At 62.6% G+C, this 57,162-nt stretch carries 54 protein-coding genes and 1 pseudogene (2 of these 55 running past the window's edge); 27 read left to right on the forward strand and 28 right to left on the reverse strand.

The window, feature by feature from the left end; all coding sequences use genetic code 11:
- A protein-coding gene (locus V1290_RS02635; protein ID WP_334362864.1) for a calcium-binding protein crosses the window boundary here: on the forward strand, positions 1–351 show its end. Its footprint begins 606 nt before the window's first position; the window shows 351 of its 957 coding nt (coding positions 607–957); its start codon lies beyond the left edge, outside the window; its stop codon occupies positions 349–351.
- Positions 352–515: 164 nt separating this feature from the next.
- On the opposite strand, the gene V1290_RS02640 is transcribed toward V1290_RS02635, so the two are convergent.
- The 13 genes from V1290_RS02640 to eno form a co-directional block, all read right to left on the reverse strand.
- Complete coding sequence (locus V1290_RS02640; RefSeq protein WP_334362865.1) at positions 516–680, reverse strand: hypothetical protein; 165 nt, start codon at positions 678–680, stop codon at positions 516–518.
- A gap of 59 nt (positions 681–739) precedes the next feature.
- Positions 740–1,708 (reverse strand): tripartite tricarboxylate transporter substrate binding protein BugD, encoded by a 969-nt coding sequence (locus tag V1290_RS02645; protein WP_334362866.1) that lies wholly within the window; start codon positions 1,706–1,708, stop codon positions 740–742.
- Between the two features lie 33 nt (positions 1,709–1,741).
- Positions 1,742–2,983 (reverse strand): threonine synthase, encoded by a 1,242-nt coding sequence (locus tag V1290_RS02650; protein ID WP_334362867.1) that lies wholly within the window; start codon positions 2,981–2,983, stop codon positions 1,742–1,744.
- 126 nt (positions 2,984–3,109) lie between these two features.
- Positions 3,110–4,528: a dihydrolipoyl dehydrogenase gene (gene lpdA / locus V1290_RS02655; protein WP_334362868.1), complete on the reverse strand. Its 1,419-nt coding sequence runs from the start codon at positions 4,526–4,528 to the stop codon at positions 3,110–3,112.
- 76 nt (positions 4,529–4,604) lie between these two features.
- The gene (locus V1290_RS02660; protein WP_334362870.1) at positions 4,605–5,150 is read right to left on the reverse strand and encodes a PH domain-containing protein; all 546 of its coding nucleotides are present in this window, start codon (positions 5,148–5,150) and stop codon (positions 4,605–4,607) included.
- A 68-nt stretch (positions 5,151–5,218) separates the two neighbouring features.
- Positions 5,219–6,592, reverse strand: a complete 1,374-nt coding sequence (locus tag V1290_RS02665) for a pyruvate dehydrogenase complex dihydrolipoamide acetyltransferase (RefSeq protein WP_334362871.1) — start codon at positions 6,590–6,592, stop codon at positions 5,219–5,221.
- 2 nt (positions 6,593–6,594) lie between these two features.
- On the reverse strand, positions 6,595–6,900 hold the full coding sequence (locus V1290_RS02670) for a DUF5076 domain-containing protein (protein ID WP_028345892.1): 306 nt from the start codon (positions 6,898–6,900) through the stop codon (positions 6,595–6,597).
- Between the two features lie 4 nt (positions 6,901–6,904).
- Entirely contained in the window at positions 6,905–8,302 is a 1,398-nt protein-coding gene (locus V1290_RS02675; RefSeq protein WP_334362872.1) for a pyruvate dehydrogenase complex E1 component subunit beta, read from the reverse strand.
- Between the two features lie 105 nt (positions 8,303–8,407).
- A complete protein-coding gene (gene pdhA / locus V1290_RS02680) occupies positions 8,408–9,430 on the reverse strand; it encodes a pyruvate dehydrogenase (acetyl-transferring) E1 component subunit alpha (RefSeq protein WP_334362874.1) in 1,023 nt (340 codons plus the stop codon).
- A gap of 214 nt (positions 9,431–9,644) precedes the next feature.
- A complete protein-coding gene (locus V1290_RS02685) occupies positions 9,645–9,962 on the reverse strand; it encodes an FtsB family cell division protein (protein WP_057843085.1) in 318 nt (105 codons plus the stop codon).
- A 160-nt stretch (positions 9,963–10,122) separates the two neighbouring features.
- Complete coding sequence (locus tag V1290_RS02690) at positions 10,123–10,680, reverse strand: NADPH-dependent FMN reductase (RefSeq protein WP_334362875.1); 558 nt, start codon at positions 10,678–10,680, stop codon at positions 10,123–10,125.
- Between the two features lie 150 nt (positions 10,681–10,830).
- Positions 10,831–11,967: a zinc-binding dehydrogenase gene (locus V1290_RS02695; RefSeq protein ID WP_334362876.1), complete on the reverse strand. Its 1,137-nt coding sequence runs from the start codon at positions 11,965–11,967 to the stop codon at positions 10,831–10,833.
- Positions 11,968–12,015: 48 nt separating this feature from the next.
- Complete coding sequence (gene eno / locus V1290_RS02700) at positions 12,016–13,299, reverse strand: phosphopyruvate hydratase (RefSeq protein WP_334362877.1); 1,284 nt, start codon at positions 13,297–13,299, stop codon at positions 12,016–12,018.
- A gap of 178 nt (positions 13,300–13,477) precedes the next feature.
- On the opposite strand from eno, the gene V1290_RS02705 reads away from it, so the two are divergent.
- The 7 genes and pseudogenes from V1290_RS02705 to V1290_RS02735 all read left to right on the forward strand — a co-directional run bounded on the left by V1290_RS02705 (position 13,478) and on the right by V1290_RS02735 (position 19,071).
- The gene (locus tag V1290_RS02705) at positions 13,478–14,464 is read left to right on the forward strand and encodes a Vgb family protein (RefSeq protein WP_334362878.1); all 987 of its coding nucleotides are present in this window, start codon (positions 13,478–13,480) and stop codon (positions 14,462–14,464) included.
- Positions 14,461–14,832, forward strand: a complete 372-nt coding sequence (locus tag V1290_RS02710) for a c-type cytochrome (RefSeq protein ID WP_334362879.1) — start codon at positions 14,461–14,463, stop codon at positions 14,830–14,832. The genes V1290_RS02705 and V1290_RS02710 overlap by 4 nt, the downstream gene beginning before the upstream one ends.
- Positions 14,833–14,888: 56 nt before the next feature.
- Complete coding sequence (gene queF, locus V1290_RS02715; protein ID WP_334362880.1) at positions 14,889–15,353, forward strand: preQ(1) synthase; 465 nt, start codon at positions 14,889–14,891, stop codon at positions 15,351–15,353.
- A 241-nt stretch (positions 15,354–15,594) separates the two neighbouring features.
- Positions 15,595–16,476 (forward strand): FkbM family methyltransferase, encoded by an 882-nt coding sequence (locus V1290_RS02720; protein WP_334362881.1) that lies wholly within the window; start codon positions 15,595–15,597, stop codon positions 16,474–16,476.
- A 47-nt stretch (positions 16,477–16,523) separates the two neighbouring features.
- A pseudogene (locus V1290_RS02725) lies at positions 16,524–16,742 on the forward strand (preQ(1) synthase); the annotation flags it as partial.
- 162 nt (positions 16,743–16,904) lie between these two features.
- A complete protein-coding gene (locus V1290_RS02730) occupies positions 16,905–18,491 on the forward strand; it encodes a tetratricopeptide repeat protein (protein ID WP_334362882.1) in 1,587 nt (528 codons plus the stop codon).
- Positions 18,492–18,510: 19 nt separating this feature from the next.
- Positions 18,511–19,071 carry a hypothetical protein gene (locus V1290_RS02735; RefSeq protein ID WP_334362884.1) on the forward strand — a complete coding sequence of 187 codons (561 nt, stop codon included), beginning with the start codon at positions 18,511–18,513 and terminating at the stop codon, positions 19,069–19,071.
- Between the two features lie 27 nt (positions 19,072–19,098).
- Here V1290_RS02735 and V1290_RS02740 read toward each other — a convergent pair whose 3' ends face one another.
- The 7 genes from V1290_RS02740 to secG form a co-directional block, all read right to left on the reverse strand.
- Positions 19,099–20,049 (reverse strand): ABC transporter substrate-binding protein, encoded by a 951-nt coding sequence (locus V1290_RS02740; RefSeq protein WP_334368912.1) that lies wholly within the window; start codon positions 20,047–20,049, stop codon positions 19,099–19,101.
- A gap of 134 nt (positions 20,050–20,183) precedes the next feature.
- Positions 20,184–21,950 carry an adenylate/guanylate cyclase domain-containing protein gene (locus V1290_RS02745; protein WP_334362885.1) on the reverse strand — a complete coding sequence of 589 codons (1,767 nt, stop codon included), beginning with the start codon at positions 21,948–21,950 and terminating at the stop codon, positions 20,184–20,186.
- 261 nt (positions 21,951–22,211) lie between these two features.
- Entirely contained in the window at positions 22,212–23,387 is a 1,176-nt protein-coding gene (locus tag V1290_RS02750; RefSeq protein ID WP_334368913.1) for an MFS transporter, read from the reverse strand.
- Positions 23,388–23,401: 14 nt separating this feature from the next.
- Positions 23,402–24,268 carry a 3-deoxy-8-phosphooctulonate synthase gene (kdsA, locus tag V1290_RS02755; RefSeq protein ID WP_442894960.1) on the reverse strand — a complete coding sequence of 289 codons (867 nt, stop codon included), beginning with the start codon at positions 24,266–24,268 and terminating at the stop codon, positions 23,402–23,404.
- Positions 24,269–24,346: 78 nt separating this feature from the next.
- Positions 24,347–24,673, reverse strand: a complete 327-nt coding sequence (locus V1290_RS02760) for an NIPSNAP family protein (protein WP_334362888.1) — start codon at positions 24,671–24,673, stop codon at positions 24,347–24,349.
- Between the two features lie 199 nt (positions 24,674–24,872).
- Complete coding sequence (locus V1290_RS02765; RefSeq protein ID WP_065747222.1) at positions 24,873–26,504, reverse strand: CTP synthase; 1,632 nt, start codon at positions 26,502–26,504, stop codon at positions 24,873–24,875.
- A gap of 167 nt (positions 26,505–26,671) precedes the next feature.
- Positions 26,672–27,049, reverse strand: coding sequence for a preprotein translocase subunit SecG (gene secG / locus V1290_RS02770; RefSeq protein ID WP_065729197.1), 378 nt, complete (start codon positions 27,047–27,049; stop codon positions 26,672–26,674).
- 227 nt (positions 27,050–27,276) lie between these two features.
- Here secG and V1290_RS02775 point away from each other — a divergent pair, with 227 nt between their 5' ends.
- Complete coding sequence (locus V1290_RS02775) at positions 27,277–27,843, forward strand: helix-turn-helix domain-containing protein (protein ID WP_334362889.1); 567 nt, start codon at positions 27,277–27,279, stop codon at positions 27,841–27,843.
- A gap of 2 nt (positions 27,844–27,845) precedes the next feature.
- Positions 27,846–28,379 (forward strand): GNAT family N-acetyltransferase, encoded by a 534-nt coding sequence (locus V1290_RS02780; protein WP_334362891.1) that lies wholly within the window; start codon positions 27,846–27,848, stop codon positions 28,377–28,379.
- 61 nt (positions 28,380–28,440) lie between these two features.
- Here V1290_RS02780 and tpiA read toward each other — a convergent pair whose 3' ends face one another.
- A complete protein-coding gene (gene tpiA, locus V1290_RS02785) occupies positions 28,441–29,193 on the reverse strand; it encodes a triose-phosphate isomerase (RefSeq protein ID WP_334362892.1) in 753 nt (250 codons plus the stop codon).
- Positions 29,194–29,446: 253 nt separating this feature from the next.
- Here tpiA and V1290_RS02790 point away from each other — a divergent pair, with 253 nt between their 5' ends.
- From V1290_RS02790 to V1290_RS02810, 5 genes are all read left to right on the forward strand, one after another.
- Positions 29,447–31,348 (forward strand): peptidylprolyl isomerase, encoded by a 1,902-nt coding sequence (locus V1290_RS02790; RefSeq protein ID WP_334362893.1) that lies wholly within the window; start codon positions 29,447–29,449, stop codon positions 31,346–31,348.
- 156 nt (positions 31,349–31,504) lie between these two features.
- Entirely contained in the window at positions 31,505–32,518 is a 1,014-nt protein-coding gene (gene trpD, locus V1290_RS02795; RefSeq protein ID WP_334362894.1) for an anthranilate phosphoribosyltransferase, read from the forward strand.
- A gap of 18 nt (positions 32,519–32,536) precedes the next feature.
- Positions 32,537–33,358 (forward strand): indole-3-glycerol phosphate synthase TrpC, encoded by an 822-nt coding sequence (gene trpC / locus V1290_RS02800; RefSeq protein WP_334362896.1) that lies wholly within the window; start codon positions 32,537–32,539, stop codon positions 33,356–33,358.
- Positions 33,359–33,361: 3 nt separating this feature from the next.
- Positions 33,362–33,865, forward strand: a complete 504-nt coding sequence (moaC, locus tag V1290_RS02805; protein ID WP_334362897.1) for a cyclic pyranopterin monophosphate synthase MoaC — start codon at positions 33,362–33,364, stop codon at positions 33,863–33,865.
- A 108-nt stretch (positions 33,866–33,973) separates the two neighbouring features.
- A complete protein-coding gene (locus V1290_RS02810) occupies positions 33,974–34,228 on the forward strand; it encodes a hypothetical protein (RefSeq protein ID WP_334362898.1) in 255 nt (84 codons plus the stop codon).
- Positions 34,229–34,289: 61 nt separating this feature from the next.
- Here the strand turns inward: V1290_RS02810 and V1290_RS02815 are convergent, their stop codons facing one another.
- A complete protein-coding gene (locus tag V1290_RS02815; protein WP_334362899.1) occupies positions 34,290–34,883 on the reverse strand; it encodes a CGNR zinc finger domain-containing protein in 594 nt (197 codons plus the stop codon).
- Positions 34,884–35,013: 130 nt separating this feature from the next.
- On the opposite strand from V1290_RS02815, the gene V1290_RS02820 reads away from it, so the two are divergent.
- From V1290_RS02820 to V1290_RS02830, 3 genes are all read left to right on the forward strand, one after another.
- On the forward strand, positions 35,014–36,438 hold the full coding sequence (locus tag V1290_RS02820) for an amidase (protein ID WP_334362900.1): 1,425 nt from the start codon (positions 35,014–35,016) through the stop codon (positions 36,436–36,438).
- The gene (locus tag V1290_RS02825) at positions 36,435–37,718 is read left to right on the forward strand and encodes an MFS transporter (RefSeq protein ID WP_334362901.1); all 1,284 of its coding nucleotides are present in this window, start codon (positions 36,435–36,437) and stop codon (positions 37,716–37,718) included. The genes V1290_RS02820 and V1290_RS02825 overlap by 4 nt, the downstream gene beginning before the upstream one ends.
- A 118-nt stretch (positions 37,719–37,836) precedes the next feature.
- Entirely contained in the window at positions 37,837–40,569 is a 2,733-nt protein-coding gene (locus tag V1290_RS02830) for a bifunctional diguanylate cyclase/phosphodiesterase (RefSeq protein WP_334362902.1), read from the forward strand.
- 470 nt (positions 40,570–41,039) lie between these two features.
- On the opposite strand, the gene V1290_RS02835 is transcribed toward V1290_RS02830, so the two are convergent.
- The 5 genes from V1290_RS02835 to V1290_RS02855 all read right to left on the reverse strand — a co-directional run bounded on the left by V1290_RS02835 (position 41,040) and on the right by V1290_RS02855 (position 46,412).
- Positions 41,040–41,486, reverse strand: coding sequence for a hypothetical protein (locus tag V1290_RS02835; RefSeq protein WP_334362903.1), 447 nt, complete (start codon positions 41,484–41,486; stop codon positions 41,040–41,042).
- Between the two features lie 113 nt (positions 41,487–41,599).
- Entirely contained in the window at positions 41,600–42,190 is a 591-nt protein-coding gene (locus tag V1290_RS02840; protein WP_334362904.1) for a GDSL-type esterase/lipase family protein, read from the reverse strand.
- 1,083 nt (positions 42,191–43,273) lie between these two features.
- A complete protein-coding gene (locus V1290_RS02845; protein ID WP_334362905.1) occupies positions 43,274–44,377 on the reverse strand; it encodes a hypothetical protein in 1,104 nt (367 codons plus the stop codon).
- Positions 44,378–44,574: 197 nt separating this feature from the next.
- Positions 44,575–45,909 (reverse strand): S41 family peptidase, encoded by a 1,335-nt coding sequence (locus tag V1290_RS02850; protein ID WP_334362907.1) that lies wholly within the window; start codon positions 45,907–45,909, stop codon positions 44,575–44,577.
- A 197-nt stretch (positions 45,910–46,106) separates the two neighbouring features.
- Positions 46,107–46,412: a hypothetical protein gene (locus tag V1290_RS02855; RefSeq protein ID WP_334362908.1), complete on the reverse strand. Its 306-nt coding sequence runs from the start codon at positions 46,410–46,412 to the stop codon at positions 46,107–46,109.
- Positions 46,413–46,555: 143 nt separating this feature from the next.
- Here V1290_RS02855 and V1290_RS02860 point away from each other — a divergent pair, with 143 nt between their 5' ends.
- The 5 genes from V1290_RS02860 to V1290_RS02880 all read left to right on the forward strand — a co-directional run bounded on the left by V1290_RS02860 (position 46,556) and on the right by V1290_RS02880 (position 50,282).
- Positions 46,556–47,182, forward strand: coding sequence for an HAD-IA family hydrolase (locus V1290_RS02860; RefSeq protein ID WP_334362910.1), 627 nt, complete (start codon positions 46,556–46,558; stop codon positions 47,180–47,182).
- Between the two features lie 13 nt (positions 47,183–47,195).
- Positions 47,196–48,407, forward strand: coding sequence for a molybdopterin molybdotransferase MoeA (locus V1290_RS02865; RefSeq protein WP_334362912.1), 1,212 nt, complete (start codon positions 47,196–47,198; stop codon positions 48,405–48,407).
- 207 nt (positions 48,408–48,614) lie between these two features.
- Positions 48,615–49,316 (forward strand): transcriptional repressor LexA, encoded by a 702-nt coding sequence (lexA, locus tag V1290_RS02870; RefSeq protein WP_057843135.1) that lies wholly within the window; start codon positions 48,615–48,617, stop codon positions 49,314–49,316.
- A gap of 228 nt (positions 49,317–49,544) precedes the next feature.
- Complete coding sequence (locus V1290_RS02875) at positions 49,545–49,967, forward strand: hypothetical protein (protein ID WP_334362915.1); 423 nt, start codon at positions 49,545–49,547, stop codon at positions 49,965–49,967.
- Between the two features lie 87 nt (positions 49,968–50,054).
- Complete coding sequence (locus V1290_RS02880; protein WP_028345854.1) at positions 50,055–50,282, forward strand: hypothetical protein; 228 nt, start codon at positions 50,055–50,057, stop codon at positions 50,280–50,282.
- Positions 50,283–50,289: 7 nt separating this feature from the next.
- Here V1290_RS02880 and V1290_RS02885 read toward each other — a convergent pair whose 3' ends face one another.
- The gene (locus V1290_RS02885) at positions 50,290–52,587 is read right to left on the reverse strand and encodes a ComEC/Rec2 family competence protein (RefSeq protein ID WP_334362916.1); all 2,298 of its coding nucleotides are present in this window, start codon (positions 52,585–52,587) and stop codon (positions 50,290–50,292) included.
- A gap of 663 nt (positions 52,588–53,250) precedes the next feature.
- On the opposite strand from V1290_RS02885, the gene V1290_RS02890 reads away from it, so the two are divergent.
- The 4 genes from V1290_RS02890 to V1290_RS02905 form a co-directional block, all read left to right on the forward strand.
- Positions 53,251–53,433, forward strand: a complete 183-nt coding sequence (locus V1290_RS02890) for a hypothetical protein (RefSeq protein WP_065729174.1) — start codon at positions 53,251–53,253, stop codon at positions 53,431–53,433.
- 115 nt (positions 53,434–53,548) lie between these two features.
- Positions 53,549–54,979, forward strand: a complete 1,431-nt coding sequence (gene glnA / locus V1290_RS02895) for a type I glutamate--ammonia ligase (RefSeq protein ID WP_334362917.1) — start codon at positions 53,549–53,551, stop codon at positions 54,977–54,979.
- A gap of 251 nt (positions 54,980–55,230) precedes the next feature.
- Entirely contained in the window at positions 55,231–56,376 is a 1,146-nt protein-coding gene (locus tag V1290_RS02900; RefSeq protein WP_334362918.1) for a fructose-1,6-bisphosphatase, read from the forward strand.
- 21 nt (positions 56,377–56,397) lie between these two features.
- Positions 56,398–57,162, forward strand: the 5' portion of a protein-coding gene (locus tag V1290_RS02905; protein WP_334362919.1) for a 6-phosphofructokinase. Its footprint extends 423 nt past the window's final position; the window shows 765 of its 1,188 coding nt (coding positions 1–765); its start codon is at positions 56,398–56,400; the stop codon falls past the right edge of the window.

The following is a 57,162-nucleotide window of genomic DNA, read 5'->3' on the forward strand; positions in this document are numbered from 1 at the left end:
GGCGACAAGATCGAAATCTCGGCGCACACCGCCGAGGTCAAGTCAATCGAGCACAAGGACAGCAACGGCGACGGCAGGAACGACTATAGTGTGATCACCGTCATCAGCCAGCAAGGTAATGCCGGCGCGCATGACGAGGATCTGCTCGGCACCATCACCGTCTACGGCAACCTGGTGAAGCAGAGCGACATCAACGTTACCCAAACCGTGTATGGCGCCTACGAGAAGGTCGGCGAACTCGGCGGCGCGCACTTCGATATCGAAGACGATGGCGTGCTGGCCGGTGGCGGCACCGACGGCGGCCACCACAACGAAATGACGGCGATGGCCAACATGGCCACCTACGCGTAAGCAGCGATCAAGGAACAAGGGGTCGCCTCCAGACCCTTGTTCTGCAGCGTCCGGCGCCGATTAAGTCGGAGCCGGGCGCTGGACTGCGTCGATCCATGGACGGCTTAGCCGCTGCAGTCCGAAGAGATCGGACAAATCAGCACACTTACCAACGCATTTTCGCACTATTTCTTTCCCGGCGCGACCGGCGGAAGGTCAGCATCGCTGGTCACCTCTTTAGTCCCGCCCAATTCACCGGCGGTGAGAATGAATGCCGCAGCAGCCAAAGCGATGACTCCGCCGAGAATGAGTCCGATTGTGCCCTTGGTTCGGTTGTCGTTGTCAGCCATCGTGCGCTCCGTATAAGAGCGTTAAACGTCCGCACTCCCCGTAGGTTCCCTGCCCGGAGCTAATCCACCTTGACGTTGGCAGCCTTGATCATCGGCCACCATTTTGCGATTTCGGCCTTTTGCCAGGCGCCGAGCGCTTCGGGCGTGAGCTTGTCTTTGGGCGGCATTTGCAGGCCGAGGTTTTCAAGCTGCTTGCGCACCGCCGGATCGTTCAACGCCTCCACCGTCGCCGCATTCAGCTTAGAAATGACGTCCTTCGGCGTATCCTTGGGCACCCAGAGGCCGGACCATAGCGTCATGTGGAAGCCGGGCAGCCCCGCCTCGTCCACGGTCGGGATGTCGGAGGCGGATTCCACGCGCTTGCTATCGGTGATGGCATAGGCGCGGATGTTGCCGGCCCGCACCTGCCCGATCGAGTTCGAGGTCTGGTCGACGATCATGTCGATCTGGCCGGCGACGAGATCATTCATCGCGGGGCCGGTGCCGCGATACGGCACATATTGCAGCTTGATGCCGGTGACGTTCTCGAAATAGACCCCGGCGATATGGCTGCCGGAGCCGGCGCCGGCCGTGCCCGCGGTCGCCGGCGTCGGCTGCGCCTTCAGCCACGCCACAAATTCCTTCAGTGAGGTTGCGGGCACCGCCTTCTTGCTGACGATGATCATCGGATTGCTCGGCAGCAGCGCGACCGGTTCGAGGTCGGTGACGAGGTCGTAGCCGAGCTTGTAGATCGCGCCATTGGCGACGTGGGTGCCGAGGTGGCCGAAGCTGATCGTGTAGCCATCAGGCGGCGAACGCACCGCGCGGCCGACGCCGACCGAACCGGCCGCTCCCGTCACGTTCTCGACCAGGACCTGCTCGCCGAGCGTGACCTTCATGCGCTCGGCGAGAATCCGCGCCATCGCATCCGACGGACCGCCGGCGGAGAACGGCACGATGATGGTGAGGGGACGCGAGGGAAAGTTTTGCGCTGCCGCAACACCACCGAACGCCAACACTGCAATCGCGGCCAGAATGATCTTTCGCATCTCATGCTCCCATCACATTCCGCCGCATGACGGTCAGAGATTGGCGTAGTCGATCGGCTGGTGGCGATCGAGCGTTCGCGTGACCGGCGGCAGCGGATATTTAAGCCCTGTCGCGCAATTGAACAGCATGACGCGGTCGTTCTTCGTCACGCGGCCGTCGGCAAGGCTTTGCTGATAGGCAGCATACGTCGCCGCCCCTTCCGGACACAACAGCACGCCCTCCTCGCGCGCGACTTCGTTGAGCGCAGCAGAAATCTTCTCATCCGGGACCGCGATCGCAAATCCCTTGCTCTCGCGGACCGCGCGCAGGATCAGAAAATCTCCGACCGCCTGCGGCACACGGATGCCCGAGGCAATGGTGTGGGCATCCTCCCAGCGCGGGGCGTGCTCGGTACCGTTCTCGAAGGCGCGCACCATCGGCGCGCAGCCGGACGCCTGTACCGCGACCATCCGCGGCCGCTTGGCGCCGATGAAGCCGATGGCTTCCAGTTCGGCAAACGCCTTCCACATGCCGATCAGGCCGGTGCCGCCGCCGGTCGGGTAGAAGATTACGTCGGGCATCTCCCAGCCGAGTTGTTCGGCGAGCTCGAGGCCCATCGTCTTCTTGCCTTCGATCCGGTAAGGCTCCTTCAGCGTCGAGGTATCGAACCAGCCGGCCTTTGCCTTCCCCTCACCGACGATCTTGCCGCAATCGTCGATCAGACCGTTGACGCGATAGACGGTGGCGCCCTGCAGCTCGATCTCGCTGACGTTCACCTCCGGCGTGTCGGCGGGGCAGAAGATCGTCGTCTTGATGCCGCAGGACGTCGCGTAGGCCGCGAGCGCCGCGCCCGCATTGCCGTTGGTCGGCATCGCCATGTGCTTGATACCGAGCGCCTTGCCCATCGACACCGCCATGACAAGGCCGCGGGCCTTGAACGAGCCGGTCGGCAGACGCCCTTCGTCCTTGACGATGATCTCGCCGCCGCCGAGTTTTTTCCCAAGCTTCGACAGCCGGATCAGCGGCGTCGTCACTTCGCCGAGGCTGACGATGTCCGTGACCTTACGCACCGGCAGCAGCTCGCGATAGCGCCACATGTCGGCCGGGCGCTGCGCGAGGGCTTCCTTGGTCAGCGCCTTCTTCACGCCAGCGAGGTCGTAGCGCACCAGTAGCGGCTTGCCGGCCTTGGAGAGGTTGTGGATCTGGTCGGCCTCGTACCGATCGCCTTCCATCGCGCATTCGAGATGGGTCACAAACGTCGGACGTTCAATGGTCAGATTGTCGTTGTCTTTCACGCTTCGTTTCTTTCTTATTGAGCGATCTCGTTGTCCGTCATTGCGAGGAGCTCTTGCGACGAAGCAATCCATAGCGCCGCAAGCGGATAGATGGATTGCTTCGCTTCGCTCGCAATGACGGCGGCATCAGATGTTCAGCACGCGGCCGTAGGCATCCAGCACGGCCTCTTTCATCATCTCGGACAGCGTCGGATGCGGGAATATGGTGTGCATCAACTCCTCCTCCGTAGTCTCCAGGTTCATGGCGACCACGTAACCCTGGATCAACTCGGTCACCTCCGCGCCGATCATGTGGGCGCCGAGCAATTGCCCTGTTCTCTTGTCGAAGATCACCTTGACCAGACCCTGATCCTCACCGAGCGCAATCGCCTTGCCGTTGCCGACGAACGGGAAACGGCCTACGCGGATTTCGCGGCCGCCCTCTTTCGCCTTCGCCTCGGTCAGCCCCACGGAAGCAATCTGCGGGTGACAATAGGTGCAGCCGGGAATGAGGTTCTTGTCCATGGCGTGCGGGTGCAGGCCCTTGATGGCCTCGATGCAGACGACGCCTTCGTGCTCGGCCTTGTGGGCGAGCATCGGCGGACCTGCGACGTCGCCAATGGCATAGATGCCGGGGACATTGGTCTTGCCGTAGCCGTCGATTACGACGACGCCGCGGTCGGTCTTGACGCCGAGTTTTTCGAGGCCGAGCCCTTCGACATTGCCGACCACGCCGACCGCCGAGATCACCCGCTCGAACTCGACCGTCTGCGGCTTCTTGCCGTCGTCGATGGTGGCGACCACGCTGTCGGCCTTCTTCTCGAGCTTCGTGACTTTGGTGTTTGAGAGAATCTTGATGCCCTGCTTCTCGAACCGCTTGCGCGCAAGACCGGCGATCTCGGCGTCCTCGACCGGGAGGATCTGCGGCAACACCTCGACCACGGTGACGTCAGCACCCATGGTGTGGAAGAACGAGGCGAACTCGATGCCGATCGCGCCGGAGCCGACCACCAGCAGCGATTTCGGCATCCGATCCGGGACCATCGCCTCGAAATAGGTCCAGACCAGTTTCTTGTCGGGCTCGAGCCCCGGCAGCACGCGCGGCCGCGCGCCAGTGGCGATGATGATGTGCTTGGCCTGATAAGCCCCCTCGCCCAACGCGCCCTTTGGCGCCTCGACCTGCGACTTCTTCACCGTGACCTTGCCGGGCGCGTCGATCGACGCATCGCCCCAGATCACCGTCACCTTGTTCTTCTTCATCAGGAAGCCGACGCCGTCATTCAGCCGCTTCGAGACGCCGCGCGAGCGCTGCACCACGGCCTTTGGATCGAACGATATTTTCTCCGCGGAGAGTCCGTAATCCTTGGCGTGCTGCATGTAATGAAAGATTTCGGCTGATCGCAGAAGCGCCTTGGTCGGGATGCAGCCCCAGTTCAGGCAGATGCCCCCGAGATAGGACTTTTCGATGATCGCGGTCTTAAAGCCGAGCTGGGCTGCGCGGATCGCGGTGACGTAGCCGCCGGGACCGGAGCCGATGATGATGACGTCGAAGGATGTGTCGGCCATGTTGGTCGGTCTCTGCCTGGATCGTTAGAAAACATCGTTTGGTGGGAGGTCTGGCGCAGGGGGTCTCGGCTTTGTTCTAATTGCTCTTCGCGTCAACCAGCTTCCGGATTGTCTCAAAGGCTTGGTCGGGATCGGAGATATCGCGCACAATGACGCCGCTCGCCGAAACATTACCGAAACCCAGCGACACGAACGGATTCGAATTTCGTGTCGACCCGGTCGCAAGGGTTGCGAGGTAAATTGACCCGAGATCGTAGCTGCGCTGAAGGATGCCCTTGCGCAAGGTGGTCTCCTTTACGTCGCGAAACTTGATCACCTTCTTGTTGATGGTGAGAAAACCTTCATCGAATTCGAGCCGGTCGGAATAGAAGCGGTATTCAGTCCGACTGTAATTCAGCTTCTTGCCGAAATAGGCAACGATCGGAATAACAAAGAATGCAATCGCGCCTATGGCGTAGGACGCATCCCTCGTATTCGGAAAAATGCCGATCGCCGCGCCCATGCCACCGAAGAAGACGCCGCACCACACCGTGAAAAATAGCTGCAACGGAAGCTGGGTCAACAGCGTAATCCAGCCGATGAACACCGGCTTGGCCGACAGTTTGACTTCGCCTGGCGACATCGGCTTTCCCTTGGTCCTGAAGTCGGCGGATTTCGCTCGATGCAAAAAGATTGGTGTCTGCAGCTCCCTTACACCATCATCATGACGGGGTTTTCGATCAACTGCTTGAAGGCGCCGATCAGCTCGGCGCCGAGCGCGCCGTCGATCGCGCGGTGATCGCAGGAGAGCGTCACGCTCATCATCTGCGCGATCTCGATCTTGCCGGCGCGCACCACGGGACGCTCCTCGCTGGTGCCGACCGCGAGGATCGTCGCATGCGGCGGATTGATCACGGCGGTGAAGTGGTTGATGCCGTACATGCCAAGGTTGGATACCGCCGTGGTGCCGCCCTGGTATTCTTCCGGCTTCAGCTTGCGCGCCCGCGCACGCGCGGCAAAGTCTTTCATTTCGGACGAAATCGTGGAGAGTGTCTTGGTCTCGGCTTTCCGGATGATCGGCGTGATCAGGCCGCCGGGCATGGCCACGGCCACGCCGATGTCGGAGTGCTTGTGCTTGAGCATGCCGCTTTCGGTCCAGCTCACGTTGCAATTCGGGATCCGCTGCAGCGCAATCGCCATCGCCTTGATGACGAAGTCGTTGACCGAGAGCTTGTAGAGCGGCTTCTTTTCCTTGTCCTTGGGGGCTGCGGCGTTGATCTCCTCGCGCGCGACCAGAAGCTTGCCGATGTCGCAGTCCATCGTCAGATAGAAATGCGGCACGGTCTGCACCGAAGCGGTGAGCCGTTGCGCGATGGTGCGGCGCATGCCGTCATGCGGCACGATCTCGTAGGAGCCTTCCTCGAACAGCGCCAAAATCTGCTTGTCGGACATCCCGGGCGCAAACGCGCCCATAGGCGCGATGCTCGGACCCGCCGCAGGCGCGGCGGCCGGGGCTTTCAGGCCCTTACCCGACTTGGCGTCCTCGACGTCGCGGGCAACGACGCGGCCATGCGGCCCCGAGCCGTTGATGCGCGAAAGATCAATGCGCGCATCCTTGGCGAGACGGCGCGCGAGCGGCGACGAGAAGATGCGGCCTTGGCCGTTACCCTTGGCAGGCGCCGCCGCCTGAGGGGCAGGCGCGGGAGCGGCTGCGGGAGCAGGTGTTGGCGCCGGTGCCGCGGCAGCAGGCTTCGGAGCTTCCTTGGGCGCTTCTTTGGGTGCCTCCTTGGGCGCTTCAGCAGCCTTCGGCGCGGGCGCGGCGCCTGCCGCCTTCACATCCTCGTCGTCGCCGGCCAACACCGCGATCACGTCGTTGACGGGGACGTCCTGCGTACCCTCCGGCACCAGAATCCTGGCAATCGTGCCCTCGTCGACCGCCTCGACTTCCATCGTCGCCTTGTCGGTCTCGATCTCGGCGATCACGTCGCCGGACTTGACCTTGTCGCCCTCTTTCTTGAGCCACTTGGCAAGGTTGCCCTTTTCCATCGTGGGCGACAGCGCGGGCATCAAAATGTTGATCGGCATCGTCAGTGACCCTGTTGCGACCGGGGCGTGGTGGAGCCCATGTCGGTCGGCCGGTTGATCTCGGCTTCGAACATCTCGACGATGCGCGCGAGCGCCTCGTCCTCGGTGTAGCCGCTCTCGCGCGCATAGGCGCGGGCGGCGTGGCGGGCGATATCGACCAGCAAGAGGCCCCACATGTCAGGTTCCTCGAAAGCGCGCTGGAACGCGATCGAGAGCCCACCATCGACGACGAAGGCGCGCAGGACTTCAACGGCGTCCTCGCGGCCGATCACGTCCGGCGGCAGCGGTTGTTCGTTAGGACCGGCCATGGGCTTACCGATAAGAAACGGCTTTGGCGGCTGCGACCACCTCGGCTACCGAAGGCAATGCGAGCTTTTCGAGGTTCGCGGCATAAGGCATCGGTACGTCCTTGCCGGATACGCGCGCGACCGGCGCATCGAGATAGTCGAAGGCTTGTTCCATGATGCGGGCGGCAACCTCGGCGCCGACGCCGGACTGCTGCCAGCCCTCTTCCACCGTCACCGCACGGCCGGTCTTCTTTACCGAGTTGACGATCGTCTCGGTGTCCATCGGGCGCAGCGTGCGCAGGTCGATCACCTCGGCCTCGATGCCTTCCTTCGCGAGCTCGTCGGCGGCTTTCAGCGCGTAGGTCATGCCATTCGACCACGAGATCAGCGTTACGTCCTTGCCCGAGCGAACAATACGCGCCTTGCCGATCGGGATGACGTAGTCGTCGAGTTTTGGCACTTCGCCGGTGTGGCCGTACAAGACTTCGTTTTCGAGGAAGATGACGGGGTTGGGATCGCGGATCGCGGCCTTGAGCAGCCCCTTGTAGTCGGCCGCCGAGAACGGCGCGATCACCTTCAGCCCGGGAATTTGCGAGTACCAGGCCGAGTAGTCCTGGCTATGCTGGGCGGCGACGCGGGCGGCGGCGCCGTTCGGGCCGCGGAAGACGATCGAGCAGCCCATCTGGCCCCCCGACATGTACAGCGTCTTGGCCGCGGAGTTGATGATCTGGTCGATCGCCTGCATGGCGAAATTGAACGTCATGAATTCGACGACCGGCTTCAGCCCCGACATCGCAGCACCAACGCCGACGCCGGCAAAGCCATGCTCGGTGATCGGGGTATCGATCACGCGCCGCGCGCCGAATTCCTGCAAGAGCCCCTGGGTCACCTTGTAGGCGCCCTGATACTCCGCGACCTCTTCGCCCATGATGAACACGTCGGGGTCGCGCCGCATCTCTTCCGCCATCGCATCTCGCAGCGCCTCGCGAATGGTCTGCGTGATCATCTCGGTGCCGGCGGGGACTTCCGGATCGGGCTCGGCGACCGCGGCTGGCGGCGCGGCAGGTGCCTTCTCGGCCTTGGGCTGCGGCGCTTCCGCTTTGGCTTCAGCGGGGGGCGCGGATTCCGCGGCCTTCGCCGGCGCCGGCGCGCTGGCCTTGCCGAGATCGGCGGCGCTCTCGCCGTCGGCCAGAATGGTCGCGATCGGCGTGTTGACGGCGACGTCGGCGGTGCCTTCCGGGATCAATATCTTGCCGAGCGTGCCCTCATCGGTCGCCTCGACTTCCATCGTCGCCTTGTCGGTCTCGATCTCGGCGATGACATCGCCCGACTTGATCGTCTCGCCTTCCTTCTTCAGCCACTTCGCCAAGTTGCCCTTCTCCATGGTGGGCGACAGCGCAGGCATCAGCACTTGAATGGGCATAGCGGCTCCCGAAAAATCACTCTTTAGATCGTTTGAGCATAATCGTTTCGGAAAACCGGTTTCCACTTTTCCGGATCATGCTCTAGTTCTGCGCGTGGTTTGAATTCAGCGGTAGACGTCGGTCCAGAGCTCGGACGGATCGGGCTCGGGATCGCGCTGGGCGAAATCGGCGGATGCGTTGACGATCTCGCGAACCTCGGCGTCGATCGCCTTCAACTCCTGCTCGCTGACCTTGGCGGCCAGCAGGCGGTTGCGCACCTGCTCGATCGGGTCCTGGTCGGTGCGGATTTTTTCGACCTCTTCGCGGGTCCGGTATTTCGCAGGGTCGGACATCGAGTGGCCGCGGTAGCGGTAGGTCTGCATTTCCAGGATGAACGGCCCCTTGCCGGCGCGGCACCAGGCCACCGCCTCGTCGCCAGCGGCCTTCACGGCGCGGACGTCCATGCCGTCGACCTGCTGGCCCGGAATGTTGAAGGAGGCGCCGCGCTTGGAAAAATCGGTCAGGGCGGAGGAGCGCGTCACCGACGTGCCCATGGCGTAGCGGTTGTTCTCGATCACATAGATCACCGGGAGCTTCCACAGCTCCGCCATATTAAAACTCTCGTAGACCTGGCCCTGGTTGGACGCGCCGTCGCCGAAATAGGCGACGCTGACGAAATCATTGCCGCGATAACGATTGGCGAAAGCAAGGCCGGTCCCGAGCGAAACCTGGGCGCCGACGATGCCGTGGCCGCCGTAGAAATTCTTCTCCATGCTGAACATGTGCATGGAGCCGCCTTTGCCCTTGGAGTAGCCGCCGCGGCGGCCGGTGAGTTCGGCCATGACGCCGTTGGCGTCCATCCCGCAGGCCAGCATGTGGCCGTGGTCACGGTATCCTGTTATGACCTGATCGCCCTTCTTCAGGGCCATCTGCATTCCGACTACCACAGCTTCCTGGCCGATATAGAGATGGCAGAAGCCGCCGATCGCCCCCATGCCGTAGAGCTGGCCGGCCTTTTCCTCGAAGCGGCGGATCAAGAGCATGTCCCGCAGCGCGGCCAGTTCCTGCGCCTTGGTGAATTCCGGTGGGGACCCGTTTGCCTTCTCCTGCCCTGATTCTTTCGCGACGCTTTTCTTGGGTGCAGCCATGGCAATTCCGGGTGAAAGAGAGACGGATCAGCCCTCTCTATCCCAACTCAAACCGCCGTGAAAGGATTGCGTGCGCTGGAGAAAATATTGCTATACCGCAGTGCAATGTGGCCTGCGACATTTTCGAAATTGATTTCGCGATTTTTTGAAATTTGCGGACTGACACGCCGGCATCGTCCCCATGACGGCCGTGTTCGTCACATCGGTTTGAAAATCAGTTCGGCTTGACGATCCGGATCAGATCGCGCGGATTGGCGTAGTCGAGCTGGAAGCGCGCGCGCTCATCCAGCATGTCGGGATCGACCCGGTCGGACCGCAGCAGCGATACTCGCTGCTCGCCCTCTGCCCGCTCCCGCTTCAGCCGCGCCAATTCCGAAGTCAGGGCAATGATTTCCTGATCGAGCTCCTGGCGCGCGTTCAAGCCGTATTTGCCGGTGTAAGCGTTGACGCCGAAATAGCCGACCATCATCGCCGCCACCGTATAGAGGGCGAGCCCGGTCAGGATGGATTTCAATCGGGTGCGGGAGACCATGCCGTGAAGATGCGACGGCTGGGTTAATGGAATGCTAAGGCGGCGAGCACGAATGTCACCGCCGTCATTGCGAGGAGCGAAAGCGACGAAGCAATCCACCTATCCGCTATGCTGCACTATGGATTGCTTCGCTGCGCTCGCAATGACGGGGAAGGAGCTGTTACCCGTTCTGCTTCTCGACGAATGCCGCAAACGCGTTGATGTATTGCTGCAACACCTTCTGCACCGCTTCCTTCACGAGCTCGCCCTTCTCGTTAAAAGCGTCGCCGATGCCGTTGAGGTAGATTTCGGGCTGGCCGAGGATCGGACCGGAAATACCCGGCAGGATGTTCTGCAAATGCTTGGCGGCGCTGACGCCACCGAGCGCGCCGGGCGAGTTGCTGACGATGCCGGTCGGCTTGCCGAGAAACGAGCTCTTGCCATAGGGGCGCGACCCGACGTCGATCGCGTTCTTCAGAACGCCTGGGATCGAGCGGTTATATTCGGGCGTCACGAACAGCACGCCGTTCGACTTCTGCAGCTTTTCGCGAAACGCCAGCCAGTCAGCCGGCGGTGCTGCTTCCAGATCCTGGTTGAAGAAGGAAATTTCATGCAGCGTGGTGACGTCCAGCTTGAGCGAAGCCGGCGCCAGCTTGGCGAGCGCATTGGCGACCTTGAGCGAAAAGCTCTCCTTGCGGAGAGAACCGACGATCGTGACGATGGTGTAATAGGTGGCCATTGAATTCCCCTTTTGAAGCGAAAGCGCCAGCGCTCCCTTACGCCAGATCAGCGGAAAGATGCAAGTGCATCAACTTATCTTTACGGCTCCTCGGCATGCAAAAACAGGCCGCCTGAAAGGCAGCCTGTTCGCGGCGATAGAAGCGCGCGCTCACCCCTTGTTCGGATTGATCAGGAATTTCTCGCCGGTGGAGCGCTTGTTGTAGACGGCGATGTTGGAAAGCTGCAGCGTCTCCTGCAGCGACACTACCTGCGTGTAGTGGCTGGCAAAGGTGGTCTTGAGCTCGGACGCGACACGCTGGCGCAGCCGGCCGATTCCGGCGGGGCCGATCTTTTGCAGGAACGGCGTCAAGAGCCAGCCGCCGACGCCCCAGGTCAGGCCGAATGTACGGCTGAGCTCGGTCGGACGGTTATCGAGGCTGCCGTAGATATAGACCTGCTTGTACACGTTCGAGCCGTAGCGGCTGTATTCCTTGGCGGTCTTGTTGGCCGCGATTTCCATACAGGTAAGAATCTGGCTCGCCAGCTTGCCGCCGCCGATCGCATCGAACGCAATGGTGGCGCCGGTTTCCACCAAGGCGTTGGTCAGGTCGTCCATGAACGTGTCTGCGGTGGAATCGACGACATATTTGGCGCCGATCGTGTGCAGGATGTCGGCCTGCTCCTTGCTGCGGACGATATTGACGAGGCCGATGCCGTCCTTGATGCAGATCTTGTTGAGCATCTGCCCGAGATTGGAGGCAGCCGCGGTGTGCACCAGCGCCTTGTGGTTCTCGCGCCGCATCGTCTCGGTCATCCCGAGCGCGGTCAAGGGATTGACGAACCATGATGCGCCGTCGGCCGGCGTTGTGCCTGACGGCAGCTCCATGACGTCCCTGACCTTGATGGTGCGATACTGCGTGTACATCGCGCCGCCGATCATCGAAACCGCCTTGCCCATCAGCGCTTTCGCGGCGTCCGAAGATCCGGTCCTGATCACCACGCCGGCACCTTCATTGCCGACGGGGAGCGACTGGTCGAGCCGCGCCGCCATCATCCGCATCGCGGCTTCCGGCATCTTCGCGGTGATGACAGGCGCGTCCGCGCTGCCGGATTCCTCGGCGGTCGACATGTCGGCCGGACCGATCAAGAGCCCGAGATCGGAGGGATTGATCGGGGTCGCCTCGACACGGACCACGACTTCGTCGTCGGCCGGCTCGGGCGTCGGGACATCGACCAGCGACAGTTCGAGTTCGCCACTCTTCTTGAGCAGCGAACGCAGTTGAAGCCCGCTCTTGCCGTCGCTCATCGCCATCCCTCCCCCTGGTGTTCCGTCCTATCTGGTTGCGCCGATGCGTTATGCCAAGGCCTTCAGCGCCGATTTGCCGGCATATTTTGCCTGATTGCCGAGTTGCTGCTCGATGCGCAGGAGCTGGTTGTACTTGGCGGTGCGATCGGAGCGCGCCAATGATCCGGTTTTGATCTGGCCGCAATTGGTGGCGACCGCGAGATCGGCGATGGTGGAATCTTCCGTCTCGCCGGAACGGTGCGACATCACGGAAGTGTAGCCGTATTTGTGCGCCAGCTCGACGGCGGCGAGCGTCTCCGTCAGTGTGCCGATCTGGTTGACCTTGATCAGGATCGAATTGGCGCGGCCGTTCTTGATGCCGTCGGCAAGGCGGGTGACGTTGGTGACGAACAGGTCGTCGCCGACGAGCTGGCACTTCTTGCCGATCAGGTCGGTCAATTCCTTCCAGCCGTCCATGTCATCCTCTGACATGCCGTCCTCGATCGTGACGATCGGATAACGCGAGACGAGATCGGCGAGATATTTTGCCTGCTCGGAACGCGAGCGGGTCTTGTTCTCGCCGCCGTAGACGTAACTGCCGTCCTTGAAGAACTCGGTGGCCGCGCAGTCGAGGCCGAGCATCACATCGCTGCCCGCCTTGTAGCCGGCCTTGCCGATCGCGCTCACCACGAACTCGAGGGCTGCGTCCGCCGACGGCAGGTTCGGCGCAAAGCCGCCCTCGTCACCGACATTGGTGTTATGGCCGGCCTTCTTCAGTTCGCTGCGCAGCGTATGGAAGATTTCCGAGCCGCAGCGCAGTGCCTCGGCGAAGCTCGCGGCGCCCACGGGAAGGATCATGAATTCCTGGAAATCGATTGGGTTGTCGGCGTGCGCGCCGCCATTGATGATGTTCATCATCGGCACCGGCAGCGTCCGCGCCGAGGTGCCGCCGACGTAACGATAGAGCGGCATGTCGAAGGATTCGGCCGCTGCCTTGGCGCAGGCCAGCGAGACGCCGAGGATGGCATTGGCGCCGAGCCGGCTCTTGTTCGGCGTGCCGTCGAGATCGATCATGATCTGATCGATGTGGACCTGGTCCTCGACGGCCTGATCGCTCAGCGCCTCGAAGATTTCGCCGTTAACGGCTTCCACCGCCTTTTGCACGCCCTTGCCGAGATAGCGCTGCTTGTCGCCGTCTCGCAGTTCGACCGCCTCATGGGCTCCGGTGGACGCACCGGAGGGAACAGCCGCGCGGCCGATCGAGCCGTCTTCCAGCACCACATCGACTTCAACGGTGGGATTGCCACGGCTATCGAGAATTTCACGGCCAATGATGTCGACGATGGCGGTCATGTCTTAAACTTTCCTGGGAATGGGTGGTCCGGTTTCGGGGGCGGTCTTACACGGGGAGCAAGCAAATGTGAACGCTTGAGGAATGGCCTTTTCCGGACGGCACCGCCTGGTCAGGATAAACTGCTCCAGAGTTGATATCGGCGTCCAAACCTTCACGTTCACAAGCAGGGGTAACGCAATGAACCGCCGTCAGTTTCTTAAAAGCACCACTGCTGGAATTTTCGCTGCCCCCGCCCTTCTGCGCGCGGCTGCCGCGCAGGAAGGCCCGTTCCGGGTCAAATATTATCCGATCGACGCCGGCGTCGGCCTGCACGACGTCACGCCCGCGCGCGATGGCGCGATCTGGTTCACCGGTCAGCGCAATGGAACGTTGGGGCGATTAGACCCACGGGACGGCGCCTTCAAATTAATCAATCTCGGCAAGGGCGCATCGCCGCATGGCGTCGTGATCGGCCCCGACGGCGCGCCGTGGGTGACCGAGGGCGGACAGAACGCGATTGCGCGCGTCGACCCGGACGACCACAAGGTGACGCTGTTCCGTCTGCCCGAAAAGGAGGCCTACGCCAACCTCAACACCGGTGTGTTCGACAAGAGCGGCATCTACTGGTTCACCGGCCAGTCCGGCATCTATGGCCGGCTCGATCCGAAATCGGGCGAAATGACCGTGTTCAAGGCGCCGCGCGGCGTCGGTCCTTACGGGATCACGGTCACCCCGAAGGGCGAGATCTGGTACGCCTCACTCGCCGGCAATCACATTGCAAAGATCGATCTGGCGAGCGGCCAGGCGACCATCGTCGAACCGTCAACGCCAAAGCAGGGCGCGCGGCGGGTGTGGTCGGACTCCAAGAGCCGGATCTGGGTCAGCGAATGGAACAGCGGCCAAGTGTCGGTGCACGATCCCGCCGACGGCTCCTGGAAGGCCTGGAAGCTGCCCGGGAGCAATCCGCGGGCGTATGCCGTCTATGTCGACGACAAGGACAAGGTCTGGCTCACCGATTTCGGCGCCAATGCCATCGTGCGCTTCGATCCCGTAACGGAAAAATTCAACGCCTTCCCGAGCGACAAATCGGGTGCGAATGTGCGCCAGCTCGACGGCCGGCCCGGCGAGACCTGGGGCGCTGAATCCGGCAATGGCCGGGTGGTCGTGATACAGACGGCCCCGTGAGGCGCTTCGTCGTCCTGTCGCTGTTGCCCCTTCTCCTGCCCGCTCCCGCCACCGCGGAAGACGGCGCGCGGGCGTTCGCGCCCTGCCGCGCCTGCCATAGCCTCGATCCCGCGGAGCGCGGCCTGCCCGGTCCCAACCTGTCGGGTGTGATCAGACGCCCTGTCGGCAGCGACGCCGGATTCGACTATTCGCCGGTGCTGCGCAAGGCGCGCGACGATGGATTGCGCTGGGACGTGAAGCGGCTGGAAGCCTTCCTCGCCGATCCCGCCGCAATGTTTCCGGGATTGTGGATGTCGATGCGCGGGATCGAGGACGCCGCCGAACGGCAGGCGCTGGTGCGGTTTCTTGGCGACCCAGCCTCGCGCTGACGGTTGACGATCACCCCTGCAGCGTTCATGTCAGCGCTCGCAACAGGACGATCATGATGGCCAAGAAATCATTGCCCACATCATTGCAGCTCGGCCGCGCCGTGGAATGGCCTGATAGCCCGGAAAAGGCGCAGCTCGACCGCGTGCCCAATCCGCAAGCCGGCACCAATTATCTGGTTCGCTTCACCGCACCGGAGTTCACTTCGATCTGCCCGGTGACGGGTCAGCCGGATTTCGCGCATCTTGTGATCGACTATGTGCCGGGACAATGGCTGCTGGAATCCAAATCGCTAAAGCTCTATGTCGCGAGCTTTCGCAATCACGGCGCCTTCCACGAGGATTGCACGGTCATGATCGGCAAGCGGATCACGGCCGAGATCAAGCCGAGATGGCTGCGCATTGGCGGCTACTGGTATCCGCGCGGCGGCATCCCAATCGACGTGTTCTGGCAGACGGGCAAACTGCCGAAGGACGTGTGGGTGCCCGATCAGGGCGTCGCGCCCTATCGCGGGCGGGGGTAGGCACGCCAAGCGTCCGGGCATTGCTTGAACGCCTTCCGCTGCGCGCGCGGAATTTTCAGAAGACGCTTCTAGTGAGGCTCAATTGAGAAATAAACGACCGCGACAATGATGATTGCATACATCGCAGGCGCAGAAAATTCACGGCTGAGAAAAAAACTCTCGAACGATTGACGCCACAGATTAGTCAACTGCCAGCCACAGATCGTCCGCATGTTCGCGACATCACGTTCGCGAGGCCGCCATGATTGCTCGGAAGACCGCCCGCTTCCTCCTGAAATATGCATCGAGCGATCCGCTCAGGCTTGCCGATATCGTACAGCGCCGCGCGATCGAGCAGTTCAGAACGCCGCCGACGGGCCTCGTGACCACGCGCTTCAATGGCGTGCATTACGAGATCGACATGTCATTGCATCGGCTGATGAAGAAGTACTTTTTCCATACCCACGAAATGTTTCTCGAACGCATCTTCAAGCGCTACCTGGCTCCTGGCAATATCTTCGTCGATATCGGCGCCAATTGCGGCTACTGGTCGGCCTATAGCTTGTCGCTCGTGGGCCAGAGCGGCGAGGTGCACGCCTTCGAGCCGGTGCCGCAATATTTCACCTTTGTCCGACGGCTCGCGGAGCTCAATCCCGGTTATCGGATCGTCGCCAATCAGGTTGCCTGCGGCGCGCGGCTTGGCGCCCTCACGATGGCCGTCGTCGCGCCACGCGTGGAGAATTTCGACAATTACGATATCAACATCGGGTCGAGTTCACTTGCTACCGGCTTCCTCGAACACGCCAGCGAGCTCACGGAAAATATGACCGTTGAGGTTATCGCCCTCGATAGTTATGTACGCGAGTGGAAAATCGATCTCGATCGCGTCAGCCTTATCAAGATCGACGTCGAAGGTTTCGAGGCTGAGGTCTTCGACGGCATGCAAGGCGTGCTGGCAAAGAGCGGTCGCAAAGTGCCGATCCTGTGCGAAGTCCTCACCGATCTGAATCGCCCCGAGCCGCTGGACGGCAGACGGATCATTGAACGCCTTGAGGATTGTGGCTACCGCTGCCTCGATGCCACGAATTTGCGACCGATCGATCGTAATGCGCTTGGTTTTGAAGAGAACATTCTCTGCCTCTGACACTCAACTATCTTTCATCAAACTTGCATCAATCCGAATTTGGCTGCGTCGCGAGCTTTCGCAATCACGGCGCCTTCCACGAGGATTGCACGGTTATGATCGGCAAGCGGATCACGGCCGAGATCAAGCCGAAATGGCTTCGCATCGGCGGCTACTGGTATCCGCGCGGCGGCATCCCGATCGACGTGTTCTGGCAGACGGGCAAACTGCCGAAGGACGTGTGGGTGCCCGACCAGGGCGTCGCGCCCTATCGCGGGCGCGGCTAAGCGCCAACCAGAAGGTGGATGCGCAGCTGACCTCCGAGAACGTTTGAGCTCAAGGGGCCGAAAGGTCAGTTGCGCTGCCACGATCCACATATCCATTCAAGCGCAGGCGCAAAAGTCGTATAGTGCATCTATTCTCTATTCTTTTTCAAAGGGAGGAAGGCCATGCGGAAGTCTCTCCTCGGGTTTACGGTCGCAGCTCTCACCCTATCGACATCCCAGCCATCTTTCGCGCAACAAGATGTCGATCAGCAGCTCGGCCAAGTGCACTTTAAAATCTCTTGCAATGAAGTGGCGCAGCGACGCTTCGATCGCGCGATGCGCTATCAGCACTCCTTTTGGTACGTCAACGCCAAAGAGATCTTTGACGAAGTGATCGAGGCCGACCCCAAATGTGCCATGGCATATTGGGGCATCGCGCTCACGCTGATGGATAACCCGCACAACGCAATCCCGCGGCCGAATCTCGCGCCCGGCCTTGCCGCCATCACCAAGGCCAAGGAAATCGGGGCCAACACCGAGCGCGAACGCGACTACATCGATGCGCTTATGGTGATGTACGCGGATTACGACAAAGTGCCTCATGCCCAGCGCATGCGCGCCTTCCGGGATGCCCAGGCGAAACTCGCAGCGAAATACCCAGACGACGACGAGGCTCAGATCGCCTATGCGATCACGCTCAACACGTCGGCGGACATGAACGACAAGACTTACACACAGCAGAGCAAGGGCGCCTCAATTCTCGAGCCGATCTCCGTTCGGCTGCCGCAGCATCCGGGAGTGACGCACTACCTGATCCATCTCTACGATTATCCGGCGACCGCGCACAAAGGTCTCGATGCCGCCAACCGCTACGCCAAGATCGCGCCGGCCGCGCCGCACGCCCAGCACATGCCGTCGCACATTTACACCCGCGTCGGCTACTGGAAGGAATCGATTGCTTCCAACATCGCGTCCGTACAGGCAGCCAAGGCCGAGAAGTCGGTCGGCAACTATCTGCACGCCCAGGATTACATGGTTTACGCACACCTTCAACTTGCCCAAGACCAGCAGGCGCGCGTCGTCATGGACGACATGGCAAGAGAGACCAACTTCAAGGCCACGGTCGCGGCAGCCGACTACGCGCTGGCGGCTTCACCGGCCCGTTATGCGATCGAGCGCGGTGACTGGGAAGCCGCCTCACAACTAACTGTCAGGCCGAGCGGCTCACACTTCGCGACGGCGACCTCGCACTTCGCCCGCGCTCTCGGCGCCGCCCGCTCTGGCAAGCCTGAGGCTGCCAAGGCCGACGTCGAAAAACTTGCTGAATTGCGCGACAAGTTGCGCGACGCCAAGGATATCTATTGGCCGGAAATCGTCGACATTCAGCGTCAGGTCGCGGTTGCCTGGGTGCTTCACGCGGAGGGCAAATACGATGAGGCGCTTAAGGCCATGAGCGCTGCAGCGGACGCCGAGGACAAGACCGAGAAGCACGCGATCACGCCGGGCCCGCTGGCACCGGCGCGCGAGCTCTACGGCTTCATGCTGCTCGATCGCGGCATGGCCAAGGAGGCGCTTGCGGCGTTCGAGGCCACCAAGGCCAAGGAGCCGAACCGTCTCCAAGGCTATGCAGGCGCCGCCAAGGCCGCCGACACGCTCGGTGACAAGGCCGCGGCACGAGACAACTATCAGCAACTCGTGACGCTGACGGCGAATGCCGACACGGAACGGCCGGAAGTCGCGGCGGCGAAGAAACATCTCGCCAGCAACTAGTCCAACCAACGGTGGTGCGATGAGGCGGGTAGGTCGTGTCGCCATTATAGCAGCGTCGCTGGGAGTTGTGCTGGCGGCGCTGCTGGCATGGTCTGGTCTGCCACAGAACGCGGCCGCAACTGCGACCGCGCCGGTATGGACCGAGATGGCCTGGCCCTTCCCAAGTGATCCCTTCGGGAAGGGAAAGGCGTTCCGCTGTAAGGCGGCGGATTGCGGCGCCGAGGTGAACATCTATCTGCGTGCCAAGATCGGCTTTTGCAATTGCACGACCGGGATAGCCGATGACGACGACGTTGATCGCATGGGAGATCTTACGCTCGTCGGCGAAGCCTCGCCGCTCGGCACCAGCCGTCCGATCAGAATTGCGTGGATGGACGGCCGCAGCCGCGCTTACACGCTCAACGCTCGCAATCCGCTTGGCAAGACGGCGATCTCGGTCGTTTTCAGGGAACGCTGCGACATGATCGCCGCGACTGCCGTGCTCGGCCACGACCGGCCAGCAGCTATCGAGCCGAGCGTGATCGAATTTCTCAATGGTAGCACTGTGATGCGCTGGGCCGAGATCGCGCTCGGCCTCTGATCTGACCTCGCAGCGGGAACGGATCTCTCACTCAATCACCTCATCAGCACCGCTGACGAATGAAGGCGAGAACTCCCGCCCCAATAGCTTCGCCGCCTTCATGTTGATGATGAACTCCACCTTGGTGACAAGCTGTACCGGAAGGTCGGAGGGCTTCTCGCCTTTCAGGATCCGCCCGGCATACATGCCCGCGCGTCGATGCGATTGCGCAAAGTCTCCCCCATAGCTCATCAAGCCGCCTGCCATGGGGAAGTCCCGGGACTGAGTAATTGCCGGCACGCGATATTTCATTGCGAGTTCGGCCAACTGTCTGCTGCGGAATGCAAAATAGGGGTCCGATGTAAAGACGAGCCCGCCCGCTTCCTTGGCCGCGCCAGAGAAAATCGGTTCGAATTCCTTCTCGGTACTTGCGTTCACCACCTGCAGAAGGATCCCCAAGGTTTCGGCGGCCGAACGCAGCTTCCGCAATTGTGAATTGGCGGTTGGGCTCGTAGGATTGGCGACCACCGTCAGTTTTGCCGCGACTGGCAGCACTTCATGCATCAGCTCAAGCCGTTTCGGCGACACGTCGACGCTCAGGCTCGAAACCCCCGTGATATTGCCGCCCGGCCGCGATAGGCTGTCCACGACACCCAACTGAACGGGGTCGCCACCCATCTCAAAGACGATTGCATTGTTGGAGGCAGCAGCTTTCACAGCGAGTGCCACCTGCGCGCCGCCGGGCGCGACGACAATGTCGACATTGCGCGCAACGAGGTTGGCAGCCAGGGCAGGCAATCGGGTGTACTGCCCTTGGGCCCACTGATAGTCGATGGCGACATTGCGGCCTTCGACAAAGCCAGCTTCACGAAGTCCTTCATGGAAAGCCTTCAGCCGGCTGGCAAACAGCTCGGGAGATTCCGCGCAGAGATAGCCGATGACCGGCATCGTTGCCTTCTGCGCATGTAGCGGGGTTGTCCAAGCGGCGGCGCCCGCCATCAACGCAAGCAAGTCTCGTCGCCTGACGCATCTGCCGGACGTCATTGCGTTGAACTTGGCGCTCGTCATGCTTTCACCGATTGGCCGTGTTTCGGACGCCGCCCCCAGCATATCCCGTGAAGTTGACCTAGTCCCTAACGGATTACGCCAGACCCCTGCGGCTTGATGTCGGCCACGGTGTCGAAGGAAATTCCGAATACCGGAATAGCTTCGTCAAATCCCTTGATTTGGCGGTCGCCAAGTCGCTCCAGGGGACGCTTGCCCCTAACGCGTTCGGCGACTTCAGCGTCTATCAGGATTTCCCGGTCTGCCGCCGATGCGCATAGACGTGCCGCCAGGTTCACCACACTGCCGATGGCGGTGTAATCGAACCGGTCCGCGTATCCGATCCGTCCAACGGTCGCTGCCCCGCTGGCAAGACCGATCCCGAAGCCAACCTGGTAGCCTCGGGATCGCCAGCCGGCGATGAGTCGCTGCACGCTCTTCTGCATCTCTACGGCCAGATCGACAGCCCTTAGTGCCGGTTCTTCAACGGGCACGGGAGCGTTCACGAGAACCATAAGGCCGTCTCCCGAGAAACTGATGAGTGTCGCCTCAAATTGCGTAATGGCTCTGCCAAGCACCTCATAGTACTCCGACAGCACGTTCATGACTTCCTCGGGTGCAAGTGCTGCGGAAAATGCGGTGAAGCCTCGCAAGTCGCAAAATATAACGACGACCTCTGCGCGGCGCCCGTCCAATACACTGTCGTCGCCCGCTCGATCGACGAGGTCGGCCACCTGCGGTGCGAGGAATCGCTTGAGCTTCGCTATGCGTTCCTGGTGCTCCTGCCCCAGCGCCAACTCGGCAGCCATCTTGTTGAAGCTGTTTGCCAGACGCTGAAACTCGTCTCCGGTCTCGATGGAAATGCGGTGATCGAAAGAGCCGGCCCCGATTTTCTCAGTCCCTTCCTCCAAAACCCTTATCGGTTCGGTCATCCGGTGCGCCAATGCGTAGGCAAGCAGCGCGGCAAATATCGTACCCGCGGCGAGAAGCGTCGCGGTCCGCCATAAGGCTGCATAGATGGGCGCGTAGGCTTCAGACAGCGGCTGTTCGACTATTACTGTCCAATCGGGGCCCGCAACGGGAGCAGCGACGGCGGCAATCTCACGGCCTTCCGCATCTCGGCTCGTCGCAAAGCCTGCCCCCGCCGGGCCGATTGCGTCGCGTATGATACGGAACGGCTTGGAGGTCGCTTCCTCCGCCCCACGGAGGACAAGACTGATGTCGGGATGCGCAATGAGCCGACCCGGTCGGTCCAGGACGAAGGCAAAGCCACTCTTTCCCACTTTTATCGCTGAAATCACATCCCAGATCAGCTTGAGATTGACTTCCGCGACAACCGCGCCGACCGATGGGCGGTTGCCAACCACCGCAACCGTCAGATGTGGTTCAGAGCCTCGATGGTAGCTTACATCGCTGAACCAGACTTGTGCCGAGCGGGCGCCAACTACCGCAGGATCAGCGGATCGGTCCGCGCGGCTTTCAATTCGATTGAGCCCGATCCGTGAGACATAGAGGCGTTCCAGGCCCTTGTGATCGATGAGCGCCAGATCGACGATGGCAGGAGCTTGCCGAAGCAAGCGCAACGCCTCGGTCCGCCGACGTTCGTCTGGCTCGTCGCTCCAGGGAACCTGGACAAACCAGCCGAGCTGGTTTGTGATGCCGAAGATGAAGTCATGGATTTCGGCCGCGGCAGACGTTGCTTGAACGCCAAGCAACTGATCAAGCCTCGCTCGCTGGTCGCGATAGCCAAACCAGGCTTCGATAATACCGTTAACCGCGAGCGGAATCGCGACGGCCATAAACAGCACGAGCAAGTACTTCTGGAAAAGGCCGCGAAAACGTTCTCGGACAATCATCGCTGGTACCAATACAAAAGAAAGTCAAAAACTGCATTGCTTCGGCGGTCCACCGGCAATCTTTATCACAGACTCCCAAGCATACAGCCGCTCCGAAGGATATGGCGGCGAGCGAGTCCCGTTTTCTTACATTTTAAGGTCGTCCCGAGGTCGAAATCCCGGCCCTGCGTCGACATCCGGACCGGTTACGACAAGAAGGCTATGTCACGGCGGTCTATCTTATCGAGCGCATCGTCGGATTGTTTTAGACCGGCGCCGGCGCTACTTCACCGCCGCATCCGCCGGCCGCGTCTGGCGCAGCAGTTTGGCACAGACAAAGCCTAGCGCGATCATCACGGCCGCCGCCGCGAGCAAGGTTGGGACCTTCCCGGCATGCTGGATGCCGAAACCGTAAGCGATCGGGCCGACGGTCTGCCCCATGAAGAAAAAGAACGCGTGCAACGACAGTGCAGTCGCGCGCGCCTCCGCCGACAATTCGCTGGCAAATACCTGCAGACTGCCGTGGATCATGTAGAAACCCCAGCCCATGAAGATCAGGCTGAGCGTTTGCAACTTCCATTCCGGACCCATCGCCACTGCTATGAGCTGGACACCGACCAGCGTGCCTCCTCCGATCATCATCCCGTTGACGCCGATCTTCGGCAGAAGCCGCGACACTGTCATGGTGTAGAACAGGCCACCGACCGCAAAGCCCGCGATAACGATGCCCGCGATCGACAGCGAGGTTTGTCCGAGGTCGAACAAGAAAGAGGCAATGAACGGAAACAAGCCGAGCACGCAGCAGCCTTCGATAAAGACGGCCGCGTAGCAGATGCGCGCGTTCGGGTTGGTGAAAATCGTGCGATAGCCCTGTTTGAGGGCTGACAGGCTGGTCCGGGGCGGATGTGTCAGCGCCGCGCCGCGGAATCCGATCGCAACCACGATCGAGGCCAGCACGACGATCCCACCGAGCACAGCCAGCACGCCGCGCCAGCCGAGGAAATCGCCGATCAGGCCGGACACCGTAGCGCCCAGAAGATTGCCGGTCATGGCGCCAGCCAGCGTACGCCCGATCGCGACCTGACGCTTCTCGGCACCAACGAGATCGCTGGTCAGCCCCAGCGCGATCGGAAACACGCCGCCCGAACCGATGCCGGCCAGAATTCGGCTCGCAAACAATAGCGGGAACGAGGTCGCCATCGCGCCGAGAATGTTGGCGAAGCCGAGCAATGCCAGGCAGACGATCATCAGCCTCGCCTTGCCGAAAATGTCGGCAAAGGCGCCAAGCACCGGCTGGATCACGGCAAAGGTGAAGGCGAAGGCGGCGGCGAAACTCGCGGCTGTGGCGATGCTGACGGAAAAATCCTCGGCCACGTGCGGCAACACCGGATCGAGCGCGCGGGCAGACAGGGCTGCCGAAAAGGTCGCGAGCGCAATGATGTTGAGCGCCGGCGGCATGGCGCTGGCGACGGTCACGACGGGGCGTTCTTGGCCAGCGCGTCAAAACCCATCAGCGTCTTCACCAAGGATTCGAACTCGCGCAGCGGCACCATGTTGGGTCCATCCGACGGCGCGCGGTCCGGATCAGGATGGGTCTCGATGAACACACCGGCGACGCCGACGGCGACCGCGGCGCGCGCCAGCACCGGAACGAATTCGCGCTGGCCGCCAGACGAGGTGCCCTTCCCGCCCGGTTGCTGCACCGAATGGGTGGCGTCGAAAATGACGGGCGCACCCGTCGTCTGCGCCATGATCGGCAGCGCACGCATGTCGGAGACCAGCGTGTTGTAGCCGAACGACGCGCCGCGTTCGGTAACCAGCACGTTCGGATTGCCGCCGCCGGTGATCTTGGTGACGACGTTGGTCATCTCCCACGGCGCGAGGAACTGGCCTTTCTTGACGTTGACGACCTTGCCGGTCGCGGCCGCCGCAAGCAGCAGATCGGTCTGCCGGCACAGGAAGGCCGGGATCTGCAGCACATCGACTGCCTCTGCCGCCTCGGCGCATTGGGCGGTCTCGTGCACGTCGGTCAGCACGGGTAAACCGAGCGAGGAGCGTATCTCGGCGAAGATCGGCAAGGCCTGCGCCAAGCCAATTCCGCGCGCGGCCGAGCCCGACGTTCGATTGGCCTTATCGAAGGAGGTCTTGTAGACGATGCCTATGCCGAGCCGGCCTGCGATCTCCTTCAGCGCAGTCGCCACTTCGAGGGCGTGCGCACGGCTTTCGAGCTGGCATGGTCCGGCAATGATCGAAATCGGCAGATCATTGCCGAATCTGACCGGACCGACCGAGACGACCGGGGCTGCGTTGGGTTTCGCGTTCAAGGGATTTTCCTTCATAACTGGCGCGGACCATGCCGGTCCGCGCTTTCAGGATCAACCCCGTTTAAGCCCCGAATATAAGGGTTGCGCCCGCGACTATTTTACCGCGGAGAACGCCGTCGGCACCAAGAGCTGGCTGACGATGTTGTCGATGATCTGGCCGTCCTCCTCGCTTCTAGCGCGGCCGGCGATCCAGTCGGGATCAGACTGGAATGCGGTCCATTTCTTCTCGCGTTCGGCGAGCGAGTCCCAGGCGATGAAATAGGTCAGCTCCTGATTGGAGGTGCCGATCAGCGTGGTGTAGAAGCCGGCCTGCTTGATGCCGTGCTTGTCCCACAGCTTCAGCGTCAGCGTATCAAAACGCTTCATCAGCGCCGGCAGGCGGCCCGGCAGACAGCGATAGACGCGCATTTCCATGATCATCAGCTTTGCTCCCAAGGTTATTGTTCTTGCGGTAACGGGAGCGGTTTGTCGCAATAATTGACGCATTCGTCAAAGGCGGGGGCATAGCCGTAGGGTGGGCAAAGCGCAGCGTGCCCACCATTCACGGGGGATTATTGCGGATAGATGGTGGGCACGGCGCAATTGCGCCTTTGCCAACCCTACGATTCCGCAAGCAGGTCTAGACCAGCCGGCTCTGCACCACCGCGGCCTGAATGAACGATGCAAATAGCGGATGGGGCTCAAAAGGCCGCGACTTCAGCTCGGGGTGGAATTGCACGCCGATGAACCAGGGATGGTCCTCGTATTCGACGATCTCCGGCAGCACGCCGTCGGGCGAAAGGCCTGAGAAGCGCAGGCCGTGCTGTTCGAGTCGGTCCTTGTACGCGGTGTTGACCTCGTAGCGGTGGCGGTGGCGTTCGGAAATCTCGGTGGCGCCTCCATAGACGGCCGAGACGCGGCTGCCGCGCTTGAGCGTCGCGGGGTAAGCGCCGAGCCGCATGGTGCCGCCGAGATCGCCGGACTGCGAGCGCTTCTCCAACTCGTTGCCACGCAGCCATTCCGTCATCAGTCCGACCAGCGGCTCCTTGGTCGGGCCGAACTCGGTGGAGTTGGCTTCCTCGATGCCGACGAGATTGCGGGCGGCTTCGATCACCGCCATCTGCATGCCGAAGCAGATGCCGAAATACGGAACGTCGCGAACACGGGCGAACTGCGCCGCGCGGATCTTGCCCTCGGCGCCGCGCTGGCCGAAGCCGCCGGGCACCAGAATGCCGTTGACATGTTCGAGGAACGGCGCGGGATCTTCGTTCTCGAACACCTCGCTCTCGATCCAGTCGAGATTGACCTTCACCTTGTTGGCGATGCCGCCATGGGAGAGCGCCTCGATCAGCGATTTATAAGCGTCCTTCATGCCGGTGTACTTGCCGACAATGGCAATCGTCACGGCGCCTTCCGGGTTACGGACGCGCTCGTTGATGACGTTCCAGCTTTGCAGCGCCGGCGGAATTTTTGGCGTGATGCCGAAGGCGGCCAGCACCTCGTCGTCGAGACCTGCGGCGTGATAGGCCTCGGGGACGGCATAGATGTTGTCGACGTCCCTCGCCTCGATGACGGCGCTTTCGCGCACGTTACAGAACAGGCCGAGCTTGCGTCGCTCTTCCTTCGGGATTTCACGGTCGGTGCGGCACAACAGGATATCGGGCTGGATGCCGATCGAGCGCAGCTCCTTCACGGAGTGCTGCGTCGGTTTTGTCTTCAGCTCGCCGGCGCTCGGAATGTAGGGCAGCAACGTCAAATGAATGTAGACGGCGTGATCGCGCGGCAGCTCGTTCTTGAGCTGACGGATCGCCTCGAAGAACGGCAAGCCCTCGATGTCGCCGACGGTGCCGCCGATCTCGACCAGCACGAAGTCGTACTCATCATTGCCGGAGAGAACGAATTCCTTGATCGCGTTGGTGACGTGCGGGACGACCTGGATGGTCGCGCCGAGATAATCGCCGCGGCGTTCCTTGGTGATGATGTCCTGGTAGATGCGCCCGGTGGTGATGTTGTCGGCCTTGGTCGCCGGACGCCCGGTGAAGCGCTCGTAATGGCCGAGATCGAGATCGGTCTCGGCGCCGTCATCGGTCACGAACACTTCGCCGTGCTGATACGGCGACATCGTTCCGGGATCGAGGTTGAGATAAGGGTCGAGTTTGCGGAGACGGACCTTGTACCCGCGAGCCTGCAGCAGGGCACCGAGTGCCGCCGAAGCCAGACCCTTTCCGAGCGAAGAAACCACGCCGCCGGTGATGAATATGTACCGCGCCATGGGATTCTACCTTTAAGGCCACAGCCCCGATTCTCCAAAACGAATCGCATGCACGGGCAAACATTTTGCCGGCCTGTGGGTGACGTGAATTTTAAAGCGATTTCAGAGCATTGATGGGAAATTCTGATGCAGGCCGGTAGAGGGCCGCCCTGCATGGCCACCCTGCTTTATTGCGAACGCGGCGCCTGCGGACCCGACTGGCCCTGCTGCTCATCCACCTTCTTAAGCGTATCGAGCACGCCGCCGGAGGTCGGCGGAGCGACCGGCGTCGCGCCACCCGGCTGGGACTGCGTCGCCGGTGTACCGAGGATCGACGCGGGCTTGCGATCAACGCCCGCGAGCCAGGCCAGCGTCATGCTGGTCACGAAGAAAAGGCCCGCCAGGACTGCCGTGGTGCGAGTCAGCAGGTTGGCGGTGCCACGACTCGACATGAAGCCGGCGCCGCCGCCCATGCCGAGGCCGCCGCCTTCGGATTTCTGCAGCAGCACCGCGCCGATCAGCACGGCGACGATCATGAGGTGAACGACGATAATGACGGTCTGCATCTCAAAACCTTCCGTCACAAGCGAAGAGCGCCGGGCTTCGGCTGCACCAAGAGCTTGCGGGTTTTCCTGAAGTTGCGCGGTGTTACACGATCGGACGGGGCATTGTCACCCCCAACCGCCGCCGTGGAGATAATTGCCGCAGGCGCCACGGCAAGGCTGCCCACGCCTCCCGCCCGATGATCGCATCCGGCACTTGAGATCGCGACAATTTCTCTTATAATAGACAAATGGATACTTTAGCAGACGATCTCAGCGCCCGGCTCGCCCACCGCCTGCGGCTCGAACGCGACAGCCGCGGCTGGTCGCTGGCAGATCTCGCCGAACGCTCCGGCGTATCAAAAGCCACCATCAGCAAGATCGAGCGCGCCGAAGTCAGCCCGACCGCGGTGGTGCTGGTTCGGCTCGCCAGCGCCTTCGATCTCACCCTCGCCGGCCTGATGCTGCGCGCCGAAGGCCAGGGCGGGCGTCTTTCGCGCGCCGCCGAGCAACCGGTGTGGCGCGATCCCGAGACCGGCTATTTGCGCCGGCAGGTGTTCAACCGGCCCGATCACCCCATCGAGGTCGTCAAGGTCGAGATGCCGCCGAAGCAGCGCGTGACGCTGCCCGCGTCGTCCTACGCCCACATCCGCCAGGTCCTCTGGGTGTTGTCGGGCGCGCTCGTGCTCATCGATGGCGGTGAACGCCACGAACTCGGGCCCGGCGACTGCCTCGGATTCGGTCCGCCGGCGGAAGTGACGTTCGCCAACGAGACGACATCTCCTTGCGTCTATGTCGTAGCGCTAGCCCGGAGCTGAGGATGTCGCCGATCAGGATCGAAGCGCTGACGTCCTCGCCCGTCGTCTGGACCGCGTTGAGCGAAATGCTGGTGGAGACCGTCGCGCATGGTGGCTCGGTCAGCTTCATGCACCCTCTGCCCTTGGCGGCAGCAGAAGCGTTCTGGCGCGACTCGCTTGCATCTGCCGGCCGCGGCGAGCGCATCGTGCTCGGCGCGTTTGATGGCGATGACCTGATCGGCACTGTTACGCTGCTGCTCAATCTGCCGCCGAACCAGCCGCATCGCGCCGAGATCGCAAAGATGATGACGCGTGTCAGTCACCGCCACCGCGGGATCGCCACAGCGCTGCTGCGCGAGGCCGAGCGGTTGGCGATCGCGCGCGGGCGCTGGTTGCTGGTGCTCGACACCGCCGAGGACGAAGGCGCGGCCGGACTATATGAGCAGATGGGATTCAAGCTAACCGGGGTCATTCCGGACTACGCGCTCAAACCCTATGGCGGGCTGACGGGCACGCTGATCTACTGGAAGCGGTTGCAGGAAGGCGTGCCCGCCTGAGACTTTTTGAATAGACGCATTTTCTTGACGCGAACCGGTCCCCACTTCGCTTGAAAACGCTCTAACACGCCTCCGCAATCGCCAGAAAGTCCACAGCTTTCAGGCTGGCGCCACCAACCAATGCGCCGTTCACATCGGCGACCGCCATCAGTTCCGCTGCATTGGAAGGTTTGACCGATCCGCCATAGAGAATCCGGATCTTGCTGCCTTCGGCCTCAAATCGGCTGATGAGAACATCGCGGATAAAGCGATGAACTTGTTCGACATCTTTTGGTGTCGGCGTCAGACCGGTGCCTATCGCCCAGACCGGCTCATAGGCCACCACCAGATTGGCTGATGTCGCGCCGTCCGGCAGCGAACCGGCGAGTTGCCCGCCGCAGACATCCAGCGTCTGGCCGGCATCGCGTTGCTTCTGGGTCTCGCCGATGCAGACGATCGCCACCAGGCCCGCCCGCCATGCTGCTTCAGCCTTCTGCCGCACCAACGCGTCGGTCTCGCCATGATCGGCACGCCGCTCCGAATGCCCGACGATGATGGCACTGGCGCCGGCATCCGCCAGCATCTCCGCCGAGAGATCGCCGGTATGGGCGCCCGAGGCCTTGGCGTGGCAATCCTGCGCCCCGACGGCGAGTTTTGAACCGAGCGCCCTGTCGGCAAAGCTGCCGATCAGGGTGGCCGGAGGGCAGACCAGCAGGTCGGCCTTGCCGGCCAACGCACCTGCACCGGCGATCATGGCTTCGAATTCACCCAAGGAAGATTTCAGGCCGTTCATTTTCCAGTTGCCGGCGATCAGCGGCCGGATGGCATCGGTCATGTCGATTGTCCCGCAAATGTCAGCGTTCTAGATGCGCTAGCAGAGCCACGCCGCCAGTTCCAGATACCGGTCGGGCGATCCCCGGGCCATTAACCGCTTCAAATAGCTCGCATGGGCGAGGTTGCGAGGGGGGCGCGGCCACTTTATGATGCGTTTTCAACTCGGTGACGCCTTGTTGCGGAATTCGGTCCCGGATCGAATTCCCTTGGGCACGACCCGGTTCCCCCCTCTCCTTTAAAAACAAGTTGGACCCATGCTTCGAGGAATTCGGAAAGCCTCATCAAACTGGCTCGGCAAGGTTGTCATGGCCGTCGTGATGGGCGTTTTGATTGTCAGTTTCGCAGTTTGGGGTATTGCCGACATCTTCAAGGGATTTGGCCAGTCGTCGCTCGCCACGATTGGCAAGACCGAGATTTCGACGGAGCAATTCCGCCAGATCTACACGGAAAGGCTGCAGCAGCTCGGCCGCAGTTTCGGCCGTCCGCTGACCCCTGAACAGGCCCGCGCCTTCGGGCTCGATCGGCAGGTGCTGCAACAGACCATCGCCGAAGCCGCGCTGGATGAGGAAGCCCGGCGCATGGGGCTTGCCCAATCGCAGGACGAAGCCATGCGGCAGATCTACAGCGATCCGAATTTTGCGGGATTGGGCGGCAAATTCGATCCCGCTCGCTTCCAGGCCACGATCCGGCAGTTCGGCTATACCGAGCAACGTTATCTGGCGGAACGCCGGCGGGTCGGGCTGCGGCGCCAGATCGTCGGCGCCGTCTCGGCCGGGGCTGAGCCGCCGAAGGTCCTGATCGAGGCGCTCGCCCGCTTCCAGAACGAGCAGCGCTCGATGGAATACGTCAAGCTCGACTCGGCGCAGGCCGGCACGATCGATCCGCCTTCGCCCGAAGCGCTGGCAGCCTATTTCGAGGAACGCAAAACCCAATTCCGCGCACCCGAGTATCGCAAACTGTCCTTTGTCATGATCAGCCCCGAAGAGATCGGCAAGTGGACCGAGGTCTCCGACGAGGATGCGAAGAAGGCCTTCGAGCAGCGCCGCGACCAGCTCGGGACGCCGGAAAAGCGCGAAGTGTCGCAGATGTTTTTTCCGAACGAAGGCGAAGCGCAGGCCGCGCGCAGCCGCATCACGTCCGGAACATCGTTCGACGAGGTCGCCAAGGAGCGCAACCTCAATCTGGCCGACGTCGATCTCGGCATGATCGCAAAGAACGCGATCATCGATCCGGCTATTGCGGATACCGCGTTCTCGCTGCAGTCAGGCGAAGTCAGCCAGCCGGTGCAGGGCCGGTTCGGCGTGGCGCTGGTCAAGGTCGGCAAGATCGAGCCGGGTGTGACGCCGACCTATGAAAGCGTCGCTGCGCAGGTGAAGAAGGAAATCGCGACCGAACGCGCACGCGCCAAGGTCAACGAAATCCAGAACAAGATGGAAGACGAACGCAGCGGCGGCGCCAATGTGGTCGAGGCTTCGCAGAAGCTCGGCCTCACCCCCGTCACGATCGAGGCCGTCGATCGCTCCGGCCGCACGCCCGACGGCCAGCCGGTGGCGAATGTTCCGCGCGGCCTCGACGTGGTTTCGCAGGCCTTCAACAGCGATGTCGGCGTCGACAACGAACCGATCCAGTTTGCCGGCGGCTATGTCTGGTACGACGTGCTCGGCATTACGCCCTCGCGCGAGCGGTCACTCGACGAGGTGCGGAGCCAGGTCGAGGCAAAATGGCGCGAAGACCAGATTTCGAGCAAGTTGCGCGCGAAGGCAACCGAGATGGTGCAAAAGGTCGAGCAAGGCGGCACGCTCGCCGCCGAAGCGGCTGCGGCCGGGGTAAAGGTCGAGACTGCCACCGGTTTCCGCCGCGACGCCTCGCTTTCAGGCGTGCCCTCCGCCGCCATCACGGCCGCATTCCGGACGCCCAAGGACGGCGTCACGCAGACGCCGGGCACCGGTGGCAGCGAGTGGATCGTGTTGCGCGTGACCGACGTGACGGTGCCGCCGGTCGACATGGCCTCCGATGAGCTGAAGAAGTTGAAGGAGACGTTGCAGCGCGGCCTGACCGACGAACAGATCGCGCAGTACGTGACCAAGATCGAATCCCAGATTGGCACCTCCATCAACGCGGCCGCCTTCGCGCAGGTGACGGGCGCGAACAATTGAGCATAATAACTCACCTCATCCTGAGGAGCGGCCACCTGGCCGCGTCTCGAAGGATGAGAGCCGGGCCTCATGGTTCTTCGAGCGATGCGAAGCATCGTCCGGAGAGGGCGCAAGAACGCCGCCTCACCATGAGGTCTCGATTTTGAAAGCCAAACGATGGACGACCTCAAATCTATCATCGGAAAAGTAGCCACCGGCGCGACGCTGTCGCGTGACGAGGCAGCCTCCGCCTTCGATGCCATGATGTCCGGCGAGGCCACGCCCTCGCAGATGGGCGGGCTGTTGATGGCGCTCAGGGTTCGCGGCGAAACCGTCGACGAGATCACCGGCGCGGTGGCGGCGATGCGTAGCAAGATGCTGCGGGTCAAGGCGCCTGCGGACGCGGTCGACGTGGTCGGCACCGGCGGCGACGGCTCCGGTTCGGTCAACGTCTCGACCTGCGCGGCCTTCATCGTCGCAGGCGCCGGCGTGCCCGTCGCCAAGCATGGCAACCGCGCGCTGTCGTCGCGTTCGGGGGCTGCCGACGTGCTGGCCTCCCTCGGCGTCAAGATCGACCTCACGCCCGACCAGGTCGGCCGCTGTGTGCAGGAGGCCGGCATCGGCTTCATGTTCGCGCCCGCGCATCACCCCGCGATGAAGAATGTCGGCCCAACCCGCGTCGAGCTCGCCACCCGCACGATCTTCAATCTCCTCGGGCCGCTCTCCAATCCGGCCGGCGTCAAGCGCCAGATGGTCGGCGTGTTCTCCAGGCACTGGGTGCAGCCACTGGCGCAAGTCCTGAAAAATCTCGGCTCTGAATCCGTCTGGGTCGTCCACGGTTCCGACGGGCTCGATGAAATCACCCTCACCGGCCCGAGCTTTGTCGCCAGCCTCGACAACGGAAAAGTCACCACCTTCGAGGTGACGCCGGAGGACGCGGGCCTCACCTGCTGCAATGTCGACGCGCTTAGGGGCGGCGATGCGGACGCCAATGCGCTGGCGCTGCAAGGCGTGCTCAACGGCAAGCCCAGCCCCTATCGCGACGTCGCGCTGTTGAACGCCGCGGCGGCGCTGATCGTGGCCGGCCGTGCCAGGGACCTGAAGGAAGGCGTCGCGATCGGCGCGAAATCGCTCGACAGCGGCGCGGCGGCGGCACGGCTGAAGCACCTGATCGCGGTCTCACGCGGCTGATCTGAGGGGCTGTAAGAGATGTCCGATATCCTGACGAAGATCGAGGCCTACAAGCGCGAGGAAATTGCCGCCGCCAAGCGCGCGCATCCGCTTGCCGAGGTCGAGGCTCGGGCGAAAGCGGCCCCGCCACCACGCGGCTTCGTCCGCGTCATTCGGGAAAAACTCGCCCGTGGCGACTACGCGCTGATCGCCGAGGTAAAGAAGGCCTCGCCGTCGAAGGGGCTCATTCGCGCCGATTTCGATCCGCCGGCGCTGGCCAGGGCTTACGAGGCCGGCGGCGCGGCGTGCCTATCGGTACTGACGGACGCGCCCTCGTTCCAGGGCCATCTCGATTTCATGGTGGCGGCGCGCGCGGCAACCAATCTGCCGGTGCTGCGCAAGGACTTCCTGTTCGACACCTATCAGGTGGTGGAAGCCCGCGCCCATGGCGCGGACTGCGTCCTGATCATCATGGCTGCGCTCGACGATGCCGCCGCCAGAGATATCGAGGACGCGGCGATTGCGCTTGGCATCGACGTGCTGATCGAAATCCACGACCGCACTGAGCTCGACCGCGCGCTAAAACTTCGTTCTCCGATGATCGGCGTCAACAACCGTAACTTACGGACCTTCGAGACCACGCTTGCGACCAGCGAGGCGCTGGCGCCGCTGATCCCTCGTGATCGCCTGATGGTCGGCGAAAGCGGTATCTTTACGCCTGATGATCTCGCGCGCCTCGAACGCGTTGGCATGTCGACCTTCCTGGTCGGCGAAAGCCTGATGCGGCAGGCCGATGTGACCGCGGCAACCCGCGCATTGCTGGCGCGTTCCGATACGGCCCGCGCGACCGGGACCGGCTAGCAGATGGCGCGAAAGGCTTCCAGAGGCGGCGCTGCCCTCACCCATATCGATGCCGCCGGCGAAGCGCGGATGGTTGACGTCTCCGCGAAGGCAGCGACCGAGCGCACCGCCATCGCCGAGGGGCGTGTCGTCATGGCCAAGGCGACGCTCGATCTGATCGTCTCCGGCAATGCCAAGAAGGGCGACGTGCTGGGCACGGCCCGCATCGCCGGCATCATGGCGGCAAAGCGCACATCGGAATTGATCCCGCTGTGCCATCCGCTGGCGCTGTCCAAGGTGACGCTCGACATCACGCCTGACAAAAAACTTCCGGGCTGCATCGTCCGCGCCACCGTCAAGGTCACCGGCCCGACAGGCGTCGAGATGGAGGCGCTGACGGCGGTGTCGGTCGCGTGCCTGACGATCTACGACATGATCAAGGCGGTCGAGCGCGGCGTTCGCATCGAAGGCCTCCATCTCGTCGAGAAGAGCGGCGGCAAGTCCGGCCATTATCGCGCGGAGCGGTGAGCCCCGACACGGCGTAGCCCTCGTCACGCGCGTGTGACTGGCGCGGCGAGGAATGCGCTCCGATCGCGCGGGGTTGTCTTCATCGGGACCGTTACAAGGAGGAATCCGATGTCGATCTACAGGCTTGTTGGCGCGGCGACCGCGTTGGCCGTGATCTCGGCACCTGCGATGGCTCAGCAGGTGATCTACGAACCCGGCTATTGCGCGTTCTACTATCCGAACGCCAATTGTCAGAACAACGGTCCGGGTAATCCTTCCGATCCGCGACGATTCAGCCAGGGACATGTCGTGCCGGATGGCTCCGCCACGGCTGGCACTGTAGTGAAGAAGCGCGCGAAGCGACCCCCGACATCCATGCGGTGACGGCTTCGCCACCTTTCGCGAGATCGTGCAATTCTGCGGAGCCAGCGCGTCGATCGACGGCCTATTCAGCGTTGCGTTGGCGCTCGCGATACTTTCTTGTCTTCATGCGGTTTCCGCACAATGACGACATGCACCATCGCCGCGTGGCGGGCTTCGAACGATCGAAGAACACGCGGCGGCATTCGTCGGAAGCGCACATTTTCAGCCGATCAAGCGTTCCATTTCTGGAGCCGTCGTAGAGCTCCGCAACGACCGATGAGAGCCCCGTCAGCGCATCGTCACGCGCTGCCTCAAGCACCATGCCGCCGTCATCCCTTGCCGTCGCGAGCAGCGGAAACAGTTTGAGCACTTTATTCAGTGCGCGGACCGAGTCCCTATTCTTGCCTCGCTCAGGCGGATCACGCTGCAGATAGTCGCGGATCAAGTGCCTCAGCTCAAGCGCGGTTGCGTGCATCGTCGGCGAAACCCTCGCGTCGACGAGCAACAGTCCACGTTGCCGCATCCACACTGCGAATCCCCTAGCGTTTGCCAGTTCATCACCTTGCGGATTCCGCACGCCATGATGCGTGAAATGCCGTAGGTCGAGCGTATTGGCGAAATCGTAGAGATTGGCCAACTCGTCGGGAACCTTGAACTGTCTGGACAGTTTCGACATTGCAACACCGGTAAAGCATATTTACCGGTTGACATCAATAGACACCGGTATAACGTTTATACCGGTGTTGACGACGGACGATGGTCCTTCACCGGAAGATTCCAGGCGCCGCATCGCTGACGGAGGCAGGATGGATATTGGCACCGACGATCTGCACTACCTTGAACTCACGGAGCTTGCGGCATGCATCAGGACCCGCAAAATTTCTCCGCTGGAAGCAACGCGCGCGCAACTCGATCGCATCGCCGCTCTGGATGGCGAACTCGGCAGTTATGTCCGGGTGATGGCCGATGCTGCGATGGCGCAAGCCGAAGCAGCCCACGCCGAAATCGCAGCAGGCCGGTATCGCGGACCGCTCCACGGTATTCCGATTGCGGTGAAGGATCTATTTTGGACAAGGAATGTTCCAACCGCTGCCGGTACCGTCGTCCACAGCGATTTTCGGCCCGATGAAGACGCAACCGTCGTGCACCGCCTGAATGAAGCCGGCGCAGTCGTGCTGGGGAAGCTGCAACTCACGGAAGGCGCCTATTCCGACCACCATCCATCTGTAACGCCGCCCAAGAATCCATGGAGTCCCGACTATTGGCCGGGCATTTCATCAAGTGGCTCGGCGGCTGCAGCTGCAGCGGGGCTCTGCTATGGCTCGCTCGCGTCCGATACCGGCGGTTCGATCCGCTGGCCATGTGCCGCCAATGGTCTTACCGGCTTGAAGCCAAGTTGGGGACGCGTCAGCCGCCACGGCGTGTTTGAACTGGCAGCGACATTGGACCATGTCGGGGTCATTGCGCGGAGCGCGATGGATGCCGGCGCCATGCTTGGCGTCATCGCCGGGCGCGATCATGCCGATCCGACAGCCGTCCTCGATCCTGTGCCCAACTATCTGGCTGCGGCGGAGCAGGACGTAAGAGGCCTGCGGATTGGCTTCGACCCGAAGTGGAGCAGCGACGGCGTAGACGTTGCGACCCAACAGGTGCTGGGCGAAGCAATCAAGGCGTTACGTGCGCTTGGCGCTGACATCGTCGATGTGCGGTTTCCCGACGTGAAGCAGGCCGTCGCCGACTGGGTTCCGAATTGCGCGGTGGAGGCCGCGGTCGCGCACGATGCAACTTATCCCGCGCGCAAAGATGAATATGGTCCGATCCTCGCCACCGTTATCGAGGCAGGCCGCGCGTTGTCCGCTTCCGACTACCAGAGGATCCTGCTGCGGCGGCTGGAATTGCGCGGCCGGATCGCATCGCTGTTCGAGACAATCGATCTGCTGCTCATTCCGGTTCACCCATTCCCACCCTTGACGCTCGCCATGATACGAACGCTCGGCGACCGGCCGGACCTGATCGCCAGATTGCAGGAATACACCTGCCCGTTCAACATGACCGGTCACCCCACGATCACGCTGCCCGGCGGTTTTTCCGCAACCGGAATGCCGATCGCGTTTCAGCTTGTAGCCGCCGATCTGGACGAGGCCACGCTGATACGCGCTGGCGCAGCATTCCAGAGGGACACATCCTGGCATCGCCGCCATCCGTCGCTGAGCCCATGGAGGCAACATTGAGTGCCCAGTCGGCGTTGCCCAATTCCGGCATCTTCTATGGATGGTTTGTGGTGGCTGCCGCTTTTGCCGTGACCTTTGTCGGCTTCGGCTCCGCCTATACGTTCAGCGCGTTTCTCGACTCGTTGCAGCGTGATTTCGGCGCCTCGCGTGGTTCGGTGTCGCTGATATTTTCGTTGGCCGGCTTTCTCTATTTCGGCCTCGGCATCGTCAGCGGTCCCCTCGCCGACCGCTATGGCTCGCGCCGTCTCGCGCTGGCGGGCATGCTGCTGATCGGCCTCGGGCTTGCCGCGGCAAGTGCCGCGCGCAACCTGGTCGAGGTGTACGCAGCCTACGGCCTTGGCGTCGGACTCGGCGTCGGCTGCGCCTATGTCCCGGCGGTCGGCGCGGTACAGCGCTGGTTCGTGCGGCGGCGGGGCTTTGCCTCTGGTCTCGCCGTGAGCGGGATCGGGGTTGGCACACTGGTGATGCCGGCGCAGGCAACGTTCCTGATCGAGACGCTCGGATGGCGCGGCGCCTATCTTGCGCTCGGCGCATTCGCCGCGATTGTCGGCGGGGGGATGGCGCTCCTTCTCGAGAACGATCCGCGCGGCCGGGGCCTCAATCCCGACGGCGATCCACTCCAGCAGGGAGCCATGTTGACACGGGCCGAAGGTGCGTCGGTGCGCGAGGCGATCCGGTCGCGACGCTTCATCTCGCTATATGCCGCCTGCCTGATCTGCTCGTTCGGCTTGTTCGTGCCGTTCGTGCATCTCGTTCCCTATGCCGGGGACCACGGCGTCCCGGCCACATCCGCCGTGCTGCTGCTAGGCATCATCGGCATCGGCAGCACGGCCGGCCGGTTTTTCCTCGGCGGTGTCGCCGACCGGATCGGCCGCCAGTCCGCCCTGCTGCTGCTCTTCGCAGGCATGGCGATCGCGTTAGCGATCTGGACGATCTCGACGACATTCTGGCCGCTTGCCATTTTTGCGTTCGTCTACGGCATGATTTACGGCGCCTGGGTCGCCGTGCTTCCGGCCGTGGTGATGGATTGTTTCGGCGGCCGCAACGTCAGCGGCATCATCGGCATTCTCTACACGAGCGTCGCCTTCGGAACCCTGATCGGTCCCAGCGCTGCCGGCTTCGCGTTCGATCTCACCCACGACTATACGCTGCCGATCCTGGCCGGCGTTGCCGCCAACATCCTTGCAGCGATCATCGTCGTCACGACCCGAATGCCTGGGGATGGCCGGAACCCGACCCTCCCCTGTGGTTGTCACAGCCCACACTCGCCACCGAGCTAACCATTCATTAACCAGACTTCCTAACGTCAATTCCATCTCGGCGCGGTATCGAATCTATTGGCCGGGTTTCGGAGAACGCCGCTTCCGGCAGTTCATTTCCCGGCCGCGATCGCGTTCCATGGCTTCGACCGGCACCAAATCATTGAGGATCGCGTTCGCCTTTCGCGGCGGCCCGATCCGCTGGTTGATCCTGGGCGGCACGCTTTTGATCGCCACCATCGCGATCGGCGCGACCATCATGGCCGGCAATTTCCGCGAGCGCGCGCTGCGCAACAGCGAACGTGAGCTGGAAAACACCGTGCTGCTGCTCGCCCGCCATTTCGACCAGCAGCTCGAGGATTTTCAGGTCGTTCAGAAGGACCTGATCGCGTTCATGCGTTCCAGCGGGATCGCCACGCTCGAAAACTACAAGCGCCGGATGTCCGGCCATGACATCCATCTCATCCTGAAATCCAAGATCGACGCGCTGTCCTATGTCGGCGGCATCAACATCTTCGACGCCGATGGCAACCTGATCAATGCGTCGGCCGCCTGGCCGCCGCCGCCGGTCAACTCGGCGGACCGCGCTTTCTTCAGAACATTCAAGTCCGGCCCGCAATCGCCGGAGATGCTGGTCGAGCCGGTCTACAGCCGCATCACCGGCGCCTGGACCACCGTGATCGCGCGCAAGATCACCGGACCGAAAGGCGAATTGCTCGGCGTCATCGGCCGGGGCATCGAACCCGTCCATTTCGAAAAGTTCTTCGCAACCGTAGCCCTCGGCCCAGGCGCCTCCATCGCCATGCACCACAGCGACGGCACGCTGCTGGCCCGTTACCCGCACGTGCCCGAGCTGATCGGCAAGAACTTCAGGACCGGTCCGGCCGCCCAGCGGCAGGTCTTCGAGCTGCCCCGCAGCACCTCGCGCCTCACCAGCCCGATCGACGGCGAGGACCGGCTGATCGCCTCCCGCGCGCTGACCAATTTTCCGCTTCTGATCGTCGCCTCGATCACCACATCGGCCGCGCTGGCCGACTGGCGCGAGCAGATCGGAATCCTGATCGCCATCACCGGGTTTTCCGTGCTGGCGATCGCCGCCCTGCTGTTTCTCGTCGTCCGCAAGCTTTCCTATCAGCACCGGGCATCCAAGCAGAGGCTGACGCTGGAAAAGCAGCGTCTCGACACCGCCGTCAACAACATGACGCAGGGCCTGTTGCTGTTCGATGCCAGGCGGCAGCTCATCATCTGCAACAGGCGATACCTCGAAATGTACGGCCTCTCGGCTGATGTCGTGAAGCCGGGTTGCAGCTTCCGCGAGGTGATCGCCCATCGCAAGGAGACCGGCTCGTTCGTCGGCGACATCGATCACTACGTCGAGATGGTGCTGCGCGACATCGCGCACCGCAACGTCATGGTCATCTCGACGCCCGACGGGCGCTCGATCCAGGTCGTCAACGAACCGGTGGCGGACGGCGGATGGCTGGCGACCCATGAAGACATCACCGAGCGGCGGCGCGCCGAGGAGCGCATCACCCACCTCGCCCATTACGACGCGCTCACCGATCTGCCGAACCGCACCCTGTTCCACGAGCGGCTCAAGCGCGAATTGTCTTACGCCGCGCCGAACCGGCCACTGGCAGTGCTCTATATCGATATCGACGAATTCAAGAGCGTCAACGATTCGCTCGGCCACATGATCGGCGACGAGCTCCTGAAATCGGTCGCGGCCAGCCTCGCCGCCTGCACGCGGAGATCCGATTTCGTGGCCCGGCTCGGCGGCGACGAATTCGCCATCGTGCAGACCGGGATCGATGATATCGACGATGTGATGAAGCTCGTCAGCCGAATCTTCGAGGCGATCCGCTCGCCCTATCAATGCCTCGGCCATCAGGTCACCACCGACGCCAGCATCGGCATTGCGCTCGCGCCGCAAGACGGCTCCGATATCGACCAGATCCTGAAGAACGCGGATCTGGCGATGTACGCCGCCAAGGCCGCCGGCCGCCGCACCTATCGCTTCTTCGAACCGGACATGGAAGCCGAGGTCCGCGCCCGCCGCAGCCTGGAAATGGACCTGCGCCAGGCGCTCGTCGACGGCGGCTTCGAGGTCTATTACCAGCCATGTCTGAGCCTGCAGACCCACGCGATCACCGGCTGCGAGGCGCTGGTGCGCTGGCGCCATCCGCAGCGCGGCATGATTTCGCCTGCCGAGTTCGTGCCGCTCGCAGAGGACACCGGCCTGATCAATCAGCTCGGCGAATGGGTGCTGACCACGGCCTGCAAGGAGGCCGCGACCTGGCCCGGCAATGTCAGGCTCGCGGTCAACGTCTCGCCGATACAGTTCAGGAGCGGCACGCTGGCGCTGAAGGTGATGGCGGCGCTCGCCGCGTCGGGCCTCGCGGCGAGCCGGCTGGAGCTTGAGATCACCGAGGCCGTGCTGATCAGAGATGACGAGGCCGCGCTCGCCGTCCTGCACGACCTCCGCGCCATCGGGGTTCGCATCGCGCTCGACGATTTCGGCACCGGCTATTCCTCGCTGAGCTATCTGCAGCGTTTCCCGTTCGACAAGATCAAGATCGACCGCTGCTTCATCACCGATATCGCCGAGCCGGAAGGTTCGTCCTGTATCGTGGAGGCGGTGGTGAACATCGCCGCCGAACGCCACATGACGACGACTGCCGAAGGCGTCGAGACCGAACAGCAGCGCGACTTGCTGCGCGAGCTCGGTTGCTCGGAAATGCAGGGCTACCTGTTCAGCGCACCGAAGCCGACGGCAGAGATCAGGCCGCTGTTGCTGGCGGACCGGCAGAAGCCCGAGGCGGCACCGACGAACCGGCCGCGCCGGCGCAAACCGGTTGTGCGGACGGCGTAGTTTTACAACACTGCTTACCACCGTCATTGCGAGCGGAGCGAAGCAATCCATCGTTCCGCACGCGGGGTGACAATGGATTGCTTCGCTCCGCTCGCAATGACGCTGAGATACACGTTCGCATTCTCGCAACATGATTTGCCCGAGTTGTACTGTATCGCTTCGCCCTAAAATTGAGAGGGCGCAGGGAATGCCGGGTGCTTGCTGCACCCGCGGTCTCGTGTGCAAACGCACTTAAGAAATGCGCACACGAGCATACAGGTACAGCCGGAGCAGCCCGGCATTCCCTGCGCGATGGTTTGATGGCTTATGCCGCGCTCTCCCTGGAGACGAATTCCTTTTGCCTCCATCGCCGACAGATTGGCGATTCATCGAACCCGGTCGGGTTTCGAAGAACCTCCGCCGGCTTAACACCAGCCACGGGTGCCAGGACCACACGGTTTTGCCGTACGCAGCTTCCTCTGCCAAAGACTTCAACCAGCCAAGTGCTTGCCGGCCGAAGACCTAACGGAGGCGTTTAAGCGCCGTACGTCCTGCGCGCTGTGTTCGCTCACGGATAGCTGCCCTGCGATCACATCCACGCGCCCGACGCTGCCGCGTCCACCGCAACCCGTCCCAACGTTCGTGACGATGGCCAACGCCCCTCTTCTTCGGGACGGGATGGCTAGATCTTTACCGGTGATTTGGGTCTGGCGCGAAGCGGAATATTTTTGATTCCAGGGCTTGACGCGATTTCTGAAAATCCGAAGTGATTTGCCCCGGATGATCTGCCGGGCCTTCAACGAAAGGTGCTTCCCGCAAATCAGCCATTGGCCCGCATTAGCGCGTAGAGTCGAGGAGAGGCGCGGTGACTTGAGCCATGCGGCAACGTTCCGTTTCCTCTCCCCGCTCATCAAACCGGACGTGCCGGTTTCCGGCATCCGGCTTTCCGACTGGATTCATTGCCGAGCACGGCAGCGGGCCAAGGTGCACGCGTCGTAGCTGCACCACGCCGAGAGGAATTACGGAATTACGGTGACAGTGTCACCGTAATTCAGCGCCCTTGAGAGACCTTTTGCTTCATCGCTTTGACTACCAAAGCTTGTATCGGGCCAATAGTCTTTGCCACCATCCGGCTATAGCCCACGCCGTTGAAATGATTGTCTCCCGAGAGGATGAGCGCGGGATTTTTGTGGTCCTCAACATTGTAAACTGGTGGGCGAATGAAATAGCTCTCAATACCCTTCGCTCGAAGGCGACCGACAATGCCGGCTACATTTGCATACACTTCCGCACGACTCTTGCCGTGCCTGACCACATCATTGACGCCGACCCAAATAACAGCAACGCGTGTACCTGCCGGCACCGCGGAGTCTAGGCGCGCTGCGAGACCAGCGCTTGTATCGCCATTCATACCCCCATTGCTGACGCGAACATCCAACCCGCGCGCTCGGAGAGCCGCCTCAAGCTTGCTCGGATAATTCTCCGAAGGTGAGACGCCCTTGCCATAAACATTGCTGTCACCGATTACGGCGACCTGAACCTGCGCGTAGGCGCCATTCCCATATGCGGTCGCAAAAACGAAAAAAGCTGCGGTAGTCAGTGAAGCAAAGAAAGCTCGCGGTCGTATCGGCAAAATCATCATATGTCCCTAATGGATTGGTTGGATAAAACTGCTGAAGTCGGCAGATGCGCGTACTGCAAAAAGGCAACAAAGCAAGGCCGGGAAAAGGACCGAAAGCGTACCCATCTAGAAAAATCAGTTCAACAATCTGGACTTACTTAATCCTGGTCAATACCCCAAACGGGTGACGCCGCCCGCAGCCCGCCGCGATCGGCGAGCAACACAGCGAAGCCGATTTCCAATCAAACCGTCAGCGGGTTGCGGCAAAATTCACCTGCCGTGCGGCCGAATTGGATAAGCTCCGTTATCGGCGGGAGTCTCTTGCGGCCTGGGCTCTCTTGTTCGCCTGTGACACCCGCCCAATTGTTGACCGCGGGAGTTTGATACTTCGTCGGCGACTCGGAATCGCCTTCATGCCTTCATGTGAAGTGGGCTCATTTGTCGGGCGGGAGAATTGCTGTGCTCTACGAAGAGAAAGCGCTCGCCGGGCCGCTTCTCCCAGCTCCCTCCGCGCCTCAAATTTTTGGAGGCGTGCGAGCTCCTTGTTAACCCGCTTCAGGGCAGCGACGAAAACCTGCTTGCGATGGAGAGAATGCTCGGCAGTCCCCGAAACGCTTTGGCCCCGCGGTTGGGCGGTGCCTTTGCTGATCCGACGCCGCTGAAAGGCGAGCGTACGCTCCTTGTCCCGGAGTTTTCTGAGCGATGATTTCAGGTTTTCAAGCGTCGCGCGATCCGCGTCACCAATTTCGGGGTGATGAGAGGTCTGTATGAGCGCTTTCTCATCGTGATTCAGGATACGTAGCTCGAACTTGCAGGGTGCAGACATATGACACCTCATAAATGCAATTTGTTGCCTTCCCGTCGCGGCGCTAGCCAACGTTGCCAATCATATCCACGGTGCGTTTTCGGGATTCTCACGATAGCTTGAAGAATTACGGTGACAGTGCTGGATTGCCCCCGGAATGAGACACGATAATTTCTGTGACAGGCTCATTTCGAGGATGACCTGTGGCAGCATGTAACCTGCGTGAGCGCTGCGATATGCAGGGATGAACCAAACCCGGACGGCGGCTTCGCTCATCCGGGCTTCGATTGCCACGACGACTAGAGCCGCGCCTTCAGCGACAGCGGTACCCGAAACGTCCTGAAGCCTTCGATATCGGGAAACCCCTCTGCTGCTTCGCGCGAAGCCAGCGTCAGCACCGCTGCGGGGACTTCGCCGCTGATCAGCCGGTCGATCGCCCCTCGCTGTCCTTCGCTGAACTGGACTTCCGCGGCGCCCGCCGCCATGAGCGCGGCGCTGACACGTCCGCTCGATGCGGATTGCTTCTCCTCGATCGCAATGCTCTTGTTGTTCAGGTCGGATAGCGAATTGATCTCCGGACGTGCCAGCACAAGCGCCACCAGATCCGGGTCGTCTGGCGCTACGGATGCCGCTTTGTCGGTATCGCTCACGTCGGCGGGCGCTGTTTCCGGATTGTCGGATTTGTTGGCCGCTTCCCGCCCAGTCCCGATCGCCGTGACGAGATCGGCCAATCCCGTCGCTTCCACAAGCTGCTGCTGGATGGTTCGAGAGGCCGGAGCGGGAGCAACGCCGGCCGAGGAAGGCAACGCAGTCGCCTCGGGCGCGGCAGGCGTCGCGGCGATCTCAAGCGTGGCCGGCGGCGGCAGGGCGACCTCGGATTTGACCTCCGACTTCACGTCCGACTTGGGAGTCTCCGCAGGCTGCGACGCAGCGACGGCAGCTGCCGGACCAGGCTCGGGGCTACCAGGGATTTCCAATTTGCGCTCCGGCGGCTGCCCACCCGCGACGGCCTTTTCGCGAGCCACTGGCGCCGTGGCCGCCGGAATGTTCTTCCTGGCTGCGGCGGCCTTTTTGGTGTTCGACGGCCTCGTACTGGACGCCGCCTTGCTGCCGCGCGGCGCGGCGCGGGAAACGGGTGCGCCCTGCCTCGCTACGCGTGCGGGACTGGCGTGTTCTGGTCTTGCGGTTTCGGCCTCAGCCGGCACCGCGATATCAGTCTCGCGAACCGCGCGGTGCCGCGCAGACAATGCCTGATCAGACCAGGCCATGTAGGACTGGCACGCGCGGTTGCAGGGCAGCCCGTCGATATAAACAACGCCAGGTGAATCCAGCGGATTGGCCTGCAGGGCTCCACCCGAACCAAGGGACAAGATCAGGGCCGGCAAAATCCATCTTCTCGACATGACTGCTCCGTTCGAACGCACATGGTGTTCAACGCGAGCTACGAGTGGATGGAGATGAGGTTTCAAAAAGCGGTCATGTTTTCCGGATCGCTACCTCTCCGCTTGTGGAGGTATGGATTGCTTCCGCCTTCGCTCGTCGAGCTTCGGCGGACGCCGTCGTCGCCTCGCGCCTCGCAATGACGCGGTGGGTTCTGAATTTAGTTCGGCACCGCACGCTTCGCGGCCGTGACCGCATTTGCATTCACGGTGCCGCCGCGCAGCAGGCTGAACGCGGCGTTGAGCGCCTTGTCGTCCTTGTCGTTCGGCGGGACGTAGGCTTGCGAGCCGGTCTGCTCGGCGCCGTCGGCGGAGAGGTGGCCGCGCATCGAGGCTTCGCCCTTGAGTTCGGCGCGGCCCTTCATTTCATCCGGCACGTCCTGCAGCACCTCGACATCGGGCGCGATGCCCTGGGCCTGGATCGAGCGGCCCGACGGCGTGAAGTAGCGCGCCGTGGTCAGCGCCAGCGCGCCGTTGCCCTGCCCGAGCGGAATGATGGTCTGCACCGAGCCCTTGCCGAAGGTGCGCGTGCCGATCAGCGTGGCGCGCTTGTGGTCGCGCAAGGCTCCCGCCACGATCTCGGACGCCGAAGCCGAGCCGCCGTTGATCAGCACGACCAGCGGCTTGCCCTTGGTAATGTCGCCGCCGCGCGCGGTGAAGCGCTGGGTTTCCTCCGAAGTGCGGCCGCGCGTCGAGACCACCTCGCCCCGGTTCATGAAGGTGCTCGACACCGACACCGCCTGGTCGAGCAAGCCGCCGGGATTGTTGCGGAGGTCGACGATATAGCCCGCGAGTTTTTCCGACGGAATTTCCTTCGAGATGCTGGCGATCGCCTTCTTCAAGCCGTCGGTGGTCTGCTCGTTGAAACGGGTGATCCTGATGTAACCGATGTCGCCGCCGTCGGTCTTGAAACGGACCGGCCGCACCCGGATGATCTCGCGCACGATGGCAACGTCGATCGGCGCGGCGGCCCCCTTGCGCACGACCTTGAGGCGGATCTTGCTGTTGGCGGGGCCCTTCATCCGGCCCACCGCCTGTTCGAGGGTCATGCCCTGGATGACCTCGTCGTCGATTTGGGTGATCACGTCGCCTGACAGCATGCCGGCCTTGGCCGCGGGCGTATCGTCGATTGGCGTGACCACCTTGACGAGGCCGTCTTCCATCGTCACCTCGATGCCGAGCCCACCGAATTCGCCATGGGTGGTCTCCTGCATGTCGCTCCAGCCCTTCTCATTCATGTAGCGCGAATGAGGATCGAGCGCGGAGATCATGCCGTTGATGGCGCCTTCCATCAGCTTGGAATCGTCCGGCTTCTCGACGTAGCTGGTCTTGATGCGCTCGAACACGTTGCCGAACAGATTGAGCTGGGCGTAGGCGTCGGAACGGGCCGCGGCCTTTGCCGCCGCCACCAAATGCGCGCCTTGAGGTCCGATCACGAGAGCGGTCAGACACGCGCCCGTCACCGTGCCGAGAAGAAAGGCAAAATTCCTGCGCATCGTGGGGCGTCCCTCTATCTCTACGGACGCCCACCATCCCTGTGAATCGGCGCCCCTGTCCCGGCCCCGCCAACTCACAATGGCTTTTTGGTCGGATCAAGGCACGCCGACCGGGGGCAATACTGTCGCTTTCAGATTTTGAATGAAATCATCACGTTAGATGGAGAGTTCGTCATGCCCGGGCTTGCCGGCGTCTGCTACTTTGCGGCGCCTTCGGCGGATTTGGCCTTTGACTTCGCTGCCGGCGCCTTGGCCGCCGCTTTCGGCGGTGCGCTGTCGCCGCGCATCGTCCCCCAAGGGTCCGAATTCTTCTGCTGCTCGGGGATGTTGCCGAGCGACCTCCGGTAGGCCCGCTCGGCCTCCTTTTCCGCCGCTTTTTCCGAGGGCGTCTTGTCCTTCTCGGTCTCGCCGTATGCGGGAGGACGGGCTTGTTGGCCCCAGGCGGGGCCGGCCAATAATGCGATCACGGCGACGGCGCCCAGGATTCTGCCAACGGTTTGCATGCGACTACTCCCTGAAAATTGGCCCCAAGAAACTGGCCCAAAGCCTTAGCACAGCCTGCGTACGGGCTTAAGCGCCGGATTGGGCTACGACGCAAATCGCCGTGGCCGTTGCCGAGGCCGGTCCGGTTTTGTAAACGACTGCCATGAATTCGCCGCCAGCGCCCCATTCCGTCGATGCCTTGCTGTTCGACCTCGGCCGTGTCGTGCTCGACATCAGTTTCGATCAGGTAATGACGTGCTGGGCAGGGCATGCCGGCTGCGCGCCTGCCGACCTCGCCGTACGCTTTGTGATGGACGACAGTTTCAAGCACCACGAGACCGGTCGGATCGACGATGCGGCGTTCTTTGCGAGCCTGCGCCGGTCGCTCGGCATCGGCATCACCGACGCGCAGTTCCTGGAAGGCTGGAACGCGATCTTCACCGGCGAAATGCCCGGAATCTCGCCGCTCCTGGCGCGTGCCGCAGAACGCCTGCCGCTCTATGCTTTTTCCAACACCAATCCGGCCCATGTCACGCATTTTTCGCAGGCCTATGCGGACGTGCTCGGCCATTTCCGTCAGATATACCTGTCCTCCAGCATCGGTTTGCGCAAACCCGACGCCGAAGCCTATGATCATGTGGTAAAAGCGATCGGCGTGCCGGCGTCGCGGATCCTGTTCTTCGACGACTCGGCTGCCAATATCGAAGGTGCGCGGGCGCGCGGCCTTTCTGCCATCCACGTGACATCGACGGATGACGTGGCGAGGGCACTGACCGCACTTGGAATTTGAGGGAGGTCTGCCCGTGGCGTTGATGCCGGTTGCCGATGCATTGTCTGCCATCCTCGCGGGCGCCGATCCCCTGCCCGAAGAAATGGTGGCGCTCGATGAGGCGTATCACCGCATTCTCGCACGCGACGTCGCCTCGCGGCGGACGCAACCGCCGCAAGCGATGTCGGCGATGGACGGCTATGCGGTGCGCGCAGCTGACGCCGCCGATGTCAGCGCGCGGCTAAAGGTGATCGGCGAGGTCGCCGCCGGCCGCCCGTTCGAGCGGAAGGTCGGCCCGGGGGAAGCGGTGCGGATCTTTACCGGCGGCGTGATTCCCGATGGCGCCGACGCTGTCATCATCCAGGAAGACACTGGCGTCGAGGGCGATCATATCACCATCACGGAAGCTGCCGTTCCGGGGCGGCATATCCGCGCCGCGGGCGTTGATTTCCGCGAAGGCGACGTCCTCCTCAAACGCGGGCGCCGCCTCACCGACCGCGACCTCTCGCTCGCCGCCGGCATGAACTACCCGGAGCTTGCGGTGCACCGCCGCCCGAAAGTTGCGATGCTGGCGACCGGCGACGAGCTGGTGATGCCGGGCGCAAGCCCTAGCCCCGGCCAGATCGTCTATTCCAACGGCTACGGCTTGCGGGCACTGGCGCGGGCCGAAGGGGCAGAAATCATCGACCTCGGAATCGCCGCCGACACCGTCGCCGCGACCACGGACGGCATCCGCCGTGCCCGCAAGGCCGACGCGGACATCCTGATCACCCTGGGCGGCGCGTCGGTCGGCGACCACGACCTCGTCAAGCGGTCGCTGGAAGCCGAGGGCGTCGCCATCGCATTCTGGCGGATCGCGATGCGGCCGGGCAAGCCGATGATGCACGGCAGGCTGGGCGCGATGCGGGTGATCGGCCTGCCAGGCAATCCCGTCTCCTCGTATGTCTGCGGCTTCCTGTTCCTGGTGCCGCTGATTCGCGCTCTATCGGGCCGCGATACCATCCATCACCTGCGCGAAAGCGCGCTGCTCGGCCGCGATCTCGCCGCCAATGATAAGCGCGAAGACTATCTTCGCGCCCGCCTCGAAGCCCGCGACGACGGCACGCTGGTTGCCGTGCCGGTGAACCATCAGGACTCGTCGCTATCAGGGAATCTCGCTGCGGCACGTGCACTTGTGATACGTCCGCCGTTCGCGCCGGCTGCCACAAAGGGTTCTCGTTGCGAGCTGCTCCGGCTGCCGGAATGACGCCTGAACGGTGTTCCCCCAGCACCTTGGGCCGGAACCGCAATGCGTTCACCTGAAATTAAGTGGTTGCGGAACACATATCGAACATATAGTGTCCGTTCATGATTTGTTTCGACTGCTAGTGTCTTTGATCGAGAGTTTGGGGACTCCACGATCCGGGCGCTGAAAATTCGGAACGAGACGACGCCAACCGGGGGATTGCTCGCGATGCTTACGCGCAAACAGTACGAACTTCTGCGTTTCATCAATGAACGGCTGAAAGAGGCCGGCGTGCCGCCCTCCTTCGATGAGATGAAGGACGCGCTCGATCTGCGCTCGAAATCCGGAATCCACCGCCTCATCACCGCACTGGAGGAGCGTGGCTTCATCCGTCGCCTGCCCAACCGCGCCCGCGCCATCGAAGTCATCAAGCTGCCCGAGCTCGCAGCCGCCGCCAACAGCCGCCGCGGCTTCACGCCGAGCGTGATCGAGGGTACGCTTGGCAAACGCACAGTGAGCGCGCCGGCCGCCGAGGACGACGGCAATCGCCCGGTGGCCGTGCCTGTCATGGGCCGGATTGCCGCCGGTACGCCGATCGAGGCGCTGCAGACCCGCAGCCACACCATCAGCGTACCGCCGGACATGCTCGGCTCCGGCGAACATTACGCGCTCGAAGTGCGCGGCGATTCCATGGTGGACGCGGGCATTCTCGACGGCGACATGGCGCTGATCCAACGCAACGAGACCGCCGACACCGGCGACATCGTCGTGGCGCTGATCGACGAGGAGGAAGCCACGCTGAAGCGCTTCCGCCGCCGCGGCGCCTCGATCGCGCTCGAGCCCGCCAACACCGCCTATGAAGTCCGCATCCTGCCGCCGAACCGGGTCCGGATTCAGGGCAAGCTGATCGGGCTCTACCGCAAATACTGACCCGTTATGCCGTCCGGGCCGTGACGGAAAAGAGCCTCGGCCCGCGGCCGGGGTTTTTTGTTGCGCGTTTGGAACCAACGCCCGTTAGCGCGTTTGTGAATGTGGCGCAGTGCGCCAGTCGCAGAATTGCCCAGAAACGAGAAAAGGCTCTGCGCCATGTCCACTCTGATAGAGGCCTGTGCCTCCTTCTAGACACGGGTCAGCTATCTCAAACGAGGGAGCCATCCGATGTGTGACTATAGCCTGCATGCTGTGGCTACGCGGCCTGCCGAGGTCGGCGAGACGCTGATCACCACGACATTCCGCGGTACATCGACCCGCGGCTTTGCGTCGGAACGCGAGCCTGCAGTGGCGGTCTGCATGCTTCCCGGCACCGAACTGGCGTTCGCTGAGGACGTCAAATACGACAACCGGTGGATCTGGACTCGAACCACCGACTGGCGGGTCGGCAAGTTCAATCAAATCGACCCCCATATCTCCGACCGTCACCATGACGCGATCGAATTTCCCGACGGAAGCCATGTGCTGGTGACGCAGCTTTGCGAAGGCCAGCGCGCGACCGTGCTGCAATTGCCGGTGGTCCAGACCGGTGGCGAACGCGCGCCGAAGGTGACGGAAGCGCGTCCGGCCGAATCGATCGTGACCGGATAAACGCCCACGCGCATATGATCCGCCGGCCCAAGGCCGGCGGATCATGGTGGTACATTTTTCAGAACTCGGCACCGCAGGGGGCAGTCGGTGGTCAACAAGGTAACGTGGCAAAAAGCCGGGCGCGTCACTGAGCCCGGGCGGTACATGTTCAGGTACGGCTGGCTCACCATCACGGCCGAGGATCTCGCAATCTGGCAACAATTCCCCGACGCATCGTTCACGCTGGTCGCTCTGCCGTCGGCGCCCGACGCGCCCGAGGAATTCCATCTCGGCGCGTTCGAAATTCCAGCCAAACCCACGGTCGACGAGCACTGACGCCCGTCTACTCCTCCGCCTGAAGGTCTGCCTCGGCCGGCGTGGCATCGACGCTGCGCGGTGGCACGACGCGCGGCGCCAACACGGTGGTGTCGGCCTCACTCTCGTCGGCTATGGCCGGCGACCAAGGCCGGTCGATCCCCCTCGGCTTGACCGCCTCGACGGCAAATCCCTCGCGGCCACGCCGCAACGCCATCGCGCCCTGACGCCGCAGCCGTTCGGCGCCGATGACGGAAGCACCGCATGCCGCCGGGGCCTGCCGCAGCGTCACAATGATTGCCGCGCGCTCGCAATCGTCCGAAAACGCCTCGGGCCTGAGCGCCTGCGCGATCAGGCCGCCGCCGACGGCTTGCACCACGCAGCCAAGATCGTCGCATGAGACGCCTGACGTGAGCGAGGCGTCAGCCGCCGTTCGTGCGTCCGCATCCGCCGCCAGCCACTCCTTCAAGAGGAAGACGTCTCGAGACCCCTTGGCCGCGTGCATCAAATGCAGCCGGCCATCCTGGCCGCGCACCCCGACATTGCGCCCGTCGGCGGAAATCAGGATATCCGGCTGCGGCGCCCTCGCCGCCCACAGCGCCGCTGATAGTACCAGCGCCGCTCCCGACCAGCGCAGCGGCGTGCGCAACAGGCCGAGCAGGATGATGCCGAGGCTCGCCGCAATCAGCGGTCCGATGCCGAAGGCCGGCACCCGGCCGACCGCGCCGGGTAACGCCGCGACCCATTGCGTCACCGCAATCATCCAGTCGATGCCGAGGCCCATGGCCGCCCAGAACAGTCGATCGAAGCCGAACGGCATCGCGACGAGGCCAAGCAGGCCCGCCGGCATCACCAGCGCGGAGACCACCGGCATCGCCGCGAGGTTGGCCAGCACGCCGTAAGGCGTGACCCGGTGAAAGTGAAAGGCGGCGTAAGGCATGGTCGCAAGCCCCGCCACCAACGAGGCCAGCAACAGCATGGTGACTTCGCGGCCGCCCCACAGCGCCACGCGCGCCGTTGCGGTATGATCCGCCGTCGCGAACAGGCGCGGCATGCCGATCTGCACCAGCGCCACCAGCCCCAGTGTCGCCGCAAACGACATCTGGAAACTCGGATGTACCAGCGCTTCCGGCGCGACCGAGAGCACGATCAGGGCGGCGACCGCGAGCGTGCGAAACGTAATCGCGCGGCGATCGACCATGACCGCGATCAGCACCACGGCCGTCATGAAGAACGATCTTTGCGTCGCGACCTCGGCGCCCGACAGCAGCAGATAGAACGCGGCGGCAACGAGGGCTGCCGCCGCCGACCACTTCTTTATGGGCTGGCCGACCGTGAGCACAGGGAACAGCGCCAACAGCGCCCGCACCGCAAAGAACACGACGCCGGCGACGACGGCCATGTGATAGCCGGAGATCGACAGCACATGGCCGAGACCGGAGATGAACATCGCATCGTTCACCGGCGGTGAGATCGCATCGCGCCGCCCGGTCAACAGGGCGGTCGCAATCGCGCGCTTGTCGCCTTCCAGCGTGGTCCTGATCCGCGCATCGATCGTATCGCGCAGGCCTTGCATCACAGCCGAATAGCGCAGGCGGAGCCCGCCGCCCGCGGCTGGCGGCTCGGTGGTCTTGATCGCGCCCATCACGAAGCCAGAGGCCCCGATGCCGGCGAAAAACATGTCGCGGCTGAAATCGTAGCTACCCGGCCGCACCGGCGAAAGCGGCGGCAACAGCCGCGCCTTCAGCTCGACGAAGCTCCCAACTGGCGGCGCCGTGCCCTTCCTTACCGACAGCCGCACCCGCTCCAGCTTCGTCGTTCCGCGCGCGCTTTCCATGGTGACGACGCGAAGGACAAAACGGTCGGTGCGCTCGCGGATGTCGCGAGTCTCGACAAAACCCGTCAGCGACACCGAAAACATCGGCCGCGCCAGCACGCCATGCGCGATCCGGGCGGTCTTCCAGGTCGCGACCGCAAAGCCCGCGGCGACGGCCGCGATCATCACCGCGGCGGGAAAGAATTTCTGTCGCCGCAACAGCACCGCCACCGCGCACAGCGCGATTGCCACAATGGCAGCCACTGACAGCGCCGGCTCATGATCGGCGGCGAAGTAAAAGGCAATGCCGGTGCCGAATGCAACGGGTACCCACGGCAGCAGGCGGCCGGCACCGGCTTCGGCGCGTGCCCATGTACGCAAGGTCTCGATCAGTGGCGGCCAGAACGCGGGACGCGATGGCAAAATGCCGCCGACCGGCGCCGCAGCGCGCGGCGGCCAGGTGCCGGCATAGCCCCGTTTTCGGCCCGACGTGTCGCCCTGCTCCGCCACCGAGCCTACACCTTACGATCTCGTGAAGACCGCAAGACTACCGGACGCTGTATTTGGGCCGCTAGCGGAACGAATGCAGAAACTTGAGGAAATGCACGCCGGCCGGCGCTACAATCACGTCATGAGACTTGCGGCCTGCCTCCTATTTGCTTTGGCGACGTCGGCATCCGCTGTCGCAGCGGCTGAACAATGCCGCTTCATCGAAGCAAGAGCAGAGCGCGAAGCGTGCTATCAGCGCCAGGACGTTGCGCGGGCCGCCCGGCAAAAGGCTGATGAGGACCGGCAGGCACAGCAAAAGCCGTATGAGCCGATGGCCCAGGAGGATGCTCAGCTCGCCAAATCCCTGCGCAGCATTTGCCGGGGCTGCTAGGCCGATCCTGAGGCGCCGCGGGTGCGAGGCCATCACGCTTAACGCAGCGCCCGTCGCGATCGACCGCTACTCAAAACGTAGCCGTCCGGCCTGCGTTGTGTTGCCGCTGCTCTTCCCCCGGAGCCACCATCCAATCCGGGCAGCTCACCGGTGGGAACGCGCTCTTGAAAGCACGCTTGCAAGTGCGCCGCGGCAGGATGCACACTGTGTGCGCGGGATCAGGTGTCAACGTCTACGGTTCTCAGCTCGACTGGAATTCCCGGTCGCGCTCAGAATGAGAGGAGCATGACGCCATGCGAGAAACCGAAATCCACGACTATGCGCGGCAGTTACTGGAAGCTCATGGCGCCAAGGCCATTGCGGAAGCTGCCCAGAATGCCATCGAACTCGAGGCAAAGGGCGAGGTCGAACTGGCCAGAACCTGGCGGCATATCGAAGACGCGATGAAGATGATGCGTGGTCCCCACCAAAGCTGAGATTGCCGGCGCGGCAACGCAGAACGTGGGCCAGGAGCCGTCGCAAGTCGCTTCGCCACGGCTGAATGGCATCGCAACGTCCAAGATGCGGCTCTCCGTTACAGGAGTTGAAGCCATGTTTCCGAAGTGTGCGACAGCCGAAGATCTCGTGAAGGCGATCAAAGACGAGAAGGTGCAGATGATCGATCTGCGCTTTACCGACTTGCCCGGGGTGTGGCAGCATTTTTCCGTCCCACCGGGTGCAGCGAGTATCGATGCTCTCAGCGAAGGCATTGGGTTCGACGGCTCGTCCATCCGCGGCTTTCAGGAAATTCAGGAAAGCGACATGCTGGTCGTGCCGGACCCGGCCACGGCCTTTCTCGACCCGTATTCCCCTGTGTCCACCCTGGTCCTGATCTGCAACATCAGGGACCCCGTGACCGGTCAACCCTATAGCCGTGACGCCCGTTACATCGCCCAGAAGGCCGAAACGAACCTGAAAGGTACCGGCCTCGCCGATACGAGTTACTTCGGCCCGGAGGCGGAGTTCTTTGTGTTCGACGAGGTGCGCTACGGGCAGGGCATCAATCATGCCTTCCACGAAATCGATTCCAGTGAAGGCAGCTGGAATACCGGCGCGGAGGAAGAGCCGAATCTGGGCCACAAGCCGCGCCCCAAGGAAGGATATTTTCCCGTTCCGCCGACCGATAGCATGCAGGCTCTCCGCACCGAAATGGTGCTGACAATGGAGCAGCTGGGCATCCAGATCGAGGCCCATCACCATGAAGTCGCGACCGGCGGCCAGAACGAGATCGACATGCGTTTCACTACGCTCACCCGCATGGCGGACAATCTGATGATCTACAAATACGTGGTGAAGAACACCGCCCGCGAGCACGGCAAGACCGCGACGTTCATGCCGAAGCCGCTGTTCGAGGACAACGCCTCGGGAATGCACGTTCACCAGTCCCTGTGGAAGGGCGAGACCAATCTGTTCTACGACAAGGGCGACTATGCCGAATTGAGCCAGCTCGGCCGCTACTACATCGGCGGCCTGTTGACCCACGCCTGGGCGTTGTGTGCGCTTTGCGCCCCCACCACGAATTCTTATCGGCGTCTGGTGCCCGGCTATGAGGCTCCGATCAATCTGGTCTATTCCCAGCGCAATCGCTCAGCCTGCTGCCGGATTCCGATGTATTCGCCGAACCCGCGGGCAAAGCGGGTTGAATTTCGCTCGCCGGATCCCTCCTGCAATCCCTATCTGGCCTTTGCCGCGATGCTGATGGCCGGTCTCGACGGCATCATCAGCCGGATCGATCCAGGCAGCCCGATCGACAAGAACCTTTATGACCTGCCGCCCGCCGAGGCGAAGAACGTGAGGTCGACACCAGGGTCGCTGGATCAGGCGCTTGACGCGCTCGATCGCGATCACGCCTTTCTGCTCCGTAACGACGTGTTCACCGAGGACGTGATCGAGACTTGGCTCGACTACAAGCGGAAGAAAGAGGTCGATCCAATCCGGCTGCGCCCTCATCCATATGAGTTCCATTTGTATTACGACATTTAGGATGTGAACTCATCCGCAGGCATGCGCGGATTTCGGCTTCAGCGGGTCTGGAAAACCACCAAAATGGACTCGTGCCGTGCAACAATTGCCATTGCTACTCGCTCAGCTCGCGGCGAGCCGAGGCGCCGTGACTTCGGGTGGAACCTATTGCAACATGACACGTTCTCTCCGCCCAATGAGCAGCGCCGTTGCCCCGGCGCAGCGAGCGCCGAGGCGGAGGCGTTGCGTTGCACCGGTCGGAGGGAACGCTCATGAGACTTACCCTTTCCGTCATCAAGGCTGACATAGGCTCCGTCGGCGGCCACACGAAACCGTCCACACGCATGATGGCGGCTGTCGAGGGCGAGGTCGCGAAGGCGATCTGCGATGGCCTGCTGATCGACGGTTTCGTCTGCCACACCGGCGACGACATTGCGATCATCATGACGCACACACGGGGCGAAGGGAGCTCCGAGGTCCATCAACTTGCCTGGAAGGCGTTCCTCGCGGCCACCTCGGTCGCGAAAGCCTCCGGGCTTTATGGTGCCGGCCAGGATCTTCTCGTCGACGCACCGTCCGGAAACGTCCGCGGCGCCGGCCCGGGCGTCGCCGAGCTCAGCTTCGACCACAGCCTCTCGGGCACGAGACCTGCGGAGTCCTTCATGGTGTTCGCCGCCGACAAATGCGGCCCCGGCGCCTACAACCTGCCGCTCTACCTCGCCTTTGCCGATCCCATGTATTGCGCCGGGCTGATGCTGCCCCCAATGATTAAGGGATTCCGTTTCCATGTCATCGACATGGACAACACGGCCGGCGACAGCGTGATCGAACTCGACGCGCCCGCGGACGGCTACCACATTGCCGCGCTGCTCCGCGACAACGAGCGCTTTGGCATTGATCGCATCGTTTCCCGGACCCATGGCGAGGTCGCCGTCGCCGTTTCGGCGCAGCGTCTTCACGCGATCGCAGGCAAGTACACCGGCAAGGACGATCCGGTCGCGATCGTCAGGAACCAGGGGATTTTCCCGGCACCTGAAGAAATCGTCTCGCCGTTCGCGAAGGCGCACTTCGTAGGCGGCGATGCGCGCGGCTCGCACGTGATGCCGCTCATGCCGGTGCCAATTAACACACCGGTGACAGGCATGTACTGCCTCCCGATCGTTTCCTGCGCCGGCTTTTCGATCGACAAGGATGGCCGCTTCTCCGAGTCCTATACCGATTTCTTCGACAATCCGGCGTGGGACGAGGTCCGCCGGCGCGCCCAGCGCAAGGCAATCGAGATGCGCAACCAGGGCTGGTCCGGTGCCGCGATGCTGCCCTATTCCGAGCTGGAGTATGGTGGCTTCCGCGACACCGTGTCCTCACTGCTGAAGCGCTTTCAGGTGCGCAAGGAGCGCAAGCCGGAAGCGGCCGAGTAAGGGATCGCCTGCGAGGTGGGTATGGCAAAAAGGCGTATCGGCATTCTCACGGGCGGCGGCGACGTTCCCGGCCTCAACGCTGTTATCAAGAGCGTGACCTATCGCGGCAGCGAGAACGACATCGAGGTCGTCGGCCTCCGCCGTGGTTGGGAGGCCCTCACGCACGTAAACCTCGAGGACCCGGCCAGCAGGTCCCACTACATCATCCCGCTGAACCGTGACAACACGCGCACCATAGACCGGAGCGGCGGCACCATGCTGCACTCGAGCCGCACCAATCCGTCCAAGATGAAGAAGCTGCCGGATCATCTCGTCGGCAAGGACTTTCCAGCCTCGCTCAGCACGAAGGGCGGCATCGCAACCAAGACGTGGGACGTTACTACCCAGGTGCTGGCTAACCTCTCTGGGCTCGGCATCGAGCACCTGATCGCCATCGGCGGCGACGACACGCTGAGTTACGCAGCCAAGCTCAACGAACTCGGTGTCAAGATCATCGCCATTCCGAAGACCATGGACAACGACGTCCGCAACACCGAGTACTGCATCGGCTTCTCGACCGCGATCACCCGCGCCAGCGACGCCATCCAGCGGCAGCGCACCACGGTCGGTTCGCACGAGCGAATCGGCATCTTCCGCGTCTTTGGCCGCGATGCCGGATTTACAGCGCTCTATACCGCGTACGCCACCTCGATCCGGTGCGTCATACCGGAGTACAAGTTCGATCTCGACAAGCTGATCCGGTTGCTCGTCGAGGAGAAGCGCGCCAACCCGAGCAACTACGCGCTG

The organism is Bradyrhizobium sp. AZCC 1578, from assembly GCF_036924675.1.
GTDB lineage: Bacteria > Pseudomonadota > Alphaproteobacteria > Rhizobiales > Xanthobacteraceae > Bradyrhizobium.

Coding starts and splice junctions, on each gene's coding strand:
- V1290_RS02640 (WP_334362865.1), bottom strand. CDS start 680: ATGGCTGACAACGACAACCGAACCAAGGGCACAATCGGACTCATTCTC.
- V1290_RS02645 (WP_334362866.1), bottom strand. CDS start 1,708: ATGCGAAAGATCATTCTGGCCGCGATTGCAGTGTTGGCGTTCGGTGGT.
- lpdA (WP_334362868.1), bottom strand. CDS start 4,528: ATGGCCGACACATCCTTCGACGTCATCATCATCGGCTCCGGTCCCGGC.
- V1290_RS02660 (WP_334362870.1), bottom strand. CDS start 5,150: ATGTCGCCAGGCGAAGTCAAACTGTCGGCCAAGCCGGTGTTCATCGGC.
- V1290_RS02665 (WP_334362871.1), bottom strand. CDS start 6,592: ATGCCGATCAACATTTTGATGCCCGCGCTGTCGCCCACGATGGAAAAG.
- V1290_RS02670 (WP_028345892.1), bottom strand. CDS start 6,900: ATGGCCGGTCCTAACGAACAACCGCTGCCGCCGGACGTGATCGGCCGC.
- V1290_RS02675 (WP_334362872.1), bottom strand. CDS start 8,302: ATGCCCATTCAAGTGCTGATGCCTGCGCTGTCGCCCACCATGGAGAAG.
- pdhA (WP_334362874.1), bottom strand. CDS start 9,430: ATGGCTGCACCCAAGAAAAGCGTCGCGAAAGAATCAGGGCAGGAGAAG.
- V1290_RS02685 (WP_057843085.1), bottom strand. CDS start 9,962: ATGGTCTCCCGCACCCGATTGAAATCCATCCTGACCGGGCTCGCCCTC.
- V1290_RS02690 (WP_334362875.1), bottom strand. CDS start 10,680: ATGGCCACCTATTACACCATCGTCACGATCGTCGGTTCTCTCCGCAAG.
- V1290_RS02695 (WP_334362876.1), bottom strand. CDS start 11,967: ATGAGCGACGGCAAGAGCGGGCTTCAACTGCGTTCGCTGCTCAAGAAG.
- eno (WP_334362877.1), bottom strand. CDS start 13,299: ATGACCGCCATCGTCGACATCATTGGCCGTGAAATTCTCGATAGCCGT.
- V1290_RS02705 (WP_334362878.1), top strand. CDS start 13,478: ATGAACCGCCGTCAGTTTCTTAAAAGCACCACTGCTGGAATTTTCGCT.
- queF (WP_334362880.1), top strand. CDS start 14,889: ATGGCCAAGAAATCATTGCCCACATCATTGCAGCTCGGCCGCGCCGTG.
- V1290_RS02720 (WP_334362881.1), top strand. CDS start 15,595: ATGATTGCTCGGAAGACCGCCCGCTTCCTCCTGAAATATGCATCGAGC.
- V1290_RS02730 (WP_334362882.1), top strand. CDS start 16,905: ATGCGGAAGTCTCTCCTCGGGTTTACGGTCGCAGCTCTCACCCTATCG.
- V1290_RS02735 (WP_334362884.1), top strand. CDS start 18,511: ATGAGGCGGGTAGGTCGTGTCGCCATTATAGCAGCGTCGCTGGGAGTT.
- V1290_RS02740 (WP_334368912.1), bottom strand. CDS start 20,049: ATGGCGGGCGCCGCCGCTTGGACAACCCCGCTACATGCGCAGAAGGCA.
- V1290_RS02745 (WP_334362885.1), bottom strand. CDS start 21,950: ATGATTGTCCGAGAACGTTTTCGCGGCCTTTTCCAGAAGTACTTGCTC.
- V1290_RS02750 (WP_334368913.1), bottom strand. CDS start 23,387: ATGCCGCCGGCGCTCAACATCATTGCGCTCGCGACCTTTTCGGCAGCC.
- kdsA (WP_442894960.1), bottom strand. CDS start 24,268: ATGAAGGAAAATCCCTTGAACGCGAAACCCAACGCAGCCCCGGTCGTC.
- V1290_RS02760 (WP_334362888.1), bottom strand. CDS start 24,673: ATGATCATGGAAATGCGCGTCTATCGCTGTCTGCCGGGCCGCCTGCCG.
- V1290_RS02765 (WP_065747222.1), bottom strand. CDS start 26,504: ATGGCGCGGTACATATTCATCACCGGCGGCGTGGTTTCTTCGCTCGGA.
- secG (WP_065729197.1), bottom strand. CDS start 27,049: ATGCAGACCGTCATTATCGTCGTTCACCTCATGATCGTCGCCGTGCTG.
- V1290_RS02775 (WP_334362889.1), top strand. CDS start 27,277: ATGGATACTTTAGCAGACGATCTCAGCGCCCGGCTCGCCCACCGCCTG.
- V1290_RS02780 (WP_334362891.1), top strand. CDS start 27,846: ATGTCGCCGATCAGGATCGAAGCGCTGACGTCCTCGCCCGTCGTCTGG.
- tpiA (WP_334362892.1), bottom strand. CDS start 29,193: ATGACCGATGCCATCCGGCCGCTGATCGCCGGCAACTGGAAAATGAAC.
- V1290_RS02790 (WP_334362893.1), top strand. CDS start 29,447: ATGCTTCGAGGAATTCGGAAAGCCTCATCAAACTGGCTCGGCAAGGTT.
- trpD (WP_334362894.1), top strand. CDS start 31,505: ATGGACGACCTCAAATCTATCATCGGAAAAGTAGCCACCGGCGCGACG.
- trpC (WP_334362896.1), top strand. CDS start 32,537: ATGTCCGATATCCTGACGAAGATCGAGGCCTACAAGCGCGAGGAAATT.
- moaC (WP_334362897.1), top strand. CDS start 33,362: ATGGCGCGAAAGGCTTCCAGAGGCGGCGCTGCCCTCACCCATATCGAT.
- V1290_RS02810 (WP_334362898.1), top strand. CDS start 33,974: ATGTCGATCTACAGGCTTGTTGGCGCGGCGACCGCGTTGGCCGTGATC.
- V1290_RS02815 (WP_334362899.1), bottom strand. CDS start 34,883: ATGTCGAAACTGTCCAGACAGTTCAAGGTTCCCGACGAGTTGGCCAAT.
- V1290_RS02820 (WP_334362900.1), top strand. CDS start 35,014: ATGGATATTGGCACCGACGATCTGCACTACCTTGAACTCACGGAGCTT.
- V1290_RS02830 (WP_334362902.1), top strand. CDS start 37,837: ATGGCTTCGACCGGCACCAAATCATTGAGGATCGCGTTCGCCTTTCGC.
- V1290_RS02835 (WP_334362903.1), bottom strand. CDS start 41,486: ATGCCGGAAACCGGCACGTCCGGTTTGATGAGCGGGGAGAGGAAACGG.
- V1290_RS02840 (WP_334362904.1), bottom strand. CDS start 42,190: ATGATGATTTTGCCGATACGACCGCGAGCTTTCTTTGCTTCACTGACT.
- V1290_RS02845 (WP_334362905.1), bottom strand. CDS start 44,377: ATGTCGAGAAGATGGATTTTGCCGGCCCTGATCTTGTCCCTTGGTTCG.
- V1290_RS02850 (WP_334362907.1), bottom strand. CDS start 45,909: ATGCGCAGGAATTTTGCCTTTCTTCTCGGCACGGTGACGGGCGCGTGT.
- V1290_RS02855 (WP_334362908.1), bottom strand. CDS start 46,412: ATGCAAACCGTTGGCAGAATCCTGGGCGCCGTCGCCGTGATCGCATTA.
- V1290_RS02860 (WP_334362910.1), top strand. CDS start 46,556: ATGAATTCGCCGCCAGCGCCCCATTCCGTCGATGCCTTGCTGTTCGAC.
- lexA (WP_057843135.1), top strand. CDS start 48,615: ATGCTTACGCGCAAACAGTACGAACTTCTGCGTTTCATCAATGAACGG.
- V1290_RS02875 (WP_334362915.1), top strand. CDS start 49,545: ATGTGTGACTATAGCCTGCATGCTGTGGCTACGCGGCCTGCCGAGGTC.
- V1290_RS02890 (WP_065729174.1), top strand. CDS start 53,251: ATGCGAGAAACCGAAATCCACGACTATGCGCGGCAGTTACTGGAAGCT.
- glnA (WP_334362917.1), top strand. CDS start 53,549: ATGTTTCCGAAGTGTGCGACAGCCGAAGATCTCGTGAAGGCGATCAAA.
- V1290_RS02900 (WP_334362918.1), top strand. CDS start 55,231: ATGAGACTTACCCTTTCCGTCATCAAGGCTGACATAGGCTCCGTCGGC.